General features: G+C 66.5%; 54 protein-coding genes, 1 pseudogene and 1 riboswitch (1 of these 56 running past the window's edge). Of the genes and pseudogenes, 41 read left to right on the top strand and 14 right to left on the bottom strand.

Annotated elements, in window-relative coordinates; translation table 11 throughout:
• On the top strand, positions 1-759 hold the 3' portion of the coding sequence (locus ACIP90_RS20580) for an AraC family transcriptional regulator (RefSeq protein ID WP_400581568.1). It extends 204 nt beyond the left edge of the window; the window shows 759 of its 963 coding nt (coding positions 205-963); the start codon falls outside the window, past its left edge; it ends in the stop codon at positions 757-759.
• A 279-nt stretch (positions 760-1,038) separates the two neighbouring features.
• Positions 1,039-1,634 (top strand): annotated as a pseudogene (locus ACIP90_RS20575) (recombinase family protein).
• 730 nt (positions 1,635-2,364) lie between these two features.
• Here ACIP90_RS20575 and ACIP90_RS20570 read toward each other — a convergent pair.
• Positions 2,365-2,925, bottom strand: coding sequence for a DUF1697 domain-containing protein (locus ACIP90_RS20570; RefSeq protein WP_400581567.1), 561 nt, complete (start codon positions 2,923-2,925; stop codon positions 2,365-2,367).
• A gap of 59 nt (positions 2,926-2,984) precedes the next feature.
• Positions 2,985-3,704, bottom strand: a complete 720-nt coding sequence (locus ACIP90_RS20565) for an IclR family transcriptional regulator (RefSeq protein ID WP_043420062.1) — start codon at positions 3,702-3,704, stop codon at positions 2,985-2,987.
• Positions 3,705-3,815: 111 nt separating this feature from the next.
• Here ACIP90_RS20565 and leuC point away from each other — a divergent pair, with 111 nt between their 5' ends.
• The 6 genes from leuC (at position 3,816) to ACIP90_RS20535 (ending at position 10,364) form a co-directional block, all read left to right on the top strand.
• A complete protein-coding gene (leuC, locus tag ACIP90_RS20560; RefSeq protein ID WP_400581566.1) occupies positions 3,816-5,273 on the top strand; it encodes a 3-isopropylmalate dehydratase large subunit in 1,458 nt (485 codons plus the stop codon).
• Positions 5,274-5,282: 9 nt separating this feature from the next.
• Positions 5,283-5,885, top strand: coding sequence for a 3-isopropylmalate dehydratase small subunit (gene leuD, locus ACIP90_RS20555; protein ID WP_400581565.1), 603 nt, complete (start codon positions 5,283-5,285; stop codon positions 5,883-5,885).
• 200 nt (positions 5,886-6,085) lie between these two features.
• Positions 6,086-7,411, top strand: coding sequence for a UDP-N-acetylglucosamine 1-carboxyvinyltransferase (gene murA / locus ACIP90_RS20550; protein ID WP_400581564.1), 1,326 nt, complete (start codon positions 6,086-6,088; stop codon positions 7,409-7,411).
• A 9-nt stretch (positions 7,412-7,420) separates the two neighbouring features.
• Positions 7,421-8,167 (top strand): lysophospholipid acyltransferase family protein, encoded by a 747-nt coding sequence (locus tag ACIP90_RS20545; protein ID WP_400581563.1) that lies wholly within the window; start codon positions 7,421-7,423, stop codon positions 8,165-8,167.
• Complete coding sequence (locus tag ACIP90_RS20540) at positions 8,164-9,216, top strand: NAD(P)H-dependent glycerol-3-phosphate dehydrogenase (RefSeq protein ID WP_400581562.1); 1,053 nt, start codon at positions 8,164-8,166, stop codon at positions 9,214-9,216. The genes ACIP90_RS20545 and ACIP90_RS20540 overlap by 4 nt, the downstream gene beginning before the upstream one ends.
• Before the next feature lie 2 nt (positions 9,217-9,218).
• Positions 9,219-10,364: a D-alanine--D-alanine ligase family protein gene (locus tag ACIP90_RS20535; protein WP_400581561.1), complete on the top strand. Its 1,146-nt coding sequence runs from the start codon at positions 9,219-9,221 to the stop codon at positions 10,362-10,364.
• Between the two features lie 246 nt (positions 10,365-10,610).
• On the opposite strand, the gene ACIP90_RS20530 is transcribed toward ACIP90_RS20535, so the two are convergent.
• Positions 10,611-11,063 carry a DUF3515 family protein gene (locus tag ACIP90_RS20530; protein ID WP_400581579.1) on the bottom strand — a complete coding sequence of 151 codons (453 nt, stop codon included), beginning with the start codon at positions 11,061-11,063 and terminating at the stop codon, positions 10,611-10,613.
• 208 nt (positions 11,064-11,271) lie between these two features.
• Between ACIP90_RS20530 and ACIP90_RS20525 the strand changes: the two genes are divergently transcribed.
• The 4 genes from ACIP90_RS20525 (at position 11,272) to rsmD (ending at position 16,257) form a co-directional block, all read left to right on the top strand.
• Entirely contained in the window at positions 11,272-12,297 is a 1,026-nt protein-coding gene (locus ACIP90_RS20525) for a thiamine-phosphate kinase (protein WP_400581560.1), read from the top strand.
• A 22-nt stretch (positions 12,298-12,319) separates the two neighbouring features.
• Positions 12,320-13,327, top strand: coding sequence for a DAK2 domain-containing protein (locus tag ACIP90_RS20520; RefSeq protein ID WP_400581577.1), 1,008 nt, complete (start codon positions 12,320-12,322; stop codon positions 13,325-13,327).
• Positions 13,327-15,588 carry an ATP-dependent DNA helicase RecG gene (locus tag ACIP90_RS20515; RefSeq protein WP_400581576.1) on the top strand — a complete coding sequence of 754 codons (2,262 nt, stop codon included), beginning with the start codon at positions 13,327-13,329 and terminating at the stop codon, positions 15,586-15,588. The genes ACIP90_RS20520 and ACIP90_RS20515 overlap by 1 nt, the downstream gene beginning before the upstream one ends.
• A 63-nt stretch (positions 15,589-15,651) precedes the next feature.
• Complete coding sequence (gene rsmD / locus ACIP90_RS20510) at positions 15,652-16,257, top strand: 16S rRNA (guanine(966)-N(2))-methyltransferase RsmD (RefSeq protein ID WP_400581558.1); 606 nt, start codon at positions 15,652-15,654, stop codon at positions 16,255-16,257.
• A gap of 16 nt (positions 16,258-16,273) precedes the next feature.
• Here rsmD and ACIP90_RS20505 read toward each other — a convergent pair whose 3' ends face one another.
• A complete protein-coding gene (locus ACIP90_RS20505; protein ID WP_400581556.1) occupies positions 16,274-17,059 on the bottom strand; it encodes a spermidine synthase in 786 nt (261 codons plus the stop codon).
• Between the two features lie 2 nt (positions 17,060-17,061).
• Positions 17,062-18,270: an aminotransferase class I/II-fold pyridoxal phosphate-dependent enzyme gene (locus tag ACIP90_RS20500; protein ID WP_400581555.1), complete on the bottom strand. Its 1,209-nt coding sequence runs from the start codon at positions 18,268-18,270 to the stop codon at positions 17,062-17,064.
• Positions 18,271-18,362: 92 nt separating this feature from the next.
• Between ACIP90_RS20500 and coaD the strand changes: the two genes are divergently transcribed.
• From coaD to ftsY, 8 genes are all read left to right on the top strand, one after another.
• Positions 18,363-18,863 carry a pantetheine-phosphate adenylyltransferase gene (gene coaD / locus ACIP90_RS20495; RefSeq protein ID WP_400581554.1) on the top strand — a complete coding sequence of 167 codons (501 nt, stop codon included), beginning with the start codon at positions 18,363-18,365 and terminating at the stop codon, positions 18,861-18,863.
• A 186-nt stretch (positions 18,864-19,049) separates the two neighbouring features.
• Complete coding sequence (locus ACIP90_RS20490; protein WP_205653735.1) at positions 19,050-19,574, top strand: DUF177 domain-containing protein; 525 nt, start codon at positions 19,050-19,052, stop codon at positions 19,572-19,574.
• Between the two features lie 36 nt (positions 19,575-19,610).
• The gene (rpmF, locus tag ACIP90_RS20485) at positions 19,611-19,814 is read left to right on the top strand and encodes a 50S ribosomal protein L32 (protein ID WP_009356569.1); all 204 of its coding nucleotides are present in this window, start codon (positions 19,611-19,613) and stop codon (positions 19,812-19,814) included.
• A 21-nt stretch (positions 19,815-19,835) separates the two neighbouring features.
• Positions 19,836-20,573, top strand: coding sequence for a ribonuclease III (rnc, locus tag ACIP90_RS20480; protein WP_400581553.1), 738 nt, complete (start codon positions 19,836-19,838; stop codon positions 20,571-20,573).
• Between the two features lie 7 nt (positions 20,574-20,580).
• Complete coding sequence (mutM, locus tag ACIP90_RS20475; RefSeq protein WP_400581552.1) at positions 20,581-21,537, top strand: bifunctional DNA-formamidopyrimidine glycosylase/DNA-(apurinic or apyrimidinic site) lyase; 957 nt, start codon at positions 20,581-20,583, stop codon at positions 21,535-21,537.
• 110 nt (positions 21,538-21,647) lie between these two features.
• Positions 21,648-25,298, top strand: a complete 3,651-nt coding sequence (smc, locus tag ACIP90_RS20470; protein WP_400581551.1) for a chromosome segregation protein SMC — start codon at positions 21,648-21,650, stop codon at positions 25,296-25,298.
• A 43-nt stretch (positions 25,299-25,341) separates the two neighbouring features.
• On the top strand, positions 25,342-26,598 hold the full coding sequence (locus ACIP90_RS20465) for a low temperature requirement protein A (protein WP_400581550.1): 1,257 nt from the start codon (positions 25,342-25,344) through the stop codon (positions 26,596-26,598).
• Positions 26,599-26,671: 73 nt separating this feature from the next.
• The gene (ftsY, locus tag ACIP90_RS20460; protein ID WP_400581548.1) at positions 26,672-27,880 is read left to right on the top strand and encodes a signal recognition particle-docking protein FtsY; all 1,209 of its coding nucleotides are present in this window, start codon (positions 26,672-26,674) and stop codon (positions 27,878-27,880) included.
• A gap of 66 nt (positions 27,881-27,946) precedes the next feature.
• Here ftsY and ACIP90_RS20455 read toward each other — a convergent pair whose 3' ends face one another.
• The gene (locus ACIP90_RS20455) at positions 27,947-29,206 is read right to left on the bottom strand and encodes an MFS transporter (protein ID WP_400581547.1); all 1,260 of its coding nucleotides are present in this window, start codon (positions 29,204-29,206) and stop codon (positions 27,947-27,949) included.
• A gap of 229 nt (positions 29,207-29,435) precedes the next feature.
• Between ACIP90_RS20455 and ACIP90_RS20450 the strand changes: the two genes are divergently transcribed.
• Together ACIP90_RS20450 and ACIP90_RS20445 are read left to right on the top strand one after the other, a co-directional pair.
• Positions 29,436-30,800: an ammonium transporter gene (locus ACIP90_RS20450; RefSeq protein ID WP_400581546.1), complete on the top strand. Its 1,365-nt coding sequence runs from the start codon at positions 29,436-29,438 to the stop codon at positions 30,798-30,800.
• Positions 30,797-31,135 carry a P-II family nitrogen regulator gene (locus tag ACIP90_RS20445; protein WP_215051208.1) on the top strand — a complete coding sequence of 113 codons (339 nt, stop codon included), beginning with the start codon at positions 30,797-30,799 and terminating at the stop codon, positions 31,133-31,135. The genes ACIP90_RS20450 and ACIP90_RS20445 overlap by 4 nt, the downstream gene beginning before the upstream one ends.
• A 92-nt stretch (positions 31,136-31,227) precedes the next feature.
• On the opposite strand, the gene ACIP90_RS20440 is transcribed toward ACIP90_RS20445, so the two are convergent.
• Positions 31,228-32,631: a glucose-6-phosphate dehydrogenase gene (locus ACIP90_RS20440; protein WP_400581545.1), complete on the bottom strand. Its 1,404-nt coding sequence runs from the start codon at positions 32,629-32,631 to the stop codon at positions 31,228-31,230.
• Positions 32,632-32,774: 143 nt separating this feature from the next.
• Here ACIP90_RS20440 and ffh point away from each other — a divergent pair, with 143 nt between their 5' ends.
• Entirely contained in the window at positions 32,775-34,349 is a 1,575-nt protein-coding gene (gene ffh, locus ACIP90_RS20435) for a signal recognition particle protein (protein ID WP_400581544.1), read from the top strand.
• 52 nt (positions 34,350-34,401) lie between these two features.
• The gene (locus ACIP90_RS20430; protein ID WP_400581543.1) at positions 34,402-35,136 is read left to right on the top strand and encodes an alpha/beta fold hydrolase; all 735 of its coding nucleotides are present in this window, start codon (positions 34,402-34,404) and stop codon (positions 35,134-35,136) included.
• Positions 35,137-35,225: 89 nt separating this feature from the next.
• On the opposite strand, the gene thiC is transcribed toward ACIP90_RS20430, so the two are convergent.
• The gene (gene thiC / locus ACIP90_RS20425) at positions 35,226-37,049 is read right to left on the bottom strand and encodes a phosphomethylpyrimidine synthase ThiC (RefSeq protein WP_400581542.1); all 1,824 of its coding nucleotides are present in this window, start codon (positions 37,047-37,049) and stop codon (positions 35,226-35,228) included.
• Positions 37,044-37,151, bottom strand: a riboswitch (TPP riboswitch). (Overlaps the previous gene by 6 nt.)
• 62 nt (positions 37,152-37,213) lie before the next feature.
• Here thiC and ACIP90_RS20420 point away from each other — a divergent pair.
• From ACIP90_RS20420 to ACIP90_RS20340, 17 genes are all read left to right on the top strand, one after another.
• Positions 37,214-38,302 carry an amidohydrolase family protein gene (locus ACIP90_RS20420; protein ID WP_400581541.1) on the top strand — a complete coding sequence of 363 codons (1,089 nt, stop codon included), beginning with the start codon at positions 37,214-37,216 and terminating at the stop codon, positions 38,300-38,302.
• A gap of 72 nt (positions 38,303-38,374) precedes the next feature.
• On the top strand, positions 38,375-39,250 hold the full coding sequence (locus ACIP90_RS20415; RefSeq protein WP_400581540.1) for a VOC family protein: 876 nt from the start codon (positions 38,375-38,377) through the stop codon (positions 39,248-39,250).
• A 108-nt stretch (positions 39,251-39,358) separates the two neighbouring features.
• Positions 39,359-39,793 carry a hypothetical protein gene (locus ACIP90_RS20410; protein ID WP_400581539.1) on the top strand — a complete coding sequence of 145 codons (435 nt, stop codon included), beginning with the start codon at positions 39,359-39,361 and terminating at the stop codon, positions 39,791-39,793.
• 192 nt (positions 39,794-39,985) lie between these two features.
• Entirely contained in the window at positions 39,986-40,396 is a 411-nt protein-coding gene (gene rpsP, locus ACIP90_RS20405) for a 30S ribosomal protein S16 (protein ID WP_056632653.1), read from the top strand.
• A gap of 1 nt (position 40,397) precedes the next feature.
• The gene (locus ACIP90_RS20400; RefSeq protein WP_400581538.1) at positions 40,398-40,640 is read left to right on the top strand and encodes an RNA-binding protein; all 243 of its coding nucleotides are present in this window, start codon (positions 40,398-40,400) and stop codon (positions 40,638-40,640) included.
• A 155-nt stretch (positions 40,641-40,795) separates the two neighbouring features.
• Entirely contained in the window at positions 40,796-41,365 is a 570-nt protein-coding gene (rimM, locus tag ACIP90_RS20395) for a ribosome maturation factor RimM (RefSeq protein ID WP_400581537.1), read from the top strand.
• Positions 41,366-42,160, top strand: a complete 795-nt coding sequence (gene trmD, locus ACIP90_RS20390) for a tRNA (guanosine(37)-N1)-methyltransferase TrmD (RefSeq protein WP_400581536.1) — start codon at positions 41,366-41,368, stop codon at positions 42,158-42,160.
• A gap of 264 nt (positions 42,161-42,424) precedes the next feature.
• Complete coding sequence (gene rplS, locus ACIP90_RS20385; RefSeq protein WP_003806064.1) at positions 42,425-42,784, top strand: 50S ribosomal protein L19; 360 nt, start codon at positions 42,425-42,427, stop codon at positions 42,782-42,784.
• Positions 42,785-42,868: 84 nt separating this feature from the next.
• Entirely contained in the window at positions 42,869-43,549 is a 681-nt protein-coding gene (gene lepB / locus ACIP90_RS20380; RefSeq protein ID WP_400581535.1) for a signal peptidase I, read from the top strand.
• Positions 43,550-44,344, top strand: coding sequence for a signal peptidase I (gene lepB / locus ACIP90_RS20375; protein WP_400581534.1), 795 nt, complete (start codon positions 43,550-43,552; stop codon positions 44,342-44,344).
• A 2-nt stretch (positions 44,345-44,346) separates the two neighbouring features.
• Positions 44,347-45,018, top strand: coding sequence for a ribonuclease HII (locus ACIP90_RS20370; protein WP_400581533.1), 672 nt, complete (start codon positions 44,347-44,349; stop codon positions 45,016-45,018).
• Between the two features lie 68 nt (positions 45,019-45,086).
• Entirely contained in the window at positions 45,087-45,413 is a 327-nt protein-coding gene (locus ACIP90_RS20365; RefSeq protein WP_400581532.1) for a DUF2469 domain-containing protein, read from the top strand.
• A gap of 106 nt (positions 45,414-45,519) precedes the next feature.
• Complete coding sequence (locus ACIP90_RS20360) at positions 45,520-45,876, top strand: YraN family protein (RefSeq protein WP_400581531.1); 357 nt, start codon at positions 45,520-45,522, stop codon at positions 45,874-45,876.
• A complete protein-coding gene (locus ACIP90_RS20355; RefSeq protein WP_400581530.1) occupies positions 45,877-47,421 on the top strand; it encodes a YifB family Mg chelatase-like AAA ATPase in 1,545 nt (514 codons plus the stop codon).
• An 11-nt stretch (positions 47,422-47,432) separates the two neighbouring features.
• Entirely contained in the window at positions 47,433-48,614 is a 1,182-nt protein-coding gene (gene dprA, locus ACIP90_RS20350; RefSeq protein ID WP_400581529.1) for a DNA-processing protein DprA, read from the top strand.
• A gap of 92 nt (positions 48,615-48,706) precedes the next feature.
• The gene (locus ACIP90_RS20345) at positions 48,707-49,633 is read left to right on the top strand and encodes a tyrosine recombinase XerC (RefSeq protein ID WP_400581528.1); all 927 of its coding nucleotides are present in this window, start codon (positions 48,707-48,709) and stop codon (positions 49,631-49,633) included.
• A gap of 247 nt (positions 49,634-49,880) precedes the next feature.
• Positions 49,881-50,384 carry a DUF3145 domain-containing protein gene (locus ACIP90_RS20340; protein WP_215054028.1) on the top strand — a complete coding sequence of 168 codons (504 nt, stop codon included), beginning with the start codon at positions 49,881-49,883 and terminating at the stop codon, positions 50,382-50,384.
• Positions 50,385-50,455: 71 nt separating this feature from the next.
• Here ACIP90_RS20340 and ACIP90_RS20335 read toward each other — a convergent pair whose 3' ends face one another.
• The 6 genes from ACIP90_RS20335 to ACIP90_RS20310 form a co-directional block, all read right to left on the bottom strand.
• Positions 50,456-51,691 carry a beta-ketoacyl-[acyl-carrier-protein] synthase family protein gene (locus tag ACIP90_RS20335; protein ID WP_400581527.1) on the bottom strand — a complete coding sequence of 412 codons (1,236 nt, stop codon included), beginning with the start codon at positions 51,689-51,691 and terminating at the stop codon, positions 50,456-50,458.
• A 175-nt stretch (positions 51,692-51,866) separates the two neighbouring features.
• Complete coding sequence (locus tag ACIP90_RS20330; RefSeq protein WP_400581526.1) at positions 51,867-52,112, bottom strand: acyl carrier protein; 246 nt, start codon at positions 52,110-52,112, stop codon at positions 51,867-51,869.
• Between the two features lie 79 nt (positions 52,113-52,191).
• On the bottom strand, positions 52,192-53,280 hold the full coding sequence (locus ACIP90_RS20325; protein WP_400581525.1) for a beta-ketoacyl-ACP synthase III: 1,089 nt from the start codon (positions 53,278-53,280) through the stop codon (positions 52,192-52,194).
• Complete coding sequence (locus ACIP90_RS20320; protein ID WP_400581524.1) at positions 53,277-54,206, bottom strand: ACP S-malonyltransferase; 930 nt, start codon at positions 54,204-54,206, stop codon at positions 53,277-53,279. Before ACIP90_RS20320 ends, ACIP90_RS20325 begins: the two co-directional genes overlap by 4 nt.
• Positions 54,207-54,294: 88 nt before the next feature.
• Positions 54,295-55,539, bottom strand: a complete 1,245-nt coding sequence (locus tag ACIP90_RS20315) for a PucR family transcriptional regulator (RefSeq protein WP_400581523.1) — start codon at positions 55,537-55,539, stop codon at positions 54,295-54,297.
• A 152-nt stretch (positions 55,540-55,691) separates the two neighbouring features.
• Positions 55,692-56,981, bottom strand: a 1,290-nt coding sequence (locus tag ACIP90_RS20310) for a transketolase-like TK C-terminal-containing protein (protein ID WP_400581522.1), incomplete at its 5' end; no start/stop codon positions are given.

Raw genomic sequence — 56,981 nt, 5'->3', positions numbered from 1 at the left:
GGTGACGACATTCTGATGTCGCTGCAGCTGCAGTCGACCGGTGCTGTCCAGCAGCATGGACGGACTGCTGTCCTTGTGCCTGGAACTGCCGCCCTTTACGAGATCAACCGTCCGTATTTGCTGGACCAACCGCAATCAGGGCAGGACCTCATTGTCCTTCGCGTTCCACGCCGGCTTTTGGGGCTGAAGGACCGGCTGGTTAGTGACCTTTGTGGGCGGACAATCGATCAATCCGTTCCCGGCATGGCGGCATTCGCCGGCTACGCCGCGGGGCTGGTGGCTGGCCGCGGCCACATGGATGACTTGGCCCGAGTGGAGCTGGGGCGCATCAGCACAGATTTACTGTCGCTCGCCCTACGCTCTTTCGCGGGATTCCAACAGGCCTCGTGGAGTGACGACGAGAGGCTGCTGGAATCTGCGAAAGCGTATATCCGGCAACATCTTGCCGAGCCAGACCTCTCTGTTGAACGACTGGCCAACGCGGAAAACGTCTCTGTCCGCAAGCTCCACGAAGTTTTCGCGGCGAGTGGAGAGACGCCAGCGGCTTATATCCGGCGCAGGCGCATGGAACGCGCCACTTCCCTCCTGGCTGCCCGGCACCAAACCCGCCAGAGTGTGGGATCCATCGCGATTGCGTGCGGATTCCGTGACACGTCTACCTTTGTCCGAGCGTTTACTCGCGTCTACCAGTGCACTCCCACACAATGGGCTCTTGCGGCCCGCGCATCCGACGGAGCCAGCGTGGCATCTGCTGATTGACCCCCCGTTAGGCAACAGGTTTCCAAGCGCCGTGAGCGGTATGCAATGTCCCCACGTATCCCTGACTGTGAGAGGCCTTAACCCTCGCTAAGACCGTCTCAAAACCTTTGGGATACGAGGCGTCTCATTAGGCGAACAAGCACCCAAGTGGGCAAGACCTGGTTCAAGTGAAATCACGCTACTTTCTCCGCGCCCGGCAATTCTCATAACTATGTCTCGAAACCTGCTGGTTGAATCGGCATACTAACCAATAGTTATGCGACACATCGTAAACAGGCCATGACGAAACTTATAAGATATGCACGAGTTTCGACACGGCAACAGTCCACGGACCGGCAGCGGGCGGATCTACTGGCCGCTGGCGTCCGATGCGATGACCTCCACGGCGACCATGGAGTCTCCGGAGCACGTGCTTCGCGACCACAGTTCGAGCATGCAATCCAAGCCCTGATGGAGGGCGACACCCTCGTCATCACGACTTTGGACCGGCTCGGGCGATCCAGCCAAAACATGCTCGCCTTCGCCGATGAACTCCGCAGCAGGGGCGCCGGCCTGCGCGTCCTGAACTTGGCGGAGGCGACGTCGACACCGCGACGCCGATGGGTTCGATGTTGTTCACGATTATGGCCGCTCTCGCCCAGATGGAACACGAAATCAAGCGTGAACGCGTCACGGATTCCATAATCAAGCGAAGAGAAGCTGGCAAGGCCCTTGGTGGCCGGCCCCGCCGGGTTACCGATAGCCAGATCAGAAGCGCTGTCCGATTGGTACAAGGTGGAGAGCCCGCCGCGCAGGTTGCCCGCGACCTGGGGAAGTCCCGAGCGACCTTCTACAGGCGGTCACGAGCCCTTGCCGGCGAGCAGGTTGCCAATTAGCACCGGTGCCTTTCCTCAACAGGACTGAGAGCGTTCGGCGGCGCACAGCGCTGGGCGCAGTGTAATGGTCCTCGCTTCGCTCGGGCTGTAGAAGCGTTTTCTTGTTTTGGCTGCTGTCCCAAGGGATTGTACGTGCCCGCTCCGGCCCGTCTAGCCCCTCCGTGAACTCCGGGGCCTGCGTGCAGGATTTTCCCTGCGGCGCTCCTTCATCGCTGATTTCCTCCGGGAATTTCCCGGCTCTTGCCCTGCGGGTAGACAGGCCTCCATCGGGCACAGCTCCGCAAGCTTCGCCAGCAGCCAAAACAACGGCGGGAGAGGGGAAGCTGGCCGGTCACCTAAGCCGCCCCCGCCCACCGGCAAAACAACTTGGTCCGCGCCCGCGCCCGTTTTTCCAGCCGCTTGACAGACATAGAAGTCGGGGGAGACGGGAAGCTGGCCGGTCACCAACGCCGCCCCATCCACCCTTGGAAGGACCACAGCCATGAGCGAAAGAAGCCGCGCGAGCCCTACTCGGGAACGCCGACCGAGAGGGGACCGCCCTTACCGACCCGCAGGAGTCCGGTGACAACATCATTGAGATTCCTGCGGATCGTACGGGCCCGCTCCACCGGCTCAACCGTCCTGCGGACGGCTGCACAGCCGATGCCTTGAGTCGGTGCTTCGCTTATTTCCTCCCACAATCCATCCTCTGCCTGCCCTTCGGGTTGCCCGGCCGGGAGCCTACGGGCGGTCAGCCGTCGCTGGCGCTGCCCGGCTCCAGTGCGGCTGCGGCGTCCCGGACCTTGACCATGGTCCGGAGGTTGCGCGTTGTGGTCGAAGCCTTGTACTTCGGCTTGGCCGAGAGCTTGCTGAACGGGCTGTCCAGAGTCCCGCCCGCCGGGGCAAGCCAGGCCGACGCCTCCGGACCCAGCCGGGTCTGTTCCACCCCGCCGATCGACTCCCCGGAGGTGAATAGCTCGTCAAGCGCTGCCGTGTCTGAGGCCAGAGTGATGTAGGTGTGCGTGGTCTTGTCGTCTGCCGGGTAGTGGCAGAGCTCCACAAGCTCCGCCACGCGGGAGGCCGTGAGCACCACCACCCAGGCGTCGTAGCCAAAGGCTTCCCGCAGGCATGCCTCAAACTCCTTCTTGACCGCTTCCGGCTCCAGGTCGCTCGCCAGTACCACATTGCCGCTGGCCAGGAGCGTCTTCACGTCGCTGAAGGGCCGGGATTTGAGGGCTTCCTTGAGGTCCGCCATCTTGATCGTGATGCCACCCACGTTGATGCCGCGGAGGAACACTGCGTAGCTCGTCATCCGCCCAGACTACTGCCAGCGGAAAACCCGGGAGCGGAGGCGGTTGGAGCCGGTAGGGGTCAGTCGTTGTTCTTGCGGAGAGCCTCGGTCAGGACCCGGGCCGCGTTGCAGACGACTTCCGCATGCAGCCTGCCGGGCTGGCGGGTGAGCCTCTCGATGGGGCCGGAGATAGAAACGGCGGCGATCACCCGTCCGGAAGGTCCGCGGACCGGCGCGGAAACCGAGGCGACCCCCGGCTCACGTTCGCCGAGGCTCTGGCCCCAGCCCCGCCGTCGTACTCCTGCCAAAACAGTGGGCGTAAAGCGGGCGGACTGCAGCCCCTCCAGCAGGCGGTCGTGGTCCTCCCACGCAAGCAGAACCTGGGCTGCGGAGCCCGCCTTCATGGACAGCTGCGTGCCGACGGGGATCGTATCGCGGAGGCCGATCGGCCGCTCCGCGGAGGCGACGCAGACGCGCCAGTCGCCCTGGCGGCGGAAGATCTGGGCACTCTCGCCGGTGGCGTCGCGCAACTGCATCAGCACGGGTCCGGCGGAGGCGATGAGGCGGTCCTCGCCGGCCGCCGAGGCGAGTTCCACCAGGCGGCTGCCCAGCACGAACCGTCCCTGGATGTCCCGGCTCACCAGGCGGTGGTGAACGAGCGCCAGCGCGAGCCGGTGCACGGTTGGCCTCGCCAGCCCCGTGGCAGCGACGAGCTGCGCCAGAGTCGTGGGTCCGGCCTCGAGCGCATCAAGCACCTGGGCCGCTTTATCAATGACACCGACTCCACTAGAATTGTCCATGTAATGATATTGCCGTCTCATTATCTGAGATGCAAATCTTTTGACTGGCGTATTACATGGCTCTGCTGTTTCAGTGGAATCAACAACCAACAGCAGTGAAGGGAGAAGGCCATGGCGAACACATTGGCCGAGAAAGTCTGGGACGCGCACGTGGTGCGCAAAGGCGATGGCGACGGCGCCAACGCACAGCCGGACCTTCTCTACATCGACCTTCACCTCGTTCACGAGGTGACTTCGCCGCAGGCCTTCGAAGGGCTGCGGCTGGCCGGCCGCAAACTGCGCCGCCCGGACCTCACCATCGCCACTGAGGACCACAACACTCCCACGCTGGACATTGACAAGCCAATTGCCGACCTCACCAGCCGCACGCAGATCCAGACCCTGCGCAACAATTGCCAGGAGTTCGGCGTCCGCCTCCATTCGCTCGGCGATGCAGAGCAGGGCATCGTGCACGTCGTTGGCCCGCAGCTGGGCCTGACCCAGCCGGGCATGACCGTGGTCTGCGGCGATTCGCACACGTCCACCCACGGCGCCTTCGGTGCGCTGGCCATGGGCATCGGCACGTCCGAGGTGGAGCATGTGATGGCCACCCAGACGCTGTCCCTGAAGCCGTTCAAGACCATGGCCATCAACGTCGAGGGCACCCTCCGTCCCGGCGTCACGGCCAAGGACATCATCCTCGCGGTGATCGCCAAGATCGGCACCGGCGGCGGCCAGGGCTACGTCCTGGAATACCGCGGCTCGGCCATCCGGGCGCTGTCCATGGAAGCCCGGATGACCATCTGCAACATGTCCATCGAAGCCGGTGCCCGCGCCGGCCTGGTGGCCCCGGACGAAACCACGTACGCCTACATGAAGGGCCGCCCGCACGCGCCCGAAGGCGCTGACTGGGACGCCGCCGTCGAATACTGGAACACGCTCCGCAGCGACGACGATGCTGTCTTTGACGCCCAGGTGGACCTCGACGCCGACACTCTTGAGCCGTTCGTCACATGGGGCACCAACCCCGGCCAGGGCGTCTCGCTCTCGGACAAGGTGCCTTCCCCCAACGACTTCGGTGACGAGAACGCCAAGGCGGCGGCCGAACGCGCCCTGCAGTACATGGGGCTGGAGGCGGGAACGCGCATGAAGGACATCCGGGTCGACACGGTCTTCCTCGGCTCCTGCACCAACTCCCGCATCGAGGACCTGCGGGCCGCGGCGGACATCATCCGCGGCCGCCAGAAGGACCCCCAGGTCCGCATGCTCGTGGTTCCGGGTTCGGCCCGGGTCCGCCTCGAGGCGGAAGCCGAGGGTCTGGACCGCGTGTTCAAGGACTTCGGCGCGGAGTGGCGCTTCGCCGGATGCTCCATGTGCCTGGGCATGAACCCGGACCAGTTGGAGCCGGGGGAGCGCTGCGCGTCCACGTCCAACCGCAACTTTGAAGGACGCCAGGGCAAGGGTGGCCGGACGCACCTCGTATCGCCGGTGGTCGCAGCAGCCACGGCCGTGCGCGGCACGCTGAGCTCGCCGTCGGACCTTGATCCGGCACCGGAATCCGCAGCCCTCCAGACGACCGACGCAGCCTAGGAAGACCCCATGGAAAAGTTCACCACGCACACCGGAATCGGCGTCCCGCTGCGCCAGAGCAACGTCGACACCGACCAGATCATCCCGGCTGTCTACCTCAAGCGCATCACCCGCACGGGCTTTGAGGACGCGCTGTTCTCGGCCTGGCGGAAGGACCCGTCCTTCATCCTGAACCAGGCGCCGTTCAGCGCCGGCTCGGTCCTCGTGGCCGGTCCGGACTTCGGCACGGGCTCCTCCCGCGAGCACGCCGTCTGGGCACTGAAGGACTATGGCTTCAAGACGGTGCTGTCTTCCCGGTTCGCCGACATTTTCCGCGGCAACTCCGGAAAGCAGGGCCTGCTGGCCGCCGAACTCGCCCAGGATGACATCGAACTCATCTGGAAGACGCTGGAGAATGCGCCGGGCACCGAGGTGACGGTGGACCTCGTGTCCAAGACCGTCACCTGCGGCAACCTGGTCGCTCCGTTCGCGATCGATGACTACACGCGGTGGCGGCTGCTCGAAGGCCTGGACGACATCGGCCTGACCCTGCAGCACGAGGAAGACATCACCACTTATGAGGCCACCCGGCCGGCCTTCAAGCCGAAGACCCTGCCGGCCAGGCTGTCCTAGAAATTCTTCCCCAGGCATCCTCTGGGACCAGCAGGGCAATGAGGCCCGCCGCATACCATGCGGCGGGCCTTAACAGTGCTCCCCGGGCCATTGCGCTTGCGGCAGAAGGGGCCGTATTTCGGTTCGGTAACGCAAGCTCATATGCTTAGCTGGTGCCTTTGTAAGGATTTGGGGGCGAGTAGTCGTGAGGAAACCGGTAAATGAGTAGTGTTCTGACAATCCGCGGAGGCGTCCCGCTTACTGGCCGTGTCCACGTCCGCGGTGCCAAGAACCTTGTGCCCAAGGCCATGGTGGCGGCGCTGCTGGGCAACGAGCCGTCAGTGCTCCGGAACGTTCCGGAAATCAAGGACGTCGAGGTTGTCACCAGCCTGCTCCAGCTCCACGGCGTCACGGTGGAGAAGGATCCAGTCAGCGGTGACCTCACCCTGGACCCGAAGGACGCCAAGACGGCGCCCAGCACCGCCATCGACGCACACGCCGGTGATTCCCGGATCCCGATCCTGCTGTGCGGGCCGCTGATCCACGCCATCGGGGAGGCCTTCATCCCCGACCTTGGCGGCTGCAAGATCGGTGACCGCCCCATTGACTTCCACCTGGATGTACTGCGCCAATTCGGTGCGGTCGTGGAGAAGCGCCCGGGCGGCATTCACATTTCCGCGCCCAAGGGACTCCACGGAGCCAAGATTTCCCTGCCGTATCCCTCGGTCGGCGCCACGGAGCAGGTCCTCCTCAGCGCGACCCGTGCCGAGGGCATTACGGAGCTCTCCGGCGCCGCCACCGAGCCGGAGATCGTTGACCTGATTGCGGTGCTGCAGAAGATGGGCGCCATCATCAGCGTCCAGACGGACCGCACCATCCGCATTGAAGGAGTCCGCGACCTTGGCGGCTACAACCACCGGGCCCTGGCTGACCGCAACGAATCGGCCTCCTGGGCTTCCGCTGCTCTGGTCACCCGCGGCGACATCTTTGTTCAAGGCGCGTCCCAGCGCGACATGATGACTTTCCTGAACACCTTCCGCAAGGTGGGCGGCGGCATGGACATCGGCGACGACGGCATCCGGTTCTACCACCGCGGCGGCAAGCTCTCGCCGCTGGTGCTTGAGACCGATGTGCACCCCGGCTTCATGACGGACTGGCAGCAGCCGCTCGTGGTGGCACTGACGCAGGCCGAAGGCGTGTCGATTGTGCACGAGACCGTCTACGAGAACCGCTTTGGCTTCACCGACGCCCTGATCCGCATGGGGGCCAGCATCCAGGTCCACCGGGAATGCCTGGGCAGCGTGCCGTGCCGCTTTGGGCAGCGGAACTTCCGGCATTCAGCCGTCATCTCCGGCCCGATGCAGCTTAAGGGCACGGACATCGATGTGCCGGACCTGCGCGGTGGTTTCAGCCACCTCATCGCCGCCTTGGCAGCGACGGGCACGTCCCGGGTGACAGGCATCGACATTATTAACCGCGGCTACGAGCGTTTCACTGAAAAGCTGGCAGGACTCGGGGCCGACTTCGACATCACTTCTGAGAAGTAGCGTGGCCCGGTGAAGGAATCGGCGAAAAGCCGCATCACATTTGTGATCATTGCCGGGATCGCCCGGCCCCTGTTGAACCTGATGATGAACAAGAAGTGGGAAGGCACGGAAAAACTTCCCGCCGGCGGTTTCATAGCCGCGCCCAACCACTGCACCGAGATCGATCCAATTGTGATCGGGCACATGCTTTACAACCAAAAGCGGGCACCGCATTTCCTTGCAAAGGCGGGGCTTTTCAAGGTGCCGGTACTGGGCAGCGTGCTCCACGCCGTCAAGCAGATTCCGGTGGAACGCTCGACGGCGGGCGCGAACCACTCGCTACAGCTCGCCAAGGAGATTGTCGCCGAGGGCGGGGCGATCATTATCTACCCGGAGGGTACGCTGACGCGCGACCCCGACCTCTGGCCCATGAAGGGCCACACCGGTGCCGCGCGGCTGGCGCTTGAGGGCGGCATCCCTGTCGTGCCCATGGCCCACTGGGGTGCCCACGAAGTCTTCCCGCGGTATGCCAAGCGGTTCCACCTTTTTCCGCGGAAAACGTCCAGGATCCTGATCGGTGATCCGGTGGACCTCTCCCGCTTCGAGGGACGGCCCAGGGACAAGGCCACCCTCACGGAGGCCACCGAGGTCATCATGGACGCCGTTACCGGCCTGCTTGCCGAGCTCCGGGGAGAGCAGGCCCCTGCCAAACGCTGGGATCCTGCCGCGCACAACCAGACGAAGCACGGCCGCGACGTTGAGCGGGGTGGAAAATGACGCCTGGGCAGGTCCGGACCGGCTCCGCCCTGTCGGTGGCGGTCCTGGGCGCGGGATCCTGGGGTACCACGTTCGCGAAGATCCTCGCGGATGCAGCCACCGCCTCGGGCGCCGATCGCCGCATCCGCATCTGGGGGCGGCGACCGGAGGTTGTGGAGCAGATTAACAGCCTCCACCGCAATCCCCAGTACCTGGCCGACGTCGAACTGCCGCCGAGCATTTCGGCGTCCACGGACGTCGCGGAGGTGCTCGCCGGTGCCGACCTGGTGGTGCTCGCCGTGCCGGCGCAGTCACTGCGGCTGCAGCTGCGCGAGTGGAAGGGCCTGCTGGAGCCGGACGCCATGGTGGTGTCCCTCATGAAAGGCCTCGAGCTGAGCACCGACGCGCGCATGAGCGAGGTCATCCGGGAGGAGCTGGACATCCCGGATGACCGCATTGCCGTCGTCTCCGGACCCAATCTGGCCATGGAAATCGCGCGGGAAGAGCCCACGGCCTCAGTGGTGGCCTGCTCGGACTCCGCAGCGGCCGGCTGGATCGCGCGGAGCTGCACTGCACCGTATTTCCGCCCCTACACCACCTCGGATGTCGTCGGCGTCGAAATCGGTGGCATCGTCAAGAACGTCATTGCCCTGGCCGTGGGCATCTGTGAAGGAAAGCAGATGGGGGACAACACCAAGGCCTCGGTGATCACCCGCGGGCTCGCCGAGACTTCGCGGCTGGCCCTCGCCCTGGGCGGTGAGGCGCAGACGATGGCCGGCCTGGCCGGTCTGGGGGACCTTGTTGCCACCTGCTCGTCGCCGCTTTCGCGGAACCACACCGCCGGCCGCCTGCTCGGCCAGGGCCTCACCCTGGACGAAGTGGCGGAAAAGATGACACAAACCGCCGAAGGCATCAAGTCCGGCCAGGCAGTCCATGAACTTGCCGGTAAGCTCGGTGTCGAAATGCCCATCACCGCTGCCGTGGTCGCGGTGCTGGCCGGAAAATTGTCCGTTGACCAACTGGGGCCGCTACTGCTGGCCCGGGAACTGAAACCCGAAGGCGATTACTGACAGTGTCGGAAGAAAACTTGACCGCAGCGGACAACGCCACGACGCGCAAGCCCCGCGTTGCGGTGCTCTTTGGTGGCCGTTCCAGTGAACACGCCGTAAGCTGCGTCACCGCAGCCGGGGTGCTGGGAGCGATCGACCGCAACAAATACGACGTCATTCCCATCGGAATCGCCAAGTCCGGCCAGTGGGTCCTCGCCGCGGGGGACACGGGGCAATGGTCGCTGGCGTCCTCCTCTCTGCCCGAGGTGGCACCGTCGGACCAGACGGTGACGCTGACCCAAATGGGTGGAGAGCACCAGCTCATCGTGGCGTCGCCCAACGAGGTTCCCCGGGAACTCGGGACAGTGGACGTGGTCTTTCCCCTGCTTCACGGACCGTTCGGTGAGGACGGAACCATCCAGGGGCTTCTGGAGCTTTCGGACACGCGCTACGTCGGCGCCGGAGTGCTGGCATCGGCCGTGGGCATGGACAAGCACTTCATGAAGGTGGTCTTCGAGGCCGCGGGCCTACGGGTGGGCCCCTACATTGCCGTGACTGACCGGCAGTGGCGCGTCGATCCCGAATCTGTGCGCAAGCGCGTGGATCTTCTCGGCTACCCCGTGTTCGTCAAGCCCGCCCGTGCCGGATCGTCCATGGGCATCTCCAAAGTGGATTCGCTGGATGACCTTGATGCCGCGATCGAGGCCGCCCGCGAACATGACCCCAAGCTCGTCATCGAGGCGGGCATCGTCGGCAGGGAGATCGAGTGTGCCGTGCTTGAGGGCCGTGGTTCCGACGCGCCCCGGACGTCCCTGCCCGGTGAGATTACGGTGGCGGCAGGGGATCACGAGTTCTACGACTTCACCGCCAAGTACGTGGATGACGCTGCGGCACTGAGTTGCCCGGCCGACATGCCTGAGGAAGCCATAACGAGGGTCCGCGAACTCGCGGCGGTGGCGTTCGACGCCGTCGGAGCAGAAGGCCTAAGCCGGGTTGACTTCTTCTACACCCCGGACGGTGCGGTCATCATCAACGAGATCAACACGATGCCGGGGTTTACGCCGAAGAGCATGTATCCGCAGATGTGGGCTGCCTCCGGCCTGAGCTATCCGGACCTGATCGACGAACTGATCCACCTGGCACTCACGCGCAAGACCGGACTCCGCTAGTCCCCACCGGCACCCTAACCTCGCTCCGCTTCGGCCAGGGAACCCTGCCGGCGTGGGCCCACCACAGGCACCCTAACCTCGCTCCGCTTCGGCCAGGGAACCCTGCCGGCGTGGGCCCACCACAGGCAGCCTAACCTCGCTCCGCTTCGGCCAGGGAACCCTGCCGGCGTGGGCCCACCACAGGCACCCTAACCTCGCTCCGCTTCGGCCAGGGAACCCTGCCGGCGTGGGCCCACCGGGACCTGCCTACTTGCTGGTGGGCAGGTCCTGGAGGTCCTCCTGGCCCACGCAGTTGCGGCTCGCTTTGATCTTCGCGGCCGCCGCCGATAGATCGGCGAGCACGGTGGCTGAGCTGATCTTGTCCGGGTCCATCAGGATCTCCGTTGCCGGCTCACGCCCGAACGTGGTCAGCGTCCACACGGGATTGCCCTCCTTGATGACCCAGTCCACGTCGTTGACGCTGACGCAGCGGTCGGTGGTGGGCCCGGGAATGTTGACGCCACAGCGCAGGATGACCCGGGACGGATCGCCCCACGCGGCCGTCGCCTGGCTGTTGGTTTTGCGGAGGCGGTGTTCGCCGATGGCGTCCGGGAGCGCCACCATCATGGGGGCACAGCCCGGGTCCGCCGCATCCGCAGCGGGGGCAACATCGACGGCGGGGGCGCATCCGGCCAGGGCGAGCGCCGCTGCTGCCGCCATGGCGAGGACGGCCAAGGTGCGCGGCCTTCCTGCCGGTCCGCTGAGCCCAAGGCTGCGGGCTGATCTGTTTCCAGCTGGTTCACGGACGGCGGAGGGGCAGTGCATGGGTTAACCCTATCCCGGGGCGGCCGCAGGAATTGCCTGAATCGTAACCGGACGCCGGTGTCCGGCAGGAAACAATGTCGGCCCGTCGCGGTAGCGTAGTGGCGTGCCCCAAACACCACTGACTGTCGCAGAACTGTCCGAAGCCGAGCTCCTCACGCGGATCTTTCCGCGGCTGGAGCTGGGCGCGGCCCACAGCGCTGCTGTTCTCCTCGGGCCCGGCGATGATGCCGCGGTCGTCGCCGCTCCGGACGGCCGGACGGTCGTCAGCATCGATACCCAGGTGCAGGACCAGGATTTCCGGCTCCAGTGGAACAACGGCTACCGGACCACAGGCTATGACGTGGGCTGGAAGGCGGCTGCCCAGAATCTCAGCGACATCAATGCCATGGGCGCTATGGCTACCTCACTGGTAGTGAGTCTGACCATGCCGGCGGCCACTCCCGTGGACTGGGTCGAGGACCTGGCGGACGGACTGGCCGCCGCCATTGGGAAGCTCGGTGCCGGATCGTGCTCCGTCGCCGGCGGTGATTTGGGCCGCGGGGGCGAGCTCTCTGTGACGGTCGCGGTCCTCGGCACACTCAGCGGCGGGCAGCCGGTGCTCCGCTCCGGGGCGGCCGCCGGCGACACCCTGGCCATTGCAGGGAACGCCGGCCGGGCCGCGGCCGGGCTTGCCCTCTTGGAATCGCAGCACCCGGTGGAATCACTGAGCCCGGAGTTGAGGCACCTCCTGGACCTTCAGTGCCGTCCCGAGCCGCCGCTTGAGGCCGGCCCCTTGGCCCGGCTCTCAGGGGCCACCGCCATGATGGACATCTCCGATGGCCTTGTGCGGGACGGCACCAGGCTGGCCATCGCGGGCAATGTGGTCCTGGATCTCGATCCCGGGAAGCTGAAGCTGCTGACAGCGCCGCTGGAGACCGCCGCCGCCCTGCTCGGCGCCGATCCGCTGGCCTGGGTGCTGGGCGGCGGCGAGGACCACGGTCTGCTTGCCACATTCCCTGCGCACGTTCAGCTGCCGCCCGGCTTCACTGGGATAGGCTCAGTACAGACCTGCGGCACGAATGAAGCCGCGGGCGTAAAGATCGCGGGACGGCCCGCAGACTCCGTGGGATGGGATCACTTTGCAGACTAAGATTGCCGCCAACGCGCTAGCGATGAAGCGGTGGTTGGGTAAGGCAGAGACGGCCCTGGGGAACCACAGTGACCGCCTCAATGCCATCAACATCTTCCCGGTACCAGACGGTGACACCGGCACCAACCTTTACCTGACCATCCGGGCGGCCACCCGTTCCCTGCAGGAAACCGCGCCGGACGAAGCCTCGCTCCAGAACGACGTCGGCGCCGTGCTTGCCAAGGCAGGCCAGGCCGCCATGGAACAGGCCCGGGGAAACTCGGGCACTCTTTTCTCGGTTTTCCTGTGCGCCGCCGCCGAGCCCCTTTCAGGACACACCCGGCTCACTGCCACGCTGCTGGCCGCTGCGCTGAACCGGGCACAAATCCGCGCCTGGTCGGCTCTCAGCGATCCCGTTCCCGGAACCATGCTCTCCGTCATGGAGGCTGCGGCACGGGCAGCGGCCGCGGTTGACGCCACCCAGAACGGAAATGACAGCAACCAGGCACTGGGCCTGGTGCTGGATGCCGCCGTGGAGGCAGCCCTCGACGCCGTCGTCCGCACAGAAGCGCAGCTGGACGCCCTGCAGGCCGCCCACGTCGTGGACGCTGGCGGCGTCGGGATGCTCCTGATCCTCGATTGCCTGCGGTCGGCGGTGCTCGGCGGGGAACTCCAGAACGAACTGCTGGACGGACTGCACGGCTACGATGTGCAGGATCCCCATATCCATGCCGACCTGCCGGACGACGACGGCGTGGAGGTCATGTGCACCGTCAGTCTGTCGCCGCTGGACGCCGCCACGCTCAGGCAACGCCTCGATGAAGTCGGCGATTCAGTGATCATGAGCCAGGTGGAGCGGTCCCCGGACGCGGAAGGGCGATACCGCTGGCGCGTCCACGCGCACGTGCTGGATTCCGAGACGGCCCTCAGGATGATCCGTTCCCTCGGGGAGCCCACTGACGTGTCGGTCAGCGAGCTCGCCCTGCCGCGGGACCCCGATCCTCTGGCTGCCGATCAGCTGGCGGCTGATGCCCGGAGCCTTGATGGATGATGAACACCGAGCTTGAACTGGGCCTGGAGCGCCGGATCGGCAAGCGCTCCGCCGCCGTCGTCGAAAAACACCTGGGCATCACCACGGTGGGCGGACTGCTCAACTACTTCCCGCGCCGATACCTGAGCCGGGGCGAGCTCACACCCATCAGCGAGGTGCCCCTTGACGAGGAAGTGACGCTGATCGCACGGGTCGTCTCCAACAGCACCCGGCAGATGCGCGCCAGGCGCGGCTCCCTGACCGACGTCGTGATTTCCGACGACGCCGGCACCCCGCGCCGGCAAGGACCGGGACACCCCGGCGCCGGGATTCCCGGAACGATGAAGGTCAGCTTCTTCAACGGCTACCGCGCCAGGGCCGAGCTGCAGCCCGGCCGCCGGGCCATGTTCTCGGGCAAGGTCACCCGCTACGGCGGAACCCTGGGGCTGACCAACCCGGATTTCCTGCTGCTCGACGAAGACCCGGACACTCCCGGCATGGACCCCGAAAAGCTTGCGGCCATGCCCATCCCCGTCTATCCGGCCACCGCCAAGCTCACCAGCTGGTCCATCCAGAAGGTCATCTCCACGCTGCTGGACACCGTAGACCTCGGAGCTCTGGCGGACCCGCTGCCGGCCGGCATTTCCGCCCGTGAAAAGTTCCTGCCCATGCCCGAGGCGTACCGCCTGATCCACGCTCCGGAGACGCCCGGGGACTGGCGCCGGGCACGCGACCGGTTCCGGTACCAGGAGGCCCTGGTGCTGCAGTCCGCCCTGGCGCGCCGGCGCGCCCAGCTGGCCGCCGAGGAAGCAACGGCGCGGAGGCCGGTGCCGGACGGGCTGCTGGCCGCCTTTGACCGCCAGCTTCCGTTCACGCTGACCGCCGGGCAGTCCGCCGTGGGGAAGACCCTCGCCGCAGAGCTGTCCCAGGACGGCCCCATGAACAGGCTGCTGCAGGGGGAGGTCGGCTCCGGCAAGACCATCGTGGCGCTCCGGGCCATGCTCCAGGTGGTGGACGCCGGGGGACAGGCCGCACTGTTGGCACCCACGGAAGTCCTGGCCGCGCAGCACTTTGAGTCCATCCGGAGGACGCTCGGGCCGCTCGCCGGCGACGGGCTGCTGGGAGGCCTGGGCGGCCAGGCTGTCCAGGTCAGCCTGCTCACCGGCTCCATGCCCACCGCCGCGCGCAAGCAGGCACTGCTCGACGCCGCATCCGGCACCGCCGGCATTGTCATCGGCACCCACGCCCTGCTTAGCGACAACGTCTCCTTCTACGACCTCGGCCTCATCGTGGTGGACGAGCAGCACCGTTTCGGCGTGGAACAGCGCGATGCCCTCAGGGCGAAGGCGAGCAAGCCCCCGCACCTGCTGGTCATGACCGCCACGCCCATTCCCCGGACCGTGGCCATGACGGTGTTCGGGGACCTCGAAACCTCCGTGCTCGACGAACTGCCGGCCGGCAGGGCACCGATCACCACGCACGTCGTGGGCCTGGCGGAGAACCCGGGCTGGGCCTCACGCATCTGGTCCCGGTCCAGGGAAGAAATCGACGCCGGGCATCAGGTCTACGTCGTCTGCCCGAAGATCGGAACTGACGACGACGGCGACTTCAGTCCCGGTGAAGCGGAACCCGGCCCCGGGGACCTGGAGGACGACGGCGCCGCGCGCGAACTCGCCTCGGTGACGGCCGTCGTCGAACATCTGCGAGAGGAACCGGCATTGGCCGGGGTGCCCCTGGCGCCCCTGCACGGGCGCCAGGATCCGCCCGTGAAATCCGAAACGATGGCGTCGTTCACCGCCAACGAAACGAAGCTTTTGGTATCCACCACGGTGATCGAGGTGGGGGTGGACGTCCACAACGCCACCCTGATGGTCATCCTGGACGCGGACCGCTTCGGCATATCCCAGCTCCACCAGCTGCGGGGCCGCGTGGGCCGCGGAGGGCTCCCGGGCACCTGCCTGCTGGTCACCGCCCTGGAGCCGGGGCATCCGAGCCGCCGCAGGCTGGACGCCGTCGCGGCGACCACCGACGGCTTCGAGCTGTCCCAGGAGGACCTGAAGCTGCGGCGCGAGGGCGACATCCTGGGTGCCTCCCAGTCCGGTGGCAGGTCCACGCTAAGGCTCCTCAGGGTGCTCGAGCATGAGGACATCATCGCCCGCGCCCGGCAGGATGCCCAGGAGATTGTGGGCCGTGACCCGTCACTCGCGGACCACCCCGCCCTGGCCGAGGCCATTGACGACTACCTGAACCCCGAGAAGGAGGCGTTCCTTGAACGCGGCTAGCACCAGGGATGCGCTGGGAACCGAACCATCCGCACTCCCCGCAGAAGAAGCGGGGCCCGCAGCATGAGCCGGATCGTGGCAGGCGCTGCAGGGGGAACTCCGCTGGTCAGCGTGCCGGGTTCTCTGACCCGGCCCACGTCCGACCGTGTCAAGGAAGCCCTCTTTTCCCGGCTGGATGCCTTCGACGTCTTGGCTGGTGCGCGCGTGCTCGACCTGTACGCCGGCTCCGGATCGCTGGGCGTGGAGAGCGCCAGCAGGGGAGCGCAGGCCGTTGACCTGGTGGAGTTCGACGCCAGGGCCAGTTCGGTCTGCCAGCGGAACGCGGACCTGATCAACACCGTGCTGGGCCGGAAGGCAGTCACCGTGCACCGCTCGCGGGTGGAGTCGTTCCTTGAGCGGACCGCCGACGACATCCAGTGGGACGTGGCTTTCCTGGACCCGCCGTACCCCCTGGACGAACCCGCCCTGGCCGCCGTCCTGGAGAAACTGGGCCGGCACCTGGCGCCCGGAGCCGTGGTGGTGGTGGAGCGGTCGTCCAGGTCCCCGGAGCCGTCCTGGCCTGCAGTCCTGGAACGGTTCGCGGAAAAGAAGTACGGCGAGACGCGGCTGTGGTTTGCCGAGCCGGCCAGCGATCAGGAAGTGGACGTGGGCCCGGCAGCGGAGGACTGAGCTCTTCCAAATCGCTTCAGCCTGAGAACGGGTCCAGTTCCACCCCGGCCAGCGCCGTGGCCGGATGCGGCCCCCGGGCCGTCAGGGCGGCGGTCCATTCGGCCGGCCAGGGCTTCTGGGTCCCCGCCAGGATGATGTTCCCGGGATATCGGCCCGTGAACATGTTGGAATCGGCGACGGCGGCGACGTCGGTCATGGCACCCCGCAGTGCGGCGACCTGGCTGCGGACCAGGGTGAGTCCCGGTTCGTCACCGACATTCACAATCAGTACGCCCCGTTCGGACAGCAGCGCCGCCGCTTCCTCGTAGAACTCCGTGCAGGCGATATGCTCCGGAGCGTCTGGGCCCGAGAAGATGTCCAGGATCACGACGTCGAAGCGCAGATCGGCGGGGAGCTCCGCCAGTGCTTCGCGGGCGTCGCCAATGACGGTGTGCAGCCGGGTGCCTTCGGGCAGCGGGAGCTGCTCGAGCACGAAGTCCAGCAGCTCCCGTTCCAGTTCCACTGCGTACTGCAGGGAACCGGGGCGGGTCGCCTGGATGTACCGGACGAGGGTCAGCGCACCGGCTCCAAGATGCAGTGCGGTGACCGGCTCGCCCCACGGGGCGGCAAGATCGACGAGGTGACCGATCCTGCGCAGGTACTCGTAGAAGATGTCCCCGGGGTCGGCCAGATCGACATGCGACTGTTCCGCTCCGCCGATCTTGAGCACGAAGCCGCCGTCGGTGTACGTGTCAGGTTCGATGACGGCGTGCTGGCCGGTAGTCCGCAGGTAGCGGGACACGGGTGCAGGGCCGTCCATCATTGTCAGAGCCTGTCCCGCAGCGTCGCCAGCCGGGCAGCCGCTTCCTCAAGCACTTCGGTCTTTTTGCAGAAGGCGAACCGCAGCAGGCTCCTGGTCCGCTCAGCGCCTTCCGGGTGGCAGAACACCGGAACCGGGATGGCTGCTACGCCCACGAGGGCAGGCAGCCGGCGGGCAAGCTCCACGGAATCGCTGATGCCCAGCGGAGAGGTGTCGACGTTCACGAAATAGGTGCCCTTCGGCGTGAACACGTCCAGGCCCGCCGACCTGAGCCCGTCGCTCAGGATGTCGCGCTTCTTGCCCAGTATGACTGCGATGTCATCGTAGAAGGAGTCCGGCAGCGCCAGCCCGGCGGCGATGGCGCTCTGGAAGGGCGTGCCGGAACTGTACGTCAGGAACTGCTTCACTGTCCGGATCGCGGAAACCAGGTGCTCCGGACCGCTCAGCCAGCCAATCTTCCATCCGGTGAAGGAGAAGGTCTTCCCCGCCGAGGAAATTGTGACCGTCCGTTCAGCGGCACCGGGCAGGGTGGCAACCGGGACGTGGCGCACGCCGAACGTCAGGTGCTCGTAGACCTCGTCCGTAATGATGATGGCGCCGTGCTGCCGCGCAAGCTCAACCACACGCTGGAGTACTTCCGCCGGGAAGACGGCTCCCGTGGGATTGTGCGGGTTGTTGATGAGTACAGCCTTCGTGCGGCTGCTGAAGGCGTCTTCAAGCGCAGCGGGATCGGGCATGAAGTCCGGGGCAAGCAGCGGCGCCGTGACGTGGGTGGCTCCGGACAGGCCGATGATCGCCCCGTAGGAGTCGTAGAACGGCTCAAAGGTCAGGACTTCGTCGCCGGGGCCAACCAGTGCCATCAATGAAGCGGCGATCGCTTCGGTGGCGCCCGTGGTAATAATGATTTCGGTATCGGGGTCCGGATTCAGCCCGTAGAAACGCTGCTGGTGTGCCGCGACGGCCTGCCGGAGTTCGGGGATGCCCTTGCCGGGCGCGTATTGGTTCGAACCCTGCGCGATGGCCGCCTGGGCCGCGGCCTTGATCTCGGCGGGACCGTCCTCATCAGGGAATCCCTGGCCGAGGTTGATGGCCCCGGTCGTAACCGCCAGTGCGGTCATTTCCTCGAAGATCGTGACGCCGAGGGTGCCGTCGGAAGCCAGGAGGTTGGCCCCGGTGGCAGCGCGCTGCCAAGGCGCCGGAAGTGTCTCTGTCATTGCCGTCCTGCCTGTCCCTTCAGCCTGTTTTCCCACGCGGCCGATGCATCAAATCATGGTATCCCGGCTGGCAGATACGGTAGGTTCGGAGCATGAGACGCGCCGTATGCCCAGGCTCCTTCGACCCCATCCACAATGGACACCTCGAGGTCATCGCCCGAGCCGCGAGCCTCTTCGACGAAGTGATCGTGGCGGTGTCCACCAACTACGCCAAGAAGTACCGCTTTCCCTTGGAGGACCGGATCGAGATGGCCAAGGAGACGCTTGCGTCCCTGCGCGGCATCGTCGTGGAACCGGTTGGCGAGGGCCTCCTTGCGGAATACTGCCGCCAGCGGGGCGTTTCGGCCATCGTCAAGGGCCTGCGATCGTCGTCGGATTTCGATTACGAACTTCCCATGGCCACCATGAACCGCCAGCTGAGCGGCGTGGAAACGGTGTTCCTGCCGGCCGAGTCGCACTACCTGCACCTCTCCTCGACCTTGATCAAGGAAGTGTTCACGCTCGGCGGCAATGTGTCGGAGTTTGTCCCGAGGTCCGTCCTGAAGCGGCTTTTGGCGGGCGCGCCTGCCTCGGGGCAGCCGTCAAGAGGGTAGGCTTGAGCGGTACATTCCGGCTTCCGTCCGTTGTGCGGCGCCTTCCGGCACTGTCGCGCGCCGGCCGGGGTATTTCCACCTGCAGGGCCGGCGCCCGGTTTGAGTCCTTTGCGGACTTCAGGCTAAGATAATACGTCGGTCATATGTTCAACAGGAGTTCTCATTAAGCGAGATGCTAGTTCGCCCTTGATGCTTGATGTCAAGGACCTCGGACGCAGTCCGGGGAGCATGCGTACACTGACGGAACATGTACCCGCGCCAAGTGATCTTGGCGTGGCGCTCATTGGCGTTCAGGAAGGCTCGGATATCGAGCTGGACCTGAGGCTCGAGGCCGTACACGAAGGAATTCTGGTATCAGGAACCGCAGTCGCCGAAGTAACCGGCGAGTGTGGCCGATGCCTGGATCCCCTTGCGTATGACCTTGAAGTCAATGTGCAAGAACTTTTCTTCTACGAGGGCGCCTTGCCTTCCGACGAAGAAGACGATGAAGAGCAACGTCGAGTCGAGCACGATCTGATCGATCTTGAGCCGGTGTTGCGGGACGCGGTTGTAACCATGCTGCCGTTCCAGCCGGTGTGCCGGGAAGACTGCCAGGGCCTGTGTTCCGAATGCGGGGCACGCCTGGAAGACGAGCCGGGGCACCACCACGAGGTCGTAGATCCTCGCTGGGCTGCCCTAGCTGATCTGGCTAAGCCTGACCGGCAAAATTGATTTGTAAGTGTTTTTCTAGAGAGAAATGAGTTAGCCGTGGCTGTTCCCAAGCGGAAAATGTCTCGCTCGAATACCCGCGCCCGCCGCTCCCAGTGGAAGGCGACTGCCCCCCACCTGGTGAAGACCGTCGAGAACGGCCAGGTTACTTACAGCCTGCCGCACCAGGCAAAGGTCGTTACCGACTCGGCTGGCACTGCGCTGTTCCTTGAGTACAAGGGCCGCAAGGTCGCGGACGTCTAATCGGCCCACAGGCTGAAAAGGATGTCTTCAACTGAAGAGCTTCTGAAGCGTCTCGGTGTCTCCATTGACGCCGGGACGCTTCGTCTTGCTCTGACACACCGTTCCTACGCCTACGAAAACGGCGGCATTCCCACCAACGAACGGCTTGAGTTCCTGGGCGACTCCATCTTGGGGTTCTCAGTGACGGATGCGCTGTACCGCGATAACCCGAACCTTCCCGAGGGCGACCTCGCCAAGCGGCGCTCGGCCGTGGTCAGCACGCGGGCCCTCGCGGGCATCGGACGCAGCCTGGGCATTGGTGACTACATCTACCTTGGGCAGGGCGAGAAGCTCACCGAGGGCAAGAACAAAGCCTCGATCCTGGCGGACACCATGGAGGCGCTCATCGGCGCCACCTACGTCTCCAACGACATCGAGACCGCCCGGCAGCTGGTCATGCGCCTGATCGGTCCGCTCCTGAAGGACGCCGCCGCCCTTGGCGCCGGCACCGACTGGAAGACCAGCATTCAGGAGCTGGCTGCGGGCCGGCAGCTCGGCAGCATCTACTACGCCGTGGAGGGCTCCGGGCCGGACCACGCGCGGACGTTCATCGCGGAGCTGCAGATTGGCGGAAAACCCTGCGGCACGGGTACCGGGCACTCCAAGAAGGAAGCGGAGCAGGAAGCTGCGGCCGACGCGTGGCGGAGACTTTCTGGCACAGGTACAGGCATAGGCACGGGACCGGCGGACGCGTCTCCGGAATCCGCCGCCGGCGTCTAGGTGACCGGTGCCTGAACTTCCCGAAGTGGAGGTGGTCCGCCGCGGCCTGGTCAGCTGGGTTCTCGGCCGGACCATCACCGGCGTTGACGTGGTGGATCCACGGTCCGTGCGGCGCCACGCCTTGGGGCCCGAAGACTTCGCCGGAAACCTTGAAGGCGCCACGGTCCTGGACATCGTGCGCCGCGGGAAATTCCTGTGGATGCCGCTGCAGGACGCCGGCGCTGTTCCCGAGGCCGCTGACCGCCCGAAGGTGGCGCTGATGGCCCATCTCGGCATGAGCGGCCAACTCCTGATGCAGGACACTGCAGTGCCCGACGAGAAGCACCTCAAGGTCCGTCTTCGCCTGAGCCCGCGGGACGGCATGCCCGGGCAGCTCCGGTTCGTCGACCAGCGGATATTCGGGGGCCTGTTCGTCACGTCGCTCGTTCCCACGGACGACGCAGGCCCGGGAGGGCTGGCCGAAAACCCACTGCCCCTGATCGCTGAGGAGGCGTCGCACATCGCGCGGGACCCCCTGGACCCGCACTTTTCGTTTGGGGACTTTTACCGCCGCCTCCGCAGCCGTAAGACCGGCCTGAAAAGGGCCCTCCTCGACCAAGGGCTGGTGTCCGGAATCGGCAACATCTACGCGGACGAGGCCCTCTGGCGGGCGAAACTCCATTACGCCCGCCCCACCGATACCCTGCGGCGGGCAGAGGCTGAGCGCGTGCTCACGGCGGCCAGGGAGGTCATGCTTGACGCCCTTGCCGCAGGCGGGACGAGTTTCGACTCGCTCTACGTGAACGTCAACGGCGCGTCCGGCTATTTCAGCCGTTCTCTGGACGCCTACGGCCGCGAAGGGGAAGAGTGCCGCCGCTGCGCCTCATCCGGCATCGTGAGCCGCATGCGGCGCGACATGTTCATGAACCGCTCCTCCTATACCTGCCCCGTGTGCCAGCCGCGGCCTCGAAACGGCCGCTGGTGACCGTTGTCTCGGTGGCCGGAACGCCGTAAATCCGCGGTTTCCCGGCCCCGTGGCAGTAGATTTAGGGCAGGAACGCAGCCGCTGCCGCCATTCAGGAGATCCGAAACACCTTGCACCTCAAAAGTCTGACCGTCAGGGGCTTCAAGTCGTTTGCCTCGGCGACGACCTTCGACTTTGAGCCCGGCGTCACCGCGGTGGTGGGGCCCAACGGCTCGGGCAAGTCCAACGTGGTCGATGCTCTGTCCTGGGTCATGGGCGAGCAGGGAGCCAAGACCCTCCGCGGCGGCAAGATGGAAGACGTCATCTTCGCCGGCACCTCCGGCCGGCCGCCCTTGGGACGGGCGCACGTCTCCCTGACCATCGACAACGCGGACGGGGCGTTGCCCATTGAATACAGCGAAGTGACGATCTCCCGGACCCTGTTCCGCACGGGGGGCTCTGAGTACGCCATCAACGGCACCGCGTGCCGCCTGCTGGACATCCAGGAGTTGCTATCGGATTCGGGCCTGGGACGGGAAATGCACGTCATCGTAGGCCAGGGCCAGCTGGATAAGGTACTGCACGCCACGCCCGAGGACCGCCGGGGGTTCATAGAGGAAGCCGCAGGCATCCTTAAGCACCGCCGGCGGAAGGAAAAGACCGTCCGCAAGCTGGAGGCCATGCAGGCCAATCTGCAGAGGCTCAGCGACCTGACCGGGGAAATCCGCCGCCAGCTCACGCCGCTGGGCAAACAGGCCGAGATTGCACGGCGTGCCCAGACGGTGCAGTTCGAGGTCCGGGACGCCCGGGCACGGCTGCTTGCCGACGACCTCGTCCAGCTCCGCAGCAACCTGGCGCAGGAAGTTGCCGACGAAACCGAGCTGAAGGCCCGGCGGGCTGTCGTCGGACGGGATCTCGAGGCCGGGCGCCAGCGCCAGGCGACGCTGGAACAGCTTGCTGCTGCTGCCACGCCCCGGCTGAACGCGGCGCGGGATACCTGGTACCAGCTCTCGGCGGGACGCGAACGGCTGCGGTCCCTCGGATCGCTGGCGCGGGAACGGTGCCGGCTGCTGGGCTCGGCGGATGCCGCACCCGAGCCGGGCCGGGACCCCGACCAGCTGGAGCGGCAGGCGGCCCGCGTCCGGGCCGAACAGGCGGAACTTGAACAGCTCATCGTTGGCAGACGCACCGCCCTGGAGGAAGCCAGCGCCGCAAAAAGCGAGGCGGAAAATGCCGCGGCCGCCGAGGAACAGCGTCTCACAGCCGCCCTGCGGGCTGCAGCCGACCGGCGCGAAGGCCTCGCGCGGCTGGCAGGCCAGGTTGCGGCGGCGAGATCGAGGGTCGAATCGGCGCAGGCCGAAGTGGGCCGGCTGCGCGAATCCCAGGCGGCCGGCGAGGTGCGCAGGAAGCAGGCCCAGTCGGAATTCACGGCACTGGAATCCCAGGTCGCCGGCGTGGAGGACGGCGAAGAGTCCCTGGACGCCGAGTACGAGGAAGCCAGCGCCGTGCTGGACGCGGTCCTGGCAGAAATCGACTCCCTGCGGAGCGCCGAGCGCGAGGCCCTGCGGGAACGCGATGCGCTGAAGGCCCGGCACGATGCCCTCATCCTGGGCCTGAACCGCAAGGACGGTTCCGAACACGCCCTCGGGGCCGGCCTGCCCGGCATCGTCGGGCCCCTGTCCTCCGAGCTGACGGTAACGCCCGGTTATGAGGCCGCCATTGCCGCCGCCCTGGGCAGCGCCTCAGACGCTGTGGTGGTCCACGACGCCGGAGCCGCCGCCGCTGTGCTGCAGCTCCTGAAGGACGACGACGCCGGCCGCGCGACGCTGCTGCTGGAAGCCCGGCCGGAGCCGGCCGGACCGTCGGCGGCCGCGTCCGGGACGCAGGAATCGGCTTTGCCTGACGGTGCCCGCTGGGCTCTGCCTGAGGGTGCCCGCTGGGCTCTGCCTGAGGGTGCCCGCTGGGCAACGGAATTGGTATCGGCCAGCGGCCCCGCAGGGGCCGCGGTGCAGCAGCTGCTTCAGGGGACCGCCGTCGTCGAGGACCTGGATGCAGCCGCCGCCCTGATCGCCGGGCTGCCGGAGCTGACCGCGGTCACGACGGCGGGCGACGTCTTCACTGCTTTCACCGTCACCGGCGGCTCCGCGAAGGCGCCTTCCCAGCTCGAGGTGCAGGCCGCCGTCGACGACGCCGCGTCGCGGCTGGCAGCGGTTACCGCCGGACTGGAGCAAAACCGGTTCGCTCTGGCGGGAGCAGAATCGCGCCGGACAGAGGCGCAGGACCGGGCGGATGCTGCCCTCGAACGGCTCCACGATTCTGACGCCCGCCTTGCTGCGGTGGCCGAACGGCTGGGTCACCTGAATTCCGTGCTGCGCAGCGCGGTGGGGGAGAGCGACAGGCTGGCGGCGTCGCTGGCCCGGGCCGAAGCCAACGTCGTGACCGAACAGGAAGCCCTCACGGCGATTGCCGCGCGGCTCGCCGCCGCCCAAGAGGCGCCTGCCGAAGCTGAGCCGTCCACGGATGAGCGTGATGCGCTGGCCGCTGCCGCCGTTCTGGCGCGCTCCGCCGAGATGGACGCCCGGCTGTCGCTGCGCAGCGCCGAGGAGCAGCTGTCCGCCGTCCGCAACCGGGCCACCTCGCTGGAACGGGCTGCTGCATCCGAACGCCGGGCGCGGGAAGAAGCGGCCGAGCGGGCCCGCCGCCGCAGAATCCAGGCCCGGCGGGCCGCCGCCGTCGCAGAGGCTGTGGAGCACATCATCCGGTTCTGTGACGCGTCCGTTGACCTGGCTGGCCTGGAACGCGACATTGCCGAGCAAAACCGAGAACAGCGCGACCGGGAACTGGCGGACGTTCGCACTGCCAATGACTCCCTGGCCCGGGAGCTCGCCGAACTGACCGACTCGGTGCACCGCGACGAGCTGGCGCGTACCCAGCAGAAACTTAGGATCGAGGCGCTGGAGAACAGATCCGTCGAAGAGCTGGGGCTGACCGCCGACCAGCTCGTGGCGGACTACGGGCCGGACCGGCCGGTTCCGCTGCCCGCGGCCGGATCCACCGACAAATGGGCCGAACTCCGTGCGCCCGTTGATGACGACGGCAAACCGCTCGTGGAGGGGAAGCCCTTTGTCCGTGAAGAGCAGGAAAAACGGCTGCGCAAGGCAGAACGGGACCTGGCGTCGCTGGGCAAGGTCAACCCGCTGGCGCTGGAGGAATTCGCGGCGCTGGAAGAGCGGCACCAGTTCCTGAGCGCCCAACTGGAAGACCTCAGGTCCAGCCGCAAGGACCTGCTGGACATCATCAAGGAAGTTGATGACCGCGTGCAGAAAGTCTTCGCGGAGGCGTTTGCGGACACCTCGGCGCAGTTCGTCCACGTCTTCTCCCGGCTGTTTCCGGGGGGCGAGGGACGGCTGGTGCTCACCGATCCCGATGACATGCTGACAACCGGCATAGAGGTCGAGGCGCGGCCGGCGGGCAAGAAGATCAAGCGGCTCTCGCTGCTGTCGGGCGGCGAACGGTCCCTGACGGCGGTGGCCCTCCTCGTGGCCATCTTCAAGGCCCGGCCCTCACCCTTCTACGTCATGGACGAGGTGGAGGCGGCGCTGGACGACACCAACCTGGGACGCCTGATTACGATCTTTGAAGAGCTGCGCGAATCGAGCCAGCTCATCGTCATCACCCACCAGAAACGCACCATGGAGGTTGCGGACGCCCTCTACGGCGTCACCATGCGGGGAGACGGCGTTTCCACCGTGATCAGCCAGCGCCTCAGAGCCGACGTCTAGGAGCGTGCTGGAGCGCCCGCCGCCGCGGCGGTAATCTTTGCCCATGTCTTCCCACCCTCTTCGCCACGCCATGTCCCGCATGGGCGGGCGTGACCCGCACGAAAAGCACCGCACTGCCACCCCGCTGGAGCTGTTTTTCGACCTGACGTTTGTGATCGCTTTCGGCGTGGCGGGGAGCCAGTTCGCCCACCAGATCGCCGAGGCCCACCTCGGTGCAGGGCTGCTGGCCTTCTCATTCGCGATGTTCTCCGTGATCTGGGCCTGGATTAACTTCAGCTGGTTTGCCAGCGCCTACGACACCGACGACTGGATCTTCCGCGTAGTCACGATGGTCCAGCTCCTGGGCGTGCTGATCCTGGCCATGGGCATCGAGCCCATGTTCCATTCGATCTCAGAAGGACGCCACGTGGACAACGCCGTGATGGTGGGCGGCTATGTGATCATGCGGCTGGCCCTCGTGTTCCAGTGGCTGCGGGCGGCGAGGCAGGATCCCGACCGGCGGCTGGCGTGCCTGACGTACGCCCGGTTGCTCGTGCTGGCGCAGTTGGGCTGGATCGTGGTTCTGGTCGTGCAGGCCGATGTCCTGGCCACATTCCTCATGGCCGCGCCTTTGTTTCTCCTGGAAATGGCCGCGCCCTACCTCGCCGAACGACGGGCGAAGACCCCGTGGCACGCGCACCACATTGCCGAACGCTACGGATTGTTGGCGATCATCGCATTGGGCGAATGCCTGATCGGCGCCATCGAGACCCTGCGGGCCATCGTGGCCAACCATGGCTGGAGCACGGACGCAGCCCTGGTGGGCCTCGGCGGCACGGGGCTGGCCTTCGCCATGTGGTGGATCTACTTCATCCTCCCGACTGGTCGGGCGCTGCACCTCCAGCGGCACCGCTCCTTCGGCTTCGGCTACGGCCATATGCCGATATTCGCCGCCATCGCCGCCACCGGCGCCGGACTCCACGTCGTGGCGTACTACGTCGATCACGAGGCCCACATCAGCGCGGCCGCGGCGGTGGCCAGCATCGCTGTTCCCGTAGCCCTGTTCAAAGTGTCCCTGACCGCGCTCTTCAGCTACATGCTTGGGGTGGACCGGGCCATCTTGGCCGGCACTGGTGGTGTTGTGGTGCTTCTGGCCGGCAGTGTTGGGCTCGCCGCCGTCGGGGTGTCCGTTCCCGTCTGCCTCCTGGTGATCGTTCTTGCCCTCGCGATCTCGATCGTTATTGATGAGCGTCGGGGCGCCGAACGCAGCGAAGCCGCGCTCCACAGGCTCCAAACCAGGGCCGCCCAAGGCCCGGTGTAGCCCCGCCCTCCCAGCGCACGGGCACTTCGGGCACGCCCGCGGCGCCGGCGGCTGTTGTGAGAAGCTAGGGAGTGTGAACGAACTCCTTCCAATTCTTCTGCCCATTCTTGCTGCCCTGGCGGTCGTCGGCGCGCTGGTCCCGGTGCTGCTCAAGGCACGGAAGTCCGGGAAGCAGTACCCCGGAACCCGAGACGCCAACGATCCTGTGCTGCCGCCCGGAGGCGGAGGGACCCTCCTCGAGGACCGCCCCGTTGCGGCTCCGCCACGGAAAGCGCCCGAGGGCGCGGACCTCGAAGTCCCGGTAACCGAGGTTCCCGACGACGTCGCCGGCCTGGAAACCATTGCGGTCGAGACCCCGCTGCCCGTTGAAGGACGACTCACGCGCCTCCGGGAGCGCCTCGTCAAATCGAACAATGTCCTGGGCAAAGGCCTCCTCGCCCTGCTCTCCAGCGACAAGATCGACGAGGACGTCTGGGACGAAGTGGAGGAGACACTGCTCCTGGCCGACCTCGGCACCGAACCCACCATGCAGCTGGTGGATGCCCTCCGCGAGCGGGTGAAGGTCCTGGGCACGCGGTCGCCCGAGCAGGTGAAGGCACTCCTCCGCGAGGAGCTGATCAAGCTCGTCGACCCCACCATGGACCGGAGCCTCCGGATCGAACGCCACGACGGCAAGCCGGCCGTGATGATGGTGGTCGGCGTCAACGGCGTCGGAAAAACCACCACCGTCGGCAAGCTTGCCCGCGTCCTCGTCGCGGAAGACAAGGACGTCCTGCTGGGTGCCGCGGACACCTTCCGCGCGGCCGCCGCTGAGCAGCTGGCCACGTGGGGCCAGCGGGTGGGCGTTCCGACCGTGAAGTCCGACGTCGACGGCGCGGACCCGGCGTCGGTCGCCTACGAGGCGGTCAAGGCAGGCATCGACCAGGAAGTCGACGTCGTCATGGTTGACACCGCCGGGCGCCTGCAGAACAAAGTGGGCCTCATGGACGAGCTTGGCAAGGTCAAGCGCGTCATCGAGAAGCTCGCCGAGGTTGACGAAGTGCTCCTCGTGCTCGACGCCACGACGGGCCAGAACGGGCTCAACCAGGCCCGGGTGTTCTCTGAAGTCGTGAACATCACCGGCATCGTCCTCACCAAACTGGATGGGACAGCCAAGGGCGGCATCGTCGTCGCCATCCAGAAGACCCTCGGCGTCCCCGTCAAGCTCATCGGACTCGGCGAGGGCGCGGATGACCTGGCACCCTTCGAAACCGAGGGATTCGTCGACGCGCTGCTGAACTAGCCGCAGTCACCCAACTGACCCGCAGGTGTGATCGTTGTTCGTGCCCAGAACGGCCACAACTGCGGGTCAGTCGGCTTGCGGCGTATCCGAGGGGTGCCGCGCCGTCGTCTCGCGCGCCAGCATCCACGCGAGCGCCGCCAGCAAGAGCACCCCGCCCGTGGCCGCGAAGGCCCAGCCGTAGCCGAATGCGTCCGCTAGCAGCCCGGCAAACACCGGCCCGAGGATGGCTCCAATGTCGGCCGTCATCTGGTAGGCGGCAAGCACCCGGCCGCCGGACCGTTCGCGCCCGATCACATCGGCCACAGCTGCCTGCTGCGCAGGGCCAAGGAGCCCGGCGCCCACGCCGGCAAGCATGGAGGCGGCAAGGAACCAGCCCAGACCCTGCGTGAGTCCTATCCCGCCCGTTGCCGTGCCGGTGACCACCAGCCCGGCAATCATCAGCGGCTTGCGGCCAAGACTGTCAGCCAGCCTCCCCGAGAACGTGAGGGCAACGGCGTTTCCGGCGGCAAAGACCGCCAGCGCCCAGCCGGCCGCCTCCGGGCCGGCACCGAGGGCTGCGACGGCGAACAGGGGAACCGTCGCCATCCGCACGCCAAAGGTAGCCCAGCCGTTGGCGAAGCTCGAGAACAGCGACGCGCGGTAGGCGCTGTCGGCAAGGGCCTCGCCAAATGTCATGGCCGGCGCGGCTGAGCCGTCCTTGCCCCCGGTACCCGGCACGTGGCTCAGTTGCGTCTGCACGACCAGCGCCGCGAGAACCAGGGCACCGGCGTAGGCGAGGAACGGAACCCGCAGCCCGAACCCGGCCAGCAGGCCTCCCACGATCGGCCCGCAGACATTGCCGATTAGGAACGCGGAGGCATAGGCTCCCGAAACCCTGCCGCGGCTTTCCGGAGGGGCCAGCCTGATCACCAGAGCCATAGACGCGACCGTGAACATGACGGATCCGGCACCGCCCAGGCCCCGGAAGATCAGCAGTTGCCAGTAGTCCTGGGCGAAGGCGCAGGCAGCTGTGGAGGCGGCAACAATCAGGAGGCCCGCCACGTAGACCGGTCGCTCGCCCAGCCGCCCGATGAGCACTCCGCCCGCGGGGGCGAACAGCAGCCGCATGAACGCGAAGATGCTGACGATCACTGCGGCGGCGGTAGCGCCGACGTCGAAAGTGGTGGCGAACTGGGGGAGTACCGGCGCCACCAGCCCGAACCCGAGGGCAATAAGGAACGCCGCGACGAGCATCACCTTGATGTCACGGGGCAGCCGGGCATCTCCAGTGCGCCTGAAAGCTGGGAACCGCAGTCTTCCGGTGGCGGGACGGGGGCGTGGCGTCATGAAGCGGAGATCCTTGGACAGCGGGCGGAAAAGGAGGCATGGGAAGCGTGAAACATAACCGTAACAAGCCAGATATGCACCATTTACTTCCGGGAGGTTCTTGTAACAGACCGGCAATCTAAATCCTCCGCCAGCGAAACACACCGGAGCAAAACTTTATGGAGGACGCAAAAGGCGTTGGCCAAGGGGATATCTCTCCGCAGCATCGATCATAGGGAGGACGTGCACCATGGAACTTACCGCAGGTCACGTATGGCTCATGGTGGCGGCGGCACTCGTGCTGTTCATGACACCAGGTCTGGCATTTTTTTACGGCGGCATGACGCGCGCCAAGGCAGCACTGAACATGATGATGATGAGCTTCATCTCAATCGGCATTGTGAGCGTTGTATGGGTACTCTGGGGCTACTCCATGACGGGCGGTGACGGCTTCCTACAGATGGTCGGGAACCCGTTCGCCAACTTCGGCCTTGAAGGCATCACGGAACCGGACGGCCTCATTCTTGTCGGCTACGGAGCAACGTTCGCCATCATTACCGTGGCCCTGATCAGCGGAGCCATCGCGGACCGCGCCAAGTTTGGCGCCTGGACCGTGTTCGTACCCGTCTGGGTGACGCTGGTCTACTGCCCGCTGGCCTACATGGTCTGGGGTGGCGGCCTCTTCGGTGAGGAAGGCGCGATCGGCCAGGCGCTTGGCCCGGCCATCGACTTCGCCGGCGGCACCGTGGTCCACATCAACGCCGGCGTGGCGGCTCTGATCCTCGTCCTGATCATCGGCAACCGCAAGGGCTTCGGCAAGGACCCGAACCACCGCCCGCACAACATCCCCTTCGTGATGCTCGGGGCCGCCATCCTGTGGTTTGGCTGGTTCGGCTTCAACGGAGGCCTGGCCGCTACCGCTGAGCAGGGCGGCCTGATCTGGGTCAACACCCTGGCAGCACCTGCCGCCGCTATGATCGGCTGGCTCATCACGGAACGAATTCGTGACGGACACCCCACCTCCCTGGGCGCTGCATCCGGTGTTGTAGCCGGCCTTGTTGCAATTACCCCGGCCTGTGCAAACGTCAGCCCGGTTGGTGCCCTCGGGCTCGGCCTCGTGGCCGGTGCCGCATCTGCCCTGGCCGTCGGACTCAAGTTCCGCTGGGGCTTCGATGACTCCCTGGACGTTGTGGGCGTGCACCTCGTGTCCGGCATCATCGGCACCGTGGCTCTGGGCTTCATCGCCCTTCCGACGGACGGCGTCGGCGGCGGCCTCTTCTACGGCGGCGGCCTGACCCAGCTCTGGGCACAGCTCGCGGCAGCCGGCATCGCCATCGCATACTCGGCCATCCTGACGCTCCTGATCGCACTGGCCATCCACAAGACCATGGGCTTCCGTGTCTCCCAGGAACAGGAAGCTGTGGGCGTGGACCTCAGCCTGCACGCCGAGACCGCCTACGAGTTCGGTGTCGGCGGCCACGGGGGCAGCTTCCAGCCGCTGCATGAACTGATCAAGGGCAATGCCCCGACCAGCGGTACGGATGCCGTGCCCGCTGCAGGAACCGCAGAGCAGAAGTCCGACTCAGCATCAGGTAAGGAAAGCGTGGGGGCATGAAACTGATTACAGCAATCGTCCGACCGGAGAAGCTCGAATCCATCCGGGAAGGCCTGGAGGCCTATGGGGTCCAGGGCCTGACGGTCAGTGCAGCCAGCGGCTACGGCCGGCAGCGGGGGTACACCGAGGTCTACCGGGGTGCCGAGTACAACGTGGACCTGCTGCCCAAGATCCGCGTGGAGGTCCTGGCCACGGACGAACAGGCTGACGACATCCTCGACGTCATCATCTCCAGTTCCAACACCGGCCGCGCAGGCGACGGCAAGGTCTGGACCATGGATGTCTTCGAAGCAGTGCGGGTGCGGACAGGTGAACGCGGCGTAGCCGCCATCTGATAACGCAACCCGGCAGCCAGAGGCAACGCCAAAGGGCCGGTCACCATCGGGTGGCCGGCCCTTTCGTGTGCCCGGAACTGGCCGGGCCCGAGTCAGCCGGCCCGGGCGGGACCGGACCAGCCCCCGGGACCGGACGTGCCGGCGTCGTACGTGTCGAGCGGGACGTCATCCCCTGCCCAGGCTTGGAGCACCGGCTCTACGACGCGCCAGCACTCCTCTGCAGTGTCCCCGCGGACGGACAGCAGGGGATCGCCCGTCAGGACGCCCTCCAGCACTTCCCCGTAGGGGAGCAGCTCGGAGGCATTCAGTTCTGCGAGGAGCGTGGTGCGGTCCAGACTGAAGATGTTCCCGGGGCCGTTGACATCGACGTCGAGCTCCAGCGTGTCCGGCCCGAAACCGATCCTGAGCTTGTTCGGGGCGTCGACGCCGGTGAATCCTCCGGGGAGGTGGGGGACCGGCAGGAACGTGACCACCGCTTCCTTGCGTTTTTCCCCGAGGGCCTTGCCCGAGCGCAAAATGAACGGCACTCCCTTCCAGCGCCAATTGTCGATGTCGACCCGGACCTCGGCGAGCGTTTCCGTGTTCCTGCCCGGGTCCACGCCGTCTTCCTTGACGTAGTCCGGAACCTGCCTGCCGTTCAGGCTGCCGGCAGTGTAGCGGGCGCGCCGCGTGCTCGCCTGGTACGGGGCCTTGACGCTGCTGGCGCGGAGCACGGCCGCCACGGCGTCCCGGAGGTCGCGCTCGCGGATCGTGGCAGGCGGTTCGATGGCCATCAGCGCCATGATCTGCAGGAGGTGGCTTTGGATCATGTCCCGCAGCGCTCCGGCACCGTCGTAGTAACGGGCCCGGCCTTCGAGGGCCAGGTTCTCGTCGAAGATGATCTCCACTTTTTCTATGTGCCCGCGGTTCCAGACAGGCTCCAGGAAGTTGTTGGCGAAGCGGAGGCCCAGGATGTTCAGGACGGTGGCCTTGCCCAGGAAATGGTCCACGCGGTGGATGTGGTCTTCCGGAACGAGGGTCAGGAGGGTGCGGTTCAGTTCGCGCGCCGACTCTTCGCCCGAGCCGAAGGGCTTCTCCATGACCAGGCGGGTACCGGGCGGGACCTGGCCGGGCTGCAGGATTTCACAGGCTTTCTGGCTCACGTGCGGCGGCAGCGCGAAGTACACTGCCACGGGGCCTTCCAGACCGGCCAGCAGGGAAGCCAGCGGACCGTCGGCCGTGACATCGAGCTGGTGGTAAACGGTGGATTCTTCGAGCGCAGCGAGGGCTTTTTTCCCGGTGTCATCGGCCGTGCCGGAGGCGTCGGCGAAGGCAGTGTGGACGCGGTCCCGCCACTGCTCCTGCCGCCACGGATCGGAGCCTGCCCCTGCGAGCCGAAGGCCGTCCGCCCGGCCGGTGGCCACCAGGCGGGCCAGCCCCGGGAGCAGGAGCCGTCCTGTCAGGTCACCGGAAGCACCGAGGATGAGCAGGGTTTTTACAGTTGTTTGGCTCGTCACTGTGCCAGCATGCCATCTTGGAGGCCCGTCTTGGTACCCTAGATAGTCGAGTCCCGTCGTCGACGCAGCTGGCAACAGCAGCCGAGACGCTGGTGTGCCGCAGGGCAGCCATCCGTACATCCACTGAAAGAAGTGCACGGCGCGTGTTCAATTCACTCTCTGACCGGTTGACAGCAACCTTCAAGAATCTCCGTGGCAAGGGCCGCCTCACCGAGGCAGATGTCGACGCCACAGTCCGTGAGATCCGGCGTGCCCTGCTGGACGCCGACGTTGCCGTGCCCGTGGTCCGTGAATTCACCGGCCAGGTCCGTGAACGCGCGCTCGGCGCCGAGGTCTCCGGTGCACTGAACCCCAGCCAGCAGATCGTGAAGATCGTCAACGAGGAACTCGTTGAAATCCTCGGCGGCGAGACCCGGCGCATCCGGCTGGCCAAGACCGGGCCCACGATCATCATGCTCGCCGGCCTCCAGGGCGCGGGCAAGACCACCCTAGCGGGCAAGCTCGCCAAATGGCTGAAGGGGCAGGGCCACAGCCCCATCCTCGTGGCGTGCGACCTCCAACGCCCCAATGCCGTGACCCAGCTGCAGGTCGTCGGCAAGCGCGCCGGCGTTCCCGTCTTCGCCCCGCACCCCGGCGCCACGTCCGAGCTGGAGCACCCCGCCGGCGATCCGGTCGCCGTCGCCCGCGCCGGTGTCGAAGAGGCCCGCCAGAAGCTGCACGACGTCGTCATCGTCGACACCGCCGGACGTCTCGGCGTCGACGCCGACATGATGGAACAGGCGCGCCAGATCCGCCGGGCCATCGTCCCCAACGAAGTCCTCTTCGTGATCGACGCCATGATTGGCCAGGACGCCGTGAACACGGCAATGGCCTTCGATGAGGGCGTTAACTTCACCGGCGTCGTGCTGTCAAAGCTCGACGGCGATGCACGCGGCGGTGCCGCGCTGTCCGTTGCGTCGGTCACCGGAAAGCCCGTGATGTTCGCGTCCACCGGCGAGGGCGTGGACGACTTCGAAATGTTCCATCCGGACCGCATGGCGTCCCGCATCCTCGACATGGGCGACATCCTGACCCTGATCGAGCAGGCCGAGAAGTCCTGGGACAAGGACGAAGCTGCCCGGATGGCGAAGAAGTTCGCCGACCAGGAAGACTTCACCCTGGACGACTTCCTGGCGCAGATGCAGCAGATCCGCAACATGGGCTCCATGAAGAAAATGCTCATGATGATGCCCGGTGCCCAGAACATCCGCCAGCAGCTGGAGCAGTTCGACGAACGCGAAATCGACCGCGTCGAGGCGATCGTCCGTTCCATGACCCCGCACGAGCGGCTGGCACCCAAGATCATCAACGGTTCACGCCGCGCCCGCATCGCCAAGGGTTCCGGCGTGACCGTCTCCGAAGTCAACGGCCTGCTCGAGCGCTTTGGCCAGGCCCAGAAGATGATGAAGAAGATGGCCCAGGGCGGCGGAATGCCGGGAATGCCCGGAATGCCGGGCATGGGCGGCGGGCCCCGCAAGGGTGCCAAGAGCGCACCCAAGAAGAAGGCCCGCTCGGGTAACCCCGCCAAGGCAGCGCAGGAGCTCCGGGAGGCGGAGGCCCGGCGCGCCAACGCAGCCAAGGCCCTGCCCACGGGTGCGTCCTTCGGCCAGCAGGGCGGCGACTTCGATCCGTCCCAGCTGAACCTTCCCAAGGGCTTCGACAAGTTCCTCGGCAAGTAGCGGAACCATGTCTGCCTGCTCGGATGCCGGACCGCTGCCATAAGGTTGGGTCATGTTTAAGCAGCGGGTAGTGTTCGTCCACGGCGCGGGGAGTTTCGGCTCCGCCGCCTGGCCGCGCCAGCACGGCATGGCCCTGCAGTATGACGCCCTCTTCCTGCGGCGCCACGGGTTCGATGCCGAAGCCGATCCGCTGGAAACAGACTTCGCGGAAGACGCGCGGATCGTGCTGCGGTCGCTGGCAGATGATGGCCGGGGCGCCGCCGGTGGCCACATAGTGGCCCATGCCCAGGGCGCGATCGCGGCGATGATGGCCGCCGTGGAACGGCCGGACCTCGTGTTCTCGCTGACCCTCGTGGAGCCGGCCTGCCTGTCGCTGACTGCCGAATTGCCCGCCACGGCAGCCCACCGGGCGCTGATGGAGCCCCTTTTCGAGGTCCGGCACCAGCTCGGCGACGACGACTATGAGCGGGAGTATCTGCGGCGCGCCTTCGCCGCGGAAGGCCACGGTCCAAGCACCCCGGAGGCCCCGCGCGCCGCGAGGCGGTTGCGGCTGCAGGCACCTCCCTGGCATGCACCGCTGCAGATCGTCCCTGGCGTTCCCACGCTGGTCCTCACGGGCGGCTGGGAGCCCCTCTATGAGGAGATCGCCGGGTACCTGCGGGAAACCGGTGCCCTGCACCGCATCGCAGCAGGCGGACACCGGCCCCACGACTCCGCGGAAGGCGACCGTCTTATCCGGTCATTCATTGCCGAGGTCAGCCGGCGGCAGCAGCCGCGGGCGTCCTGACCAACGTTCCTTACCCGCACGGAGTGCGCCGCAGGTCCGGTCCGGCGGGCCCCCAATGCCTGCCGGACCGGACCCGATAGGGTGGGCCGCTACTGGCGGGCGGACTCGGGAAGCTTCAGCTCCGGCAGGTAAACCTTCCCGCCGGCGGCCAGGAACTCCTGGCTCTTCTCCCGCATCCCTTCGGCCATCTCGGCCAGCGCCGCCTGTGCTTCCGCGGAGCCGTATTCGTTGCGGATGTCCTGGCTGATGCGCATGGAGCAGAACTTGGGCCCGCACATGGAGCAGAAATGCGCGGTCTTGGCCGGTTCTGCCGGCAGCGTCTCGTCGTGGAAGGCCTCAGCGGTCACCGGGTCCAGGGACAGGGCGAACTGGTCCCGCCACCGGAATTCGAAGCGCGCCTTGGACAGGGCATCGTCCCTCTCATTCGCTCCCGGGTGGCCCTTGGCGAGGTCGGCGGCATGGGCGGCGATCTTGTACGTGATCACGCCCGTCTTGACGTCGTCCTTGTTCGGCAGGCCCAGGTGTTCCTTGGGCGTCACGTAGCAGAGCATGGCGGTGCCGTAGCGGGCGATTTCCGTGGCGCCGATGGCCGAGGTGATGTGGTCGTAGCCTGGTGCCACGTCCGTGACGAGCGGGCCCAGGGTGTAGAACGGAGCGCCCTTGCACAGCTCCTGCTGGCGCTCAACGTTCTCCCGCACGAGGTGGAACGGGATATGGCCGGGACCTTCGACCATGACCTGCACGTCGTATTCCCAGGCCCGCTGGGTCAGCTCGGCCAGCGTGTCGAGCTCGGCGAACTGGGCGGCGTCGTTGGCGTCCGCGGTGGCGCCGGGGCGCAGGCCGTCTCCGAGGGAGAAGGCGACGTCGTACTTCGCGAAGATCTCGCACAGCTCGTCAAAGTGCGTGTACAGGAAGTTCTCCTGGTGGTGCGCCAGGCACCAGCCCGCCATGATCGAGCCGCCGCGGGACACGATGCCGGTCACCCGGTTGGCCGTCAGGGGGACGTAGCGCAGCAGGACCCCGGCGTGGATGGTCATATAGTCCACACCCTGCTCGCACTGCTCGATCACGGTGTCACGGAAAATCTCCCAGGTGAGGGCGTTCGCCTCACCGTTGACCTTCTCCAGCGCCTGGTAGATGGGAACCGTGCCGATGGGGACGGGCGAGTTGCGGATCAGCCACTCGCGGGTGGTGTGGATGTCATCGCCGGTGGAGAGATCCATGACGGTGTCCGCACCCCACTGGGTGGCCCACTGCAGCTTGTCCACCTCTTCGGCAATGGAACTTGTCACGGCCGAGTTGCCGATGTTGGCGTTGATCTTCACCAGGAATGACTTGCCGATGATCATGGGCTCGGACTCGGGGTGGTTGATGTTGTTCGGGATGATGGCGCGCCCGGCCGCCAGTTCGCTGCGGACCAGCTCAACGTCGCAGTTCTCCCGGAGTGCCACGAACCGCATCTCGGGGGTGATGATGCCCTGCCGGGCATAGTGCATCTGCGTGACCGTCTTTCCGCCGACGGCGCGGCGCGGCACCGGCTGCGCGCCCTTCCACTCCGCGGACGCGGCGCCGCGGCGCACGGCCGACCGGCCGTCGTCGAGCAGGTTCCGTTCCCTGCCGCTGTAGGGCTCAGTGTCGCCGCGGGCTTCAATCCATTCCGCGCGGAACGGCGCGAGGCCCACCACGGGATCGCTGCCGGGTCCGGCTGTCCGGTACACCCGCAACGGCTCGTTCTGCTCCCCGCTGGGTGACGGCTCCAGGGCAATTTCCGTGACCGGAACGCGGAGGCCGTCGCCCTCGATGTACGCCAGCGAATGCGACTTCAGGGACTGGGTGATATCCGCACCGGATGCTGCTTCCTTTTGGCCAGCTTCTATTTGGGCAGGGATCAGCTCTGTTTTCTGGGTACTCATGTACTGCTCACTTCCTTCGCCGGCATTACCCGGACAGGTTCAACGGTCGCAGGCCGCGCTAGCCCGATCTCAGCCCCTGCAGGGGCACCCGTGTGGTCGTAGACGAAGCTACCACAGGGCGGCTGGCCGGTGCCCGTCCACGCCTGATATGACAGGCTGGATCCATGGCGCGCATCATCGAATTCTCCGGCACAGTGCTCACCGGCCCGGACCAGGACCGGACCGGTCTGTGGGCCGTGGACGGCAAACTGACCTTTCAGCGTCCGGGCCGCATTCCTGACGTGATCCTCGACGGCTGGGTGCTGCCCGGCTTCGTTGACGCGCATTGCCACATCGGGCTGGGGCCAACCGGCGCCGTGGACGACGACGTGGCCTACGCCCAGGCGATGACCGACCGCGATGCCGGCACCCTGCTTGTGCGGGACGCGGGAGTGGTCAGTGACACCCGCTGGCTGCAGCGGCGCCCTGAAGCGCCGAAGATCATCCGTGCCGGACGGCACATTGCCCGGAGCCGACGGTACCTGAGGAACTTCGCCGTCGAGGTTGAGCCGGAGGACCTGGTGGAGGCAGTCCGGAAGCAGGCGCGTTCCGGGGACGGCTGGATCAAGCTGGTGGGGGACTGGATCGACCGAGACGCCGGCGACCTTGCGCCCTCGTTCCCGGACGAGGCTGTCCGGGACGCGGTCAGCGCGGCGCATGATGAGGGCGCAAGGGTCACGGCACACTGCTTCGGCGAGGACGTCCTCGACCAGATGCTGGATGCGGGCATCGACTGCATTGAACACGCAACGGGGCTCCTGCCGCGGCACATCCCGCGGTTCGTGGAGCAGAACGTGCCGATCGTGCCGACACTGGTCAACATAGCGACGTTCCCGGACATCGCCGCCCGGGCCGAGTCCAAGTTTCCCCGCTACGCGGCCCATATGAGGGCGCTGTGGGAGCGCCGGAACGAGCGCGTCCGGGACGCGTACGAGGCCGGAGTGGAGATTTTTGCGGGCACTGATGCGGGCAGCGTGATCGGGCACGGCCGGATTGCGGACGAGATCCTGGCCCTCCACGGTGCGGGGCTCCCCGCCGCGGCCGCCTTGGATGCTGCCTGCTGGAGGGCCCGCCGGTGGCTGCGTGCGGACGGCCTGGACGAGGGCGCGAGCGCCGATGTTGTGGTGTGTGCGGAGGACCCGCGGGAAGTGCCGGAAACCATAGGGCAGCTCCGGGCAGTGGTGCTGCGGGGAAGTGTCGTCCGCTGGGAATAAATTGAAGCTTCAAGTAATTTAGATAGGTAGAGACCATCGAAATCCGGTGGCCAGGGAGTCGGGAGCATTCACATGACACCAGCAGCCAGCAGCCAGGATCTTCTTCCTGCCGATCTCACCATGGGCACCGTCATGCTCAAGGTCGGCGACATGAAGCTTATGACCGACTACTACCAGCGGGCGCTCGGCCTCAATGTCGTAGCCGAACAGGATGGCGGCCTCTACCTTGGGCGGCTCAGCACGCCCCTGGTCCATCTGGCTCCCGCCCCCGGACTGACCATTCCGGGACGCGGCGAAGCCGGCCTCTTCCACACCGCGCTCCTCTTCGATGACCAGGCAGCCCTGGCCGCCACCGTCGCCACCGCCGCCCAGTATGAGCCCCGGTCGTTCACAGGCAGCGCCGACCACCTCGTCAGTGAGGCCTTCTACTTCAGCGACCCTGAGGGGAACGGCATCGAGCTCTACTGGGACCGCCCCCGCGAGGCGTGGTCCTGGGACGGCAAGAATGTGGTCATGGACAGCCTCGCCCTGCCGCCGCAGAAGTACCTGCAGGACCACCTGACCGAGGACGCGCTGGAGGGCCAGCGCGGCACGGAAGCCGGCGTGGGGCACGTGCACCTGCAGGTGGGTGACGTCCAGTCTGCCCATGACTTCTACGTCGGGACCCTGGGATTCGAAAAGACCGCGGGCTGGCACGGGCAGGCCCTGTTCGTCTCGGCCGGTGGCTACCACCACCACATGGCCATGAACGTCTGGAACAGCCGCGGCGCCGGACCGCGCCGGGACACACTCGGGCTGGGCGAAGTCCTCATCGAAGTCCCGGCAGGGGACGACGTCGGCGCGCTCGCCGACCGCCTGAAGGCCGCCGGCGTTGCTGCCCACCACACGGGGGCGGAGCTGCGCTTCGAGGACCCGTGGCGCAACCGGATCCGCGTCGCCGTACGCTGAGCCTGTTCGCGATTCGGGGCGGGCCTGTGGGTTAGGCTGAACTCGAACATCCCCGCCGGCCTTCACCGCCGCCGGGTTCCCGCTATCGACGGAACGAGGACGAATTCCATGGGTTTCACCGAAATCTTTGTTGCCACGCACAGTGAAGCCCTCAAGCGCGCCGCTGACCTCGAGTCGGGCGCAGCCGCCGCGGCCGGCGTCCGCATCCCGGGGATCAGCGACTTTGAAATCGAACAGCTCGGAGACCTCGCCGGAGCGGCCGTCCATGCGGCAGGCGCCGATTACGAACTGGCCATGGTGGACGTGGCCAGCGACTCGCTGCTCGGTGTGCCGCCGGCCATGGTCCGGGCGCTGGCGGAGCTGGTCAGCTACGAATCGGAGGGCGAGGGCAACGTCCTCGACGATGTTGCCGAGCGGTGGGCCGCCGAGGACGACATGCCGTTTGGGGCCGCCGAGGCGCGGAAATACGTCCAGCAGCTGGCCGAACTTGCCGAAAGCGTCGACGAGAACAGCCGCACGGGCCTCTACGTCTGGTCCTCCTGACCTGCCGATTCAGGCCCCCGCCCCTGTCAAGTCGAAATCGGGCCGCTGATCTGGCACAATAAACAGGTACTCGATCTGCGTGGCCCCTCTCTCCGCGTCTGGATCCTGTCCTTTCGAACCCCAAGTATGGCCCGCCCCACGGGTGCAGAAACGCGGGTTCAGCCCGTTTCAGAAACAGGAGTGACCACTAAAGTGGCCGTAAAGATTCGCCTTAAGCGCTTCGGCAAGATGCGCGCACCGTACTACCGCATCGTCGTCATGGACGCACGCTCCAAGCGTGACGGACGTGCCATCGAAGAGATCGGCAAGTACCACCCCACCGAGGAGCCCTCATACATCGAGGTCGACTCGGACCGTGCCCAGTACTGGCTCGGCGTCGGCGCACAGCCGTCCGAGCAGGTTGCCGCGATCCTCAAGGTCACCGGCGACTGGCAGAAGTTCAAGGGCCTCCCGGGCCAGGAAGGCACCTTGAAGACCAAGGTTGCCAAGGAAGCCTTCGTTGCCCCGGAAAAGGGTTCCGTGATCATCCCGGAAGCCATCACCAAGAAGGCCAAGGCAGAAGCTCCCGCCGAGGCTGAAGCAGAGACCACCGAGGCTGAGTAAGTTGCTGGCAGAAGCGCTCGAACACCTTGTCCGCGGAATCGTTGACTCCCCTGAGGATGTCAAGGTCAGCACGAAGAGCAACCGCCGCGGGGATACCCTCGAGGTGCGCGTTCACCAGGAAGACCTGGGACGGGTAATCGGACGCCAGGGCCGCACCGCGCGCGCATTGCGCACTGTAGTGGCTGCGCTGGCAGATGGCGAGCAGGTCAGGGTCGACGTCGTCGATACCGACCGCCGCCGGTAACGCGCCTGCAACACTTGCCTTAAAGTCCGGCCCCTCCACCAGCAACGGTGGAGGGGCCGGACTGCTTTCACCGCCCGCCCGCCGGCCGGGCACGGCACAGCGCCGACTTTCAGAAACGCACTCCCTTTCAGAAACACTCCGGAACAGAGGATTACATGCAGCTTCAGGTGGCACGAATCGGCAAACCCCACGGAATCCGCGGCGAGGTCACAGTCCAGGTGCTCACCGACGCCCCCGAGGACCGGTTTGTCCCCGGAACCGAATTCGTGGTGGAACCGGCGTCGGCGGGCCCCCTGACCGTGCACAGTGCCCGCTGGAACAAGGACATCCTGCTCCTCGCCTTCGAGGAAATTGACACGCGCAACGAGGCCGAGACGCTCCGCGGCGCCAAGCTGTTCATCGAAACTGAGGGACTCGACGAGGACGAGGACGAGGGCTGGTACGAACACGAGCTCGTCGGCCTCGAAGCCCGTGTGGGTTCCCAGGTGGTGGGCAAGATCTCTGCCCTGAACACGATGCCCGTGCAGGATCTGCTCGTCGTGGAGACGCCGGACGGGAAGGAAATCCTGATCCCGTTCGTGGAGCAGATCGTCCCGGAGGTCAACGTCGAGGAGGGCTACGTCCTGGTGACTCCGCCGGCCGGGCTGTTCGAGATCAACACCGAAGACGGCGGCGAGCAGGGCACGGGCGACAGCGGCGAACCTGAGCCGGGGGCCAAAGCCTAGATGAGAATCGACGTCGTCAGTATTTTTCCCGAGTACCTGGCACCGCTGGATCTGTCGCTGATCGGCAAGGCGCGCCAGGACGGTCTGCTGGACCTGAACGTCCACGACCTCCGCAGCTTCACCACGGACCGCCACCGGACGGTGGACGATACCCCGTACGGCGGCGGCGCCGGCATGGTCATGAAGGCGGAGCCGTGGGCGCAGGCCTTGGCGTCGGTGGCGGACGCGCGTCCCGCGGACGCGGGTAAGCCGGTGCTGATCGTGCCGTCGCCGGCAGGGGAGCGGTTCAACCAGGCGCTGGCCTACGAGCTTGCCGAGGAGGACCATCTGGTCTTCGCCTGCGGCCGCTATGAAGGCATCGACGAGCGGGTCATCGAATGGGCGGCGGAGCACTTCACGGTGCGTCCGGTGAGCCTCGGCGACTATGTGCTCAACGGCGGCGAAGTTGCCGTCCTGGCCATGGTGGAGGCCATCGGCAGGCTGCTGCCGGGTGTGGTGGGCAACCCCGAGTCCCTGGTGGAGGAGTCGCACTCGGACGGCCTGCTCGAGTACCCCGTCTACACCAAGCCTTCCATCTGGCGGGAACGGGAAGTTCCGGCGGTCCTGCTCAGCGGCAACCACGGAAAAATCGCGCAGTGGCGCCGCCATGAGCAGTACCGGCGGACGGCTGAACGCCGCCCGGACCTGCTGGAGGCGTTCGACGCCGGGAATCTTCCCCGCGCGGACCGCACCGCTCTCGCGGACCTGGGGTACGACGTCGTCGACGGTCACCTGAAGCGGCGGCCGGACGCCTAAGCAGTTCCCGCGCCGCTGCTTCCCAGCGGCACGACGTGTTCCAAAATTATCCAATTCTTTCCATATGGGGCATAATTAACCCTTGTGTCTGCTGGGCCCGCACCTGCCACAGGGGGAGCGCAGCCAACAGCAGGACACCCCGGTACGGCCAATCAGTGGCGGTACCGGACAACAACACTTCGGCGGCAATTCCCGGGCGTTTGTCCAGGCTTGGTCGCCGTGACCCAAAGTGAATGACCTGTGGCGTTCACCAGGAGTGGATCAATGCATATCCTCGATTCCGTAGATGCAGCCTCGCTGCGCACCGATGTTCCTGAGTTCCGCGCGGGTGACACCCTCAAGGTTCACGTGAACATCATCGAAGGCAAGAACTCCCGCGTCCAGGTGTTCCAGGGCTTCGTCCTGGGCCGCCAGGGTGACGGTATTCGCGAGACCTTCACCGTCCGCAAGGTTTCCTTCGGTGTCGGCGTAGAGCGTACCTTCCCGGTGCACTCCCCGATCATCGAAAAGATCGAGCTCGTCACCAAGGGTGACGTGCGCCGCGCCAAGCTTTACTACATGCGTGCACTGCGCGGTAAGGCTGCGAAGATCAAGGAAAAGCGCGACTTCAGCACCGCCAAGTAAGTCTTTCGGACTTTCACGGCGGGTCCCCGACCCGTGTCCGGCCAGCGCCGGAGCCATCCGCAACAGCGCCACAGGATACGGATCATGGACCACACGAAACGCCAGCCAGGGAAACCGGGCTGGCGTTTCGTGTTTCTGGCCTTCGCCCTGGCCGTCCTTGTCAGCGGACTGGTCCGTTCACTGTGGCTGGATGTGTACTTCATTCCCTCGGCGTCCATGGAACCGCTGTTCAGTGCGGGCGACAGGATCCTGGTGTCCCGCACCGATTTTCAGTCCGAGCCGATCCGCCGCGGCGACGTCGTGGTGTTTGACGGCCGCGGTTCCTTCGCGCCGCTGCACTCCGGCGCGGGCCCGCTGCCGGAGGCGGTGGCCGCCGCCGGTAGCTGGCTGGGCCTCACGGGCAGCGACACCACCTACGTGAAACGCGTCATCGGGCTGCCTGGCGACAGCGTTGTCTGCTGTGACGTCCAGCACCGGCTCACAGTAAACGGCCAGCCGGTCGTGGAACCCTATATCCAGGCAGGAGACGCGCCCAGCGACCAGAAGTTCAGCGTGTCCGTGCCGGCTGGACGCCTCTGGCTGATGGGGGACCACCGCTCCGTATCGGCCGACTCCCGCAGCCTGCTGGGCGCGCCCGGCGGGGGCATGGTGCGCATGGACAAGGTAATCGGCCGGCCGGTACAGATCATCTGGCCGCTTGATAGATTTGCCTCAGTGGCACGGCCGCCACAGGTGGCCACTACAACGACTAAGGACGGACAGTAAATGCCGGAGAACGATCCCGGGACTTCCGAGCCGCAGCAGGCCGCTGCCAGGCAGGGAAGGCATGTTTTGGGTGAGCCCGTTCCGGCTGCGCCTGCCGGCCGTCGCGTGAAGGAGCCCGTCCCGCAGCGCAACCCGTTCCTGCTGTGGCTGAAGGAGATCGCCACGGTGGTGGTCATCGCCGTCGTTCTCTCCTTCCTCATCAAAACATTCCTGTTCCGCGCGTTCTACATCCCGTCGGAGTCGATGGTCAGCACGCTGGACATCAACGACCGCATCTTCGTCAACCTGCTGGTCCCGGAGCCGTTCGCCCTGGAGCGGGGCGACGTGGTGGTGTTCAGGGACACCAAGGGATGGCTGCCGCCGTCGCCGCAGAAAGTGGACGGCCCCTTCACCTGGGTCGAGGACGGCCTGACCTTCGTCGGGCTGCTTCCGGACAACTCAGAGCAGCATCTGGTGAAACGCGTCATCGGCCTGCCCGGCGACCGCGTGTCCTGCTGCAGCGCCGACGGTAAAGTGACCGTCAACGGGGTCCCGCTGAATGAAAAGTACGTCAACCCTGCCGAGGTGCCGCTGGTGCGCGACTTCGACGTCGTGGTGCCGGCAGGCAAGGTCTGGGTCATGGGGGACAACCGCAACCATTCCGCCGACTCCCGGGCCCACATGGATTCCAACGGCGGTTTCATTGACCTGGTCGACGTGGAGGGCAAAGCCGCCGTCATCGCCTGGCCGCTGAACCGCTGGGCGGCGCTGGACAACTATCCGGACGTCTTCAAGAGTGTCCCCTCGGAAGGCTAGAGATGTCCGTTGCACCCACCCTTGATTACGAGAAGCGCTTCCTTCCCCGGGGAGCGCGGTTCCTGGCCGGCGTCGATGAAGTGGGCCGCGGTGCCCTGGCCGGCCCCGTCAGTGTGGGCATTGCTGTCGTGGACCTGCGGAGGATGGAACTGCTGGCGGATGTCCGGGACAGCAAGCTGCTGAAGCCCGCTGACCGCGAACGGCTGGACCCTCTGGTCAGGGCCTGGAGCGTGGCCTCAGCAGTTGGCCACGCCACCGCCCGGGAAATCGACGAGCTGGGCATCATGGCGGCGCTGAGGGCGGCCGGCAACCGCGCCTGGTTGGAAATCCTCGGCGACGGAATCACGCCGGATGTGGTGCTGCTGGACGGCAGCCACAACTGGCTGTCGCCCGCCGCCCAACCGTCGCTGTTTGACGAGGTGGTGGTCGATCCGGGCTGCGAAGCGCCGGTGCACACGCTGGTCAAGGCGGACATGCAGTGCCTGAGCGTCGCCGCGGCGAGTGTTCTGGCCAAGGTGGAACGGGACCGCACCATGCAGGTGCTGCACGGTGAATACCCCGCCTTCGGCTGGGACGTCAACAAGGGGTATGGCACGGCGGCCCACCGGGAAGCCATCCGGGTCTCCGGCCCCAGCCCCTATCACCGCGTCAGCTGGAACCTGCTGTCCGAATAGGCTGCCGCTGGTCCCGCTGCGCCTGTTCCGTGTGCGCAGGGGCCCGCCGCATGGTGCAAGATGGAACCATGAGTGCCGAGGATCTTGAAAACTACGAAACCGACATGGAGCTTCAGCTCTACCGTGAATACCGCGATGTCGTCGGGCTGTTCAGCTACGTGGTTGAGACCGAGCGCCGCTTCTACCTCGCCAACCACGTGGACCTGCAGGCGCGCAGCGCCGACGGCGAGGTCTACTTCGACCTCACCCTCCAGGACGCCTGGGTCTGGGACGTGTACCGGTCCGCCCGGTTTGTGAAGAGCGTCCGCGTCATAACGTTCAAGGACGTCAACGTCGAGGAGCTCCCGCGCAACGAGGAGCTTGCCCTGCCCAAGGACTCCGACCTGGGCAACTGATCGACTCCTCCTCCACAGCGGTCCGTTCGGCCGGTTTTCCCACATAGGGCGATAGGCGTCTGTCGGCGCCGACACTGCCCCCGCAGTCTGGTTGCGGAGGTAGAAAATGAAAGCCAAAGACCTGCTGGGCCGGCGCGGGGAAGAGCTCGCGGCGGAATACTTGGAATCGCTGGGCATGCTCATCGTGGAGCGCAACTGGCGCTGCCCTGAAGGCGAGATCGACATTGTTGCGCTCGACGGCGACACCCTCGTCATCGCCGAGGTGAAAACGCGCCGGTCCCTCGCTTACGGGCACCCCTTCGAAGCGGTGGGCACGGACAAGCTTGCACGGTTGCACCGGCTGGGATCCGCCTGGTGCCGCGACCACGAGCTCCGGATGCCGCTGCGCCGCGTGGACGTGATTGCGGTGCTGGACGACGGCGTGTGCGAGCCCACCGTTGAGCACCTGCCGGGGGTGGGGTAAATGGCCTTGGGAAGAACCTACTCCGTGGCCCTGGTGGGGCTAAACGGCTACATCGTGGAGGTCGAGGCCGACATCGGCCAGACATTGCCCGCCTTCGTGATCCTGGGGCTGCCTGACGCTTCTCTCAATGAGGCGAAGGAACGGATCCGTTCCGCCGCGCAGAACTCCGGGATCCCGCTGAGCCGGCGGAAAATCACGGCCAACCTCATCCCTGCGTCCTTGCCCAAACGGGGCTCGGGCTTCGACCTTGCCATCTCCATGGCGGCACTGTGTGCGGCCGATGACATCAGGACAACGGGCCGTACGGTGTTTATCGCCGAGCTCGGCCTGGACGGGCGGCTGCGGCCCGTCCGCGGTGTCCTCCCTGCCGTGATGGCTGCCGTCCAGGCGGGCTATCCGGACGTCGTGGTGGCACAGGCGAACGCCGCCGAAGCCGCATTGGTGCCCGGCGCACGGGTCCAGGGCTACAGAACCCTCGCCCGGCTCGCTTTCGATTTCGGCGCGGACCCCCAGGACCTCGCCCTTGATTTCGAACCGCAGGATGAGGAAGCGGGCGAAGAAACGGACGCCATGCCCGGGGCGGCCCCGGACATGTGCGATGTCGCCGGCCAGGGAGAAGCACGCAAGGCCCTGGAAGTTGCCGCAGCAGGGGCCCACCATCTGCTCCTCACAGGACCGCCGGGTGCGGGAAAGACCATGTTGGCCGAACGGCTCCCAGGGCTGTTGCCCGATCTGGGTGACACCGCTGCCATGGAGGTGACAGCGATCCATTCGCTGTGTGCGCTGCCGTCGTCCGCGCTGCAGCTGGTGCGGCGCCCGCCCTTCGAGAACCCACACCATACGGCGACGTCCGCCGCCATCATCGGCGGCGGCACGGGACTGCCGCGGCCCGGCGCCGCATCGCGCGCCCACCGCGGAATTTTGTTCCTCGACGAAGCTCCCGAATACGAACGGGGAGTGCTCGATGCACTCCGGCAGCCGCTGGAGAGCGGAGAACTGGTGATTCACAGATCCGCGGGCACGGCAGCCTACCCTGCCCGTTTCCAACTGGTCCTTGCGGCGAACCCGTGTCCCTGCGGGAAGGCATCGGGCAAGGGCATCGAATGCATGTGCACCCCGATGATGCGCCGCCGGTATTTGGCGCGGATGTCCGGGCCGCTGCTTGACCGGGTCGACATCCAGCTGCAGGTCGAGCGGGTTTCACTGGCAGACTTCGGCCAGTCCGGCGGCGAGGAAGACACAGCGACAGTCGCCGGCCGGGTCGGGGCGGCCAGGCGCCGCCAGCTGCAGCGCCTTGGCCCTGCGGGCATGGAAACCAACTCGCAGGTTCCCGGAAGGATTCTGCGCGGGGAGTTCAGGCTCCCGCCGGCCACCACGCGCATCCTGGACCAGTCGCTCGCACGGGGCGTGCTCACAGCCCGCGGCTACGACCGCGTCCTGCGCCTGGCCTGGACCCTGGCAGACCTTGCCGGCCGGGAACGCCCGGACCTCAATGACATCGGACAGGCCCTGAGCCTCCGGCAGGCTGCTTCGGCCGCCGCGTGAAAGGGAGCGACATGCAGAACGAGAGACTCGCGCGGGCCGCCCTGTCCCGGCTCATGGAGCCTCAGGACTCGGCAGGACTGGCTCTGGTGCAGGTGGCGGGGGCTCTGGACGCGCTTGGCATTGCCACCGGGCAGTTGAGCTATGGCCCTGCGCTGGAACAGGAACTCACGGGCGTACTGGCGGAACACAGTTCGGCGGCCTCCTGGGCAGGACTGGGTGCAGCGCTTAGACGCTGGGCGCCAAGGGTCCCGGACCTCGCCCCCGAACGGGACTTGGCCACCATGCACCGCCTCGGCGGCCGGGTGATCATGCCGGGAGACGATCTGTGGCCCCGCCAGCTCGGCGATCTCGGCATCCAGGAACCGATCTGCCTGTGGTGGCGTGGAGTCGAGCAGGAGCTTCCCGCTGCGCCGAAGTCGATTGCCCTGGTCGGTTCCCGTGACAGCACGAGCTATGGGGCGGCAGTGACCGGCGACCTCGCATACTCCCTGGCGCAGCGGGGCTTCACGGTGGTTTCGGGAGGCGCCTACGGAATCGATGCGCATGCCCACCGGGCCGCCTTGGCCGGCAGCTCGGAATCGATGCCGACAATCGCCGTAATGGCAGGGGGAGTTGACCGTTTCTATCCCTCGGGGAATGAGGACCTGCTGCGGGCCGTCGCGAACCAGGGCGCAGTCCTCGCCGAGGTGCCGCCAGGATCTGCGCCCACACGCTACCGCTTTCTGCAGCGCAACAGGATCATCGCGGCTCTGGCGTCGGTCACGGTTGTTGTCGAGGCCAGATGGCGGTCCGGAGCGCTGAATACGGCGCACCATGCGGAGTCCCTGGGCAGGGCTGTGGGCGCAGTGCCTGGATCCGTCCACAGCGCCAACTCGGCCGGATGCCACCGGCTCCTGCGTGACGGCGGCGCGGTATGCGTGACGGATGCCGGCGAGGTTGCCGAGCTCGCCGCGCCCAGCGGCGACTTCATGCCTGATCCACGGGGCGGAAGTGCCGTCCACGACGGACTCACACTGGAGGACCTGATCCTGCTGGATGCCCTGCCGCTGCGGTCCACCAGTTCCTTGGAAAAACTCTGCACCGTGGCCGGACTTGGCCCCGAGTCCGTGCGGGCCGGGCTCGGACGGCTGGGGCTCCTGGGACTCGCAGAAATCCACAACGGCGGCTGGAAGCGGTCCAAGCATGCCGGCTGAGGGGTGTACGTGGCGGCAGGCCGGGGAAACGCCACACCGCGGCTCGCCGCGGGGATCCTTGACCGCACGCCGATTGCTGGGAAAGTGAGAGCGTGGAGAAAGTGGAACTGCCGCCGGCGCTGGCCGAGGCGGTCAGCAGCTTCGGCCGGTACCTGACCGGCGAGCGGGCCCGCTCGGAGCACACCGTACGCGCCTACCTCTCCGATGTCGGAAGCCTGCTGGAATATGCCGCAGGGGAGGGAATCCGCGAGCTCGAAGAGATTGAGCTCGGGACCCTTAGGCGCTGGCTGGGCGCACAGAGTGACGCCGGCATCTCCCGCTCCACCTTGGCCCGCCGGTCGGCCACTGCCCGGACCTTCACCGCCTGGGCGCTCCGGGAGGAGCTGATTGACACGGATCCGGCCCTGCGCCTGAAGGCGCCGAAGGTTGAAGGCTCGCTGCCCGGCGTACTGCAGCAACAGCAACTCACCCGGCTGCTCACCGAACTCAACGAGGCGGCGCAGGACGGGGCGCCGATGGCGCTGCGGGACAGGGCCATGGTCGAACTACTCTATGCCACCGGTCTGCGCGTCGGGGAACTGGCCGGTCTCGACATCGACGACCTCGACCCCGACCGCAGAACCCTCCGTGTCCTCGGCAAGGGCAACAAGGAACGGACCGTTCCCTACGGACTGCCGGCCGCGCTCGCCGTCGACGATTGGCTGCGCCGCGGCCGCCCCAAGCTCGCGTCGGCAGGCAGCGGGCCTGCACTGTTCCTGGGGGTGCGGGGCCGCCGCGTGGACCAGCGCCAGGTGCGGAGCGTCGTCAACGGCCTCTTCGAAGCGTTGGGGGACACCGCCGCCACCGGTCCCCATGCGCTGCGCCACTCGGCGGCCACGCACTTGCTTGACGGAGGGGCCGACCTTCGCGCGGTCCAGGAGATCCTGGGGCACAGCAGCCTTGCCACCACCCAGATCTACACCCACGTCTCGGTGGACCGCCTCCGCAAGAGCTACCAGCAGGCCCACCCGAGGGCGTAAGGCCCAGCCTTCCCCGGCGAGCCCTGACGGCGCGCCGAATCCCACTGGCGTAATTACGCTGCGTACGGCACAATAAGAGCCAAGTCCGGCAACTTTCAAGTTGTGCTTTAAGCCTTTGGTCATCTTGCAAGCCCGGCAACAGTTTCATAGATTGGCAGGAGTTCGAGGCACCACGCGGCGCCGGAGCACCAGATATCCATCCATGCAGGTCGTTGGGGAAGACGTACCTACAGCTATGGAGGATGGAATGTCTGTTGTAATGACCCGCGGTGTGCTCTTCATTCACTCGGCGCCTACCGCACTGTGCCCTCATGTCGAGTGGGCCATCGGATCTGTCGTGGACAAGCGGACAGATCTTGAATGGACCCCTCAGCCTGCCGCGCCCGGAATGTTCCGTTCGGAGCTCTCCTGGACCGGCGTGCAGGGGACAGGTGCGCAGCTGGCGTCTGCCCTCCGGGGCTGGGCACACTTGCGCTTCGAGGTGACAGAGGAACCCAGCCAGGGCGTGGACGGCGGCCGCTGGTCCCACACGCCCGAGCTGGGAATTTTCCATGCCGTGACAGATGTCCACGGGAACATCATGGTCTCCGAGGACCGCATCCGCTACGCCTATGAGTCCGGTGCCGGCGATCCGTCCGCCGTCTACCACGAGCTCTCCCTCGCGCTCGGCGAGGCCTGGGACGAGGAGCTGGAGCCTTTCCGGCACGCGGCCGAGGGAGCACCCGTCCGCTGGCTGCACCAAGTGGGCTGACACGCCGATCCCCATAGCAACGAAAGAAGCCCCCGCCAACCGGCGGGGGCTTCTTCGCTATGCATCAACAATCACACGCTGCGGATGGCGATGACGGCGTTGTGGCCGCCAAAGCCGAACGAGTTGCTCAGTGCCACGATGTCTCCGGCGGGCAGGTCGCGGGCGGAGGTGACGACGTCGAGCGGGATCTCCGGATCCTGGTTCTCAAGGTTGATCGTCAGGGGGGCCTTGCGCTCGTGCACGGCCAGCACGGTGAGGACAGCTTCCACGGCGCCGGAAGCGCCCAGCAGGTGGCCCATCTGCGACTTGGTGGCGGACACGGCCACGTTGTCGACCTGACCGCCCAGGGCGGCTTTCAGCGCGGTGTATTCCGGCTTATCGCCCACGGGCGTCGACGTTGCGTGCGCGTTGACGTGGACGACGTCCTCGGCCTGGATGCGGCCGTCAAACATGGCTGCCTTGAGCGCGCGGGTGGCGCCCAGGCCTTGCGGGTCCGGAGCCGTGATGTGGTAGGCGTCAGCCGTCACTGACGTGCCAGCCAGTTCGCCGTAGATTCGGGCACCGCGGGCAAGCGCGTGCTCCTCGGCCTCGAGGACGAGGGCGCCGGCACCTTCACCCATGACGAAGCCGTCGCGACCGAGGTCGTAGGGCCGGGAGGCGCCTTCGGGATCGTCGTTGCGGCGGGAGAGAGCCTGCATCGAGGCGAACGCGGCCAGCGGCATCGGGTGGATGGCGGCCTCGGCGCCGCCGCACATCACGACGTCGGCCTTGCCGGAGCGGATCAGGTCCAGGCCCAGGTGCATGGCTTCGGTGCCGGAGGCGCAGGCGGAAACGGGCGTGTGGGCGCCTGCCCGGGCGCCGAGGTCAAGGCTGACCGCGGCGGCCACACCGTTCGGCATGAGCATGGGGACCGTCATGGGCAGGACCCGGCGGGGGCCCTTCTCCTTCAGGGTGTCCCAGGCGTCCAGGAGGGTCCAGACGCCGCCGATGCCGGTGGCAAAGGCCACGGCCAGGCGGTCCGGATCGAATTCCGTGATGCCGGAGTCAGCCCAGGCCTCGCGGGACGCGATGACGCCGAACTGGGTCGAGGGGTCCATGCGCTTGGCTTCAACGCGGCTCAGGACGTCAAGGGCCGGCGTGGAGCACCGGGCGGCGAAGTGAACGGGAAGCTCGTACTTGGCGACCCAGTCGTCCTCCAGCGTGCGGGCGCCGGAAACCCCCTTCAGCGCGTTCTGCCACATTGTGGGTACGTCGCCGCCGATGGGCGTGGTGGCACCCAGACCGGTAATGACTACTTTGCGTGTCATGGGATCACTCTCTGTCGGTGCGCGAGCCTGTCCCGTGCTTCGTGGCCGGACGGCCTGCATCGGTGGCGTGCGAGGGGGAGTTCAAAAATCTGTGGTGGTGCATCGGCTGGCCGGCCACAGCAGTGGAATGCGGGCCGGCCAGCCGGGTTTCAGCCGCTATGCGGCTGGGGCCTGCTTAGGCCTGGGCGTTGGAGATGAAGTCGACGGCGTCGCCGACGGTCTTGAGGTTCTTGACCTCTTCGTCGGGGATGCGCACGCCGAACTTCTCCTCGGCGTTAACGACGATGGTCATCATGGAGATGGAGTCGATGTCCAGGTCCTCGGTGAAGGACTTGTCCATCTCGACAGCCTCGGGGGCCAGACCGGTCTCTTCGTTGACGATTTCAGCCAGTCCGGCCAGGATCTCTTCGTTGCTAGCCATTGGTGGCTCCTTTTCTTGTTATTGCCGGCATGGGCTGCCGGAAACGGGGCAAACCGCGGTTGCGGTTTGGTGGGGATTCCTACGGAAGGACTACAACCTGGGCGCCGAAAACCAAGCCCGCGCCGAAACCGATCTGCAGCGCGAGGCCGCCGCTCAGCGCGGGGTGTTCCTGCAGCAGCCGGTGCGTGGCAAGCGGGATGGACGCCGCCGATGTGTTGCCGGCCTCCGCGATGTCGCGCGCAACCGTGACAGTTTCGGGCAGCTTCAGCTTCTTGACCATTTCGTCGATAATGCGCATGTTGGCCTGGTGGGGAATGAACGCCACGAGGTCCTCGGCCTGGACGCCTGCGGCATCGAGGGCCTGCTGTGCCACCTTCGCCATTTCCCAGACGGCCCAGCGGAAGACGGTCTGGCCGTCCTGGCGCAGGGTGGGCCAGATGGCGGCGTCGGTGACGGACGCTTCTTCCGCGCTGAGGGGGCTGCCTTGCGGTGAACCCGCGTGGACGAGTGACCCGGAGTGCGCCGCGGAGTACTCGCGAACATCGAGCAGGGAGTGGGTCATGCCGATCGCATCCCACTTGCTGCCGTCGGAACCCCAGACGGACGGGCCGATGCCCGGCGTCTCCGACGGGCCGATGACCACGGCGCCGGCGCCATCACCCAGCAGGAACGAGATGGTGCGTTCGCTGTTGTCGATCACGTCGGACAGTTTCTCGGCCCCGACGACCAGCACGTACTCGGCGGTGCCGGAGCGGACCAGTGCATCGCCCTGGGCAATGCCGTAGCAGTAGCCTGCGCAGGCGGCCGAGATGTCGAATGCGGGTGCGGGCGTTGCGCCGAGCCGGTCGGCAAGGCTTGCGGCCGCCGACGGCGTGGCGTAGGGGTGCGTCACGGTAGACACAATGACGGCTCCGAGCTGGGAGGCCTCGATGCCTGCCTTTGAGAGGGCTTCGCGCGCGGCGCCTTCCGCCATGTCAATCACGCTGACGTCGGCGGGGGCCCGGTGGCGGGTGATGATGCCCGTGCGCTGCCGGATCCATTCGTCGGAGGAGTCAATCCACTGGCAGACGTCCTCGTTCGTCACCACCACGTCGGGGCGGTAGGCTCCGACGCCGAGGATCCGGGTGTGTTCGTTGATCGGTGCCTGCTTTAGCGTGGGAACACTCATGCCTGCCCCTCCAGTTCTGCGAACAATGCAAGGGCTGCGGACAGGTCTTCCGGCGTCTTCACTGCCACGGTCTTGACGCCGGGCATCCCGCGCTTGGCCAGGCCCGCCAGCGTGCCGGCGGGTGCCAATTCAATGACGCCGGTGACCCCGCGCTGCACGAGTGATTCCATGCAGAGGTCCCAGCGGACGGGACGGGACACCTGGGCGATCAGGCTGTCGACGGCGGCAGCGCCGTCCGTGACTTCCCGGCCGTCGAAGTTGGACAGCAGGGGAACAGCCGGCGCCTGGGGCTGCAGCTCCGGGCGCAGGGCTTCGAGGGCGCTCACGGCGGGTGCCATGTGTGAGGTGTGGAAAGCCCCGGCCACCTTGAGCGGAATCACCCGGGCCTTTGCCGGGGGGTTCTCCGCCAGGGCCTTGAGCTGTTCAAAGGTGCCGGCGGCGACGGTCTGGCCCGCACCGTTCACGTTGGCAGGCGTGGCACCGGCGGCCTCGATGGCGGCCAGCACCTCGGCGGGGTCGCCGCCAACTACGGCGCTCATGCCGGTGGGCGTGACGGCAGCGGCCGCGGCCATGCTGTTGGCACGTTCGCGGACGAAGGTCATCGCTTCTTTTTCCGTAAGCACCCCGGCCAGTGCAGAGGCCGTGATCTCGCCCACCGAGTGTCCGGCCAGGATGACCGGAAGGGTGCTGAGTTCGACGTCGAACAGTGACTTTGCCGCCACGAGTCCGGCAGCGACGATGAGGGGCTGCGCAACGGCGGTGTCCTTGATGCTCTCCTCATCCGAGGTTGTCCCATGCGCAGTGAGGTCAATGCCTGCGATTTCGCTGAGGGAGGCCAGATGGCCTGCTACGGAAGGCAGCTCCAGCCAAGGGGCCAAGAAACCGGGGGTCTGTGAGCCCTGTCCAGGGCAGACGATTGCAAGCACGTAACCAGCTTTCCAAATTACCGCGTGAACCAAGGGTGTTTGCGTACACCAAGCTCACTGGGTCAGTTTGTAGGAAGTCTACAACGGTTCAGCTCTGGTTCCGCCCAGGCTGGCGTTCTACGGCGGCCTTCGGCGGGGTGGAAAGCCGCCCCACTACCAGGGCGGCCTGCAGCACGAAGGCCTCCCGCGGGAGCAGCGGATCCCAGCCTGTGACGTCACAAACCCGCTTGAGCCGGTAACGGACGGTATTGGCGTGGACGAAAAGTTCCCGGGCGGTTGCCTCCAGCGAATGCCCCAGTTCCAGGTAGGTGCCCAGTGTTTCCACAAGCCCGTTGGACGCGGCCAGAAGGGGCCGGTAGATGTTTTTGACGAGTGACCGGCGCGCCGCATCGTCCCCGGAGATCACCCGCTCGGGAAGCAGGTCGTCGGCCGCTACCGGCCGCGGTGCGGACGGCCACGCCCGCGCGGCGGTGAGCCCTGCGAAGGCCGACTGGGCAGAGCCGCTGGCCTCCAGCAGGGAACTCGCCTCTGCGCCGTACACCACGGGCCCTGGCGCGAACATTTCACTCAGTTTGAGGTATGCCGTTTCGCGGTCATGGACGCCGCCGAGGATCAGGATGAGACGGTCGCCCTGGATCCCGACGAGGGCGTCCTCCGCGTACCGGCCGGCGGTGCGGCGCAGTTCGCTGACGTAGCTGGCGCTGGGTTCCGACGGCGAATTTCCCACCATCACCGTGAATCTCTCCTGGGCTTTCCAGCCGAGGGCGGCGATTCTGGACCGCAGGGCGTCGGTGTTTTCACCGCGCAGGATGGCGTCCACGATCAGGGCCTCCAGCCGGGTGTCCCACGAGCCCCGCGATTCGGCGGCCCTCGCATAGACGTCCGCGGCAGCAAAAGCCACCTCGCGTGAATACCTCAACACTGCTTCGCGCAGTGACGGCTGGTCCGCCTCCGGTGCGATCACGGGCACCTGCTCCTCAACCACTTCAACGACTATCCGGATCAGCTGGAGGGCCTTTTGGAGGCTGATGGAGCGCGTGAGTTCCGTGGGGGCCGTACCGAAAACATCGGTGAGGATCCACGAGGGGGAGCTGGGGCGCTCGTACCAGGTCACGAACGCGGCGATTCCGTTTTGGGCCACAAGCCCCAGCGCCGAGCGCTCATCAGAACTGAGGCGCGTATACCAGGGCAGGGACTTTTCCAGCTGGCGCATGGTGGTGGTGGACAACTGGCCAACACTCGCCCTGAGCTTCTTCAGGGTCTCTGACTTCTCCGGTGTGATGCTGCGCGACACCGGTTTACGCTTTTCGGGGGCGGGGGTTGGCTGGGGCATGCATCGAGCATACGGTGCCTAACCTGCAAGCTCCATTTTGTGCAAAGGCTACAACTGCGGTTGCGCTGCATCACAACGCCGCAAGAGCACCCAACGACGACGGCGGCCCCCACCTTTCGGTGAGGGCCGCCGCCGTGCGTGTGGCGGTCGAGTCAGGACTCGCCGCCCGCGTTGCCGGTGGTGCCGGCGTTGACGTTGTGCAGTCGGTACTTCTCGATTGCCTGCGCAGGTGCCTGGGCGTCAACCTCACCGCGGCGGGCCAGCATCTCCAGCGAACGGACCACGATGGAGTGGGTGTCGTTCTTGAAGAAGCGGCGTGCTGCGGCGCGGGTGTCGGAGAAGCCGAAGCCGTCGGCGCCGAGGGAGGCGAACTCGTTCGGGATGAACTGGCGGATCTGGTCCGGGACGGCCTTCATGTAGTCCGAGACGGCAACCACCGGGCCGGTGGCGCCGGCGAGCTGCTGCGTAACGAACGGCACCCGGGCGGTCTGGCCGGGGTTCAGGAACGCCTCTTCCTCGGCGGCCATGCCGTCGCGGCGCAGTTCGTTCCAGGAGGTCACGGACCAGACATCGGCGGAGACCCCCCAGTCTTCGGCCAGGATCCGCTGGGCTTCGATCGCCCAGGGAACCGAGACGCCGGAGGCAAGGATTTGCGTGCGCGGGCCGTCAATCTTGGCCGGTGCCAGCAGGTAGATGCCCTTGATGACGCCTTCAACGTCCAGCTCATCCGGCTCTGCGGGCTGGGTGATGGGTTCGTTGTAGACGGTGATGTAGTACATCAGGTTCCGGTCCGTTGAGTCCGGACCGTACATGCGCTCCAGACCGTCGCGGACGATGTGGCCCATCTCGTAGCCGTAGGCGGGGTCGTAGGTGACCACTGCCGGGTTGGTGGCGGCGAGGATGGGGGAGTGGCCGTCGGCGTGCTGGAGTCCTTCGCCGGTGAGGGTGGTCCGGCCTGCGGTGGCGCCGATGATGAAGCCGCGGGTCATTTGGTCCGCGGCGGCCCAGAAGGCGTCGCCGGTGCGCTGGAAGCCGAACATGGAGTAGAACACGTAGATCGGGACCAGGGGCACGCCGTGGGTGGCGTAGGCGGTGCCGGCGGCGGTGAAGGCTGCCACGGCGCCGGCTTCGTTGATGCCGGGGTGGATCAGCTGGCCCTGCGCGGATTCCTTGTAGGCCAGGACGAGGTCCCGGTCCACGGAGAGGTAGTTCTGGCCCTTGGGGTTGTAGATCTTCGCCGTGGGGAAGAACGCGTCCATGCCGAACGTGCGGGCCTCATCGGGGATGATCGGCGCGATGTGCTTGCCGAAGTTCTTGTCCCGCATCAGGTCCTTGAGCAGCCGGACAAAGGCCATGGTGGTCGCAGCCTGCTGCTTGCCCGAACCGCGCTTGGCGACCTCGTAGGTCTTCGGGTCCGGCAGGGTGATGTCGGAGTGCTTGGA

Source organism: Arthrobacter sp. NPDC093139 (assembly GCF_044754165.1).
In the GTDB taxonomy this organism is placed as follows: domain Bacteria; phylum Actinomycetota; class Actinomycetes; order Actinomycetales; family Micrococcaceae; genus Arthrobacter.
The sequence above is the reverse complement of the archived record's forward strand: the minus strand, read 5'-3'. Positions and strand labels throughout refer to the sequence as shown.

Coding starts and splice junctions, on each gene's coding strand:
- ACIP90_RS20465 (WP_400581550.1), top strand. CDS start 25,342: ATGTCTTCCCACCCTCTTCGCCACGCCATGTCCCGCATGGGCGGGCGT.
- ACIP90_RS20365 (WP_400581532.1), top strand. CDS start 45,087: ATGAGTGCCGAGGATCTTGAAAACTACGAAACCGACATGGAGCTTCAG.
- ACIP90_RS20330 (WP_400581526.1), bottom strand. CDS start 52,112: ATGGCTAGCAACGAAGAGATCCTGGCCGGACTGGCTGAAATCGTCAAC.
- ACIP90_RS20500 (WP_400581555.1), bottom strand. CDS start 18,270: ATGACAGAGACACTTCCGGCGCCTTGGCAGCGCGCTGCCACCGGGGCC.
- ACIP90_RS20430 (WP_400581543.1), top strand. CDS start 34,402: ATGTTTAAGCAGCGGGTAGTGTTCGTCCACGGCGCGGGGAGTTTCGGC.
- rnc (WP_400581553.1), top strand. CDS start 19,836: ATGTCTTCAACTGAAGAGCTTCTGAAGCGTCTCGGTGTCTCCATTGAC.
- ACIP90_RS20570 (WP_400581567.1), bottom strand. CDS start 2,925: ATGACGAGCTACGCAGTGTTCCTCCGCGGCATCAACGTGGGTGGCATC.
- ACIP90_RS20340 (WP_215054028.1), top strand. CDS start 49,881: ATGTCTGTTGTAATGACCCGCGGTGTGCTCTTCATTCACTCGGCGCCT.
- thiC (WP_400581542.1), bottom strand. CDS start 37,049: ATGAGTACCCAGAAAACAGAGCTGATCCCTGCCCAAATAGAAGCTGGC.
- ACIP90_RS20415 (WP_400581540.1), top strand. CDS start 38,375: ATGACACCAGCAGCCAGCAGCCAGGATCTTCTTCCTGCCGATCTCACC.
- trmD (WP_400581536.1), top strand. CDS start 41,366: ATGAGAATCGACGTCGTCAGTATTTTTCCCGAGTACCTGGCACCGCTG.
- leuD (WP_400581565.1), top strand. CDS start 5,283: ATGGAAAAGTTCACCACGCACACCGGAATCGGCGTCCCGCTGCGCCAG.
- ACIP90_RS20455 (WP_400581547.1), bottom strand. CDS start 29,206: ATGACGCCACGCCCCCGTCCCGCCACCGGAAGACTGCGGTTCCCAGCT.
- lepB (WP_400581535.1), top strand. CDS start 42,869: ATGGACCACACGAAACGCCAGCCAGGGAAACCGGGCTGGCGTTTCGTG.
- ACIP90_RS20335 (WP_400581527.1), bottom strand. CDS start 51,691: ATGACACGCAAAGTAGTCATTACCGGTCTGGGTGCCACCACGCCCATC.
- ACIP90_RS20360 (WP_400581531.1), top strand. CDS start 45,520: ATGAAAGCCAAAGACCTGCTGGGCCGGCGCGGGGAAGAGCTCGCGGCG.
- ACIP90_RS20410 (WP_400581539.1), top strand. CDS start 39,359: ATGGGTTTCACCGAAATCTTTGTTGCCACGCACAGTGAAGCCCTCAAG.
- coaD (WP_400581554.1), top strand. CDS start 18,363: ATGAGACGCGCCGTATGCCCAGGCTCCTTCGACCCCATCCACAATGGA.
- ACIP90_RS20520 (WP_400581577.1), top strand. CDS start 12,320: ATGAAGCGGTGGTTGGGTAAGGCAGAGACGGCCCTGGGGAACCACAGT.
- ACIP90_RS20505 (WP_400581556.1), bottom strand. CDS start 17,059: ATGATGGACGGCCCTGCACCCGTGTCCCGCTACCTGCGGACTACCGGC.
- ACIP90_RS20540 (WP_400581562.1), top strand. CDS start 8,164: ATGACGCCTGGGCAGGTCCGGACCGGCTCCGCCCTGTCGGTGGCGGTC.
- ACIP90_RS20515 (WP_400581576.1), top strand. CDS start 13,327: ATGAACACCGAGCTTGAACTGGGCCTGGAGCGCCGGATCGGCAAGCGC.
- rsmD (WP_400581558.1), top strand. CDS start 15,652: ATGAGCCGGATCGTGGCAGGCGCTGCAGGGGGAACTCCGCTGGTCAGC.
- ACIP90_RS20325 (WP_400581525.1), bottom strand. CDS start 53,280: ATGAGTGTTCCCACGCTAAAGCAGGCACCGATCAACGAACACACCCGG.
- ACIP90_RS20420 (WP_400581541.1), top strand. CDS start 37,214: ATGGCGCGCATCATCGAATTCTCCGGCACAGTGCTCACCGGCCCGGAC.
- rplS (WP_003806064.1), top strand. CDS start 42,425: ATGCATATCCTCGATTCCGTAGATGCAGCCTCGCTGCGCACCGATGTT.
- leuC (WP_400581566.1), top strand. CDS start 3,816: ATGGCGAACACATTGGCCGAGAAAGTCTGGGACGCGCACGTGGTGCGC.
- ACIP90_RS20450 (WP_400581546.1), top strand. CDS start 29,436: ATGGAACTTACCGCAGGTCACGTATGGCTCATGGTGGCGGCGGCACTC.
- rimM (WP_400581537.1), top strand. CDS start 40,796: ATGCAGCTTCAGGTGGCACGAATCGGCAAACCCCACGGAATCCGCGGC.
- dprA (WP_400581529.1), top strand. CDS start 47,433: ATGCAGAACGAGAGACTCGCGCGGGCCGCCCTGTCCCGGCTCATGGAG.
- ACIP90_RS20565 (WP_043420062.1), bottom strand. CDS start 3,704: ATGGACAATTCTAGTGGAGTCGGTGTCATTGATAAAGCGGCCCAGGTG.
- ACIP90_RS20370 (WP_400581533.1), top strand. CDS start 44,347: ATGTCCGTTGCACCCACCCTTGATTACGAGAAGCGCTTCCTTCCCCGG.
- ACIP90_RS20445 (WP_215051208.1), top strand. CDS start 30,797: ATGAAACTGATTACAGCAATCGTCCGACCGGAGAAGCTCGAATCCATC.
- ACIP90_RS20530 (WP_400581579.1), bottom strand. CDS start 11,063: ATGGCGGCAGCAGCGGCGCTCGCCCTGGCCGGATGCGCCCCCGCCGTC.
- lepB (WP_400581534.1), top strand. CDS start 43,550: ATGCCGGAGAACGATCCCGGGACTTCCGAGCCGCAGCAGGCCGCTGCC.
- ACIP90_RS20355 (WP_400581530.1), top strand. CDS start 45,877: ATGGCCTTGGGAAGAACCTACTCCGTGGCCCTGGTGGGGCTAAACGGC.
- ACIP90_RS20315 (WP_400581523.1), bottom strand. CDS start 55,539: ATGCCCCAGCCAACCCCCGCCCCCGAAAAGCGTAAACCGGTGTCGCGC.
- murA (WP_400581564.1), top strand. CDS start 6,086: ATGAGTAGTGTTCTGACAATCCGCGGAGGCGTCCCGCTTACTGGCCGT.